This window comes from Lysobacter daejeonensis GH1-9, assembly GCF_000768355.1.
In the GTDB taxonomy this organism is placed as follows: domain Bacteria; phylum Pseudomonadota; class Gammaproteobacteria; order Xanthomonadales; family Xanthomonadaceae; genus Aerolutibacter; species Aerolutibacter daejeonensis.
This window is the reverse complement of the sequence record NZ_AVPU01000002.1, coordinates 1-57,509: the sequence shown is the minus strand read 5'-3', so window position 1 is coordinate 57,509 and position 57,509 is coordinate 1. Positions and strand designations below refer to the sequence as shown.

Below are 57,509 nucleotides of genomic sequence, written 5' to 3'. Positions count from 1 at the left end.
TCGTCCATGCCGGTGTATCCACCGCTCTTGAGGAAGCTGATCTCGCCGCTGACCGTGCCGGGTGCGGCGTAACCGTTGGTGACGTTGAGCGGATCCAGGTCCGTGCCCGATACCGAGCCAATGCCGCGCACGCTCACCTTCCAAACGCCGGGCTTGCCGGGGGCACCGGTGGTGACGGTGTCACCCAGCACCGGCAATGCGATCGACGAGCCGTACTTCACGCCATCCGGGTCGGTCAGCACCAGCGCCAGCGTGTTCTCGCCGATGGTGGCGCGGGCCGAGACCCATGCGATGTCGCTGCCGACGGTGAAGGAGTGCTCCTCCACGGTACCGACCGGTGCGAAGAACACCGAGAACGGCTCATTTGGCACGCCGCCAGCGAGTACGGCGTTGGCGTTGAACTCGCGCAGCGCGTTGACGGTGGCGCCGTGGTCGTTGCGCAGGCCTGCCGCGGCCGCCACGGCCTCGTAGGCGTTGACGTGACCGGTGCCTGCCTCCCAGTACAGGCGCCCGGTCATGTTGGACGCGGTGCGCTCGATGATGTCCTTGATCTGCGCGGGGGTCAGGTACGGGTTGGCTTCCAGCATCAGCGCCACGATGCCGGCCACGTGCGGGGTGGCCATCGAAGTGCCGCTCATGTGGGTGTAGAACGGCACGTGTGCCGGATCAAGCGTCTCGGCATCGTGTTGCGCCTCGGTGGCCGGCAGTGCACCGGTCAGCGTGCGGGTGGAGACGATGTCCACGCCGGTAGCGACGATGGTGGGTTCGTTGCTGTAGGTCCAGCTGCGGCCGTCGGGCATGGTGAAGGTTCCGGTTTCGCCGCGCTTGCCGCGCGAGGAGAACGAGGTCAGCACGCCGTCCTTCTCGCCGGCGCCCACCGAGATGACCCACGGGGCCTGCGCATACGGGTTGTGGGTGTCCTCGCCAGGGCCGTCGTTGCCTGCGGCAAACACGCTGACGATGCCGCGCTTGTACAACTCATAGGTGGAGATGTTGACCGGGTTCATCGGGTCGAACTTGCCCGAGGAGCCCCACGAGTTGCTGGTCACGCGGATGGTGTTGGCGTAGGTGAACTGGTTGGTGGCCGCGTAGTCCAGGCCACCGACCGCATCGAGGATGAGCAGCACCGCGCCCGAGCCGTATCCCACCAGGTCAGCACCCGGCGCCACGCCGCGATACAGGCCGTTGGACTTGGCGCCGGTGCCGCCGATGGTGCCGGCGCAGTGCGTGCCGTGGCCCGACCCCCAGTCGGTGTTGGGGATGCCTTCGAGGTAGGTGATGGGCAGCATGCTGTCCACCGAGGCCAGGTTGGTCACGCCCTGGGTGTTCTGCACCAGGTGGTCGCCGAACTTGATGTCGTCATGCGTGCCGTCCACGCCCGAGTCGTTGACCAGCACGGTGATGCCCTTGCCGCTGTAGGGCACCGGGCGGCCGAAGTCGGCCGGATTCTGCACGGCGCGGGCGGCACCGGACATCTCGCGCGCTTCCTTGTTGAAGTAGCGCAACGGGGCGTTGAAGTAGATCGAGGCCACGTCGTCGCGCTGGGCCAGCGCGCGGATCTCGGCCGGGGTAGCCAGCGCGCCGGCGATCGGCAGGGTGCGCATGGTGATGCCCTTGGTGATGCCCAACTGCCGCAGGGCGGCAATCTGGGCGGCGGTCACCGGGCCGGACTGCTCGTAGCTGACCACGATCTGCAGTTCATCGGCCGCGCCGGCGCTCTGCATCAAGGAGACCAGCTGCGGGTCGAGGTGGGCGTCGGCCAGGGCGACCCCGCTGGCGAGCAGGCCGACGGAAATCGCGGAAAGGCGGAAGGCATGGCGGGAGCTACGGCGGGACAACATGGTCGGGGCACTCCGGTGGCTGGCGCCCGGAACTGGGCACGGGACCAGCATGCGAAGCCCGTAACCCCGCTCCCATCCGGATTGCCCCCCAAGGGCAACAGGGGATTTCCCTCAGTGGCCGTCCCGCCCCTGAACGCCCGGGCCACTGAGTGAAATCCCCTACAGACACTCTTCACACGGTGCGGTTAGTCTTGGGTGGCGCCGCCAGGAACGGCGTGGCCCGCCCGCCCAGCCCCCGGACGCGCCGGAATGGATATCCCAATGAGCCGGGGGCGATTGGTCGGGAGTGGTGGCATGGCGATCCTCAATTGGGCCTCGAAGCTGTTGGCGGTAGGCGCCCTGTGCGCCGCGAGCGCGTGGGCCAATGCACAGTCCTCCATTTCGGTGCTGGTGGATGCGTCCGGCAATGACGCCAGCATCGTCATCGGCGATCCGGTGAACCCCTTGGCCGACGTCACCCTGGCGTTCCAGGACGCGACGGGCCTCAGTCCTGCCAGCCTGGGCGTCTCGGTGCAGCAGGTCAGCCTGACCGACACCGCGCTGCTGGCACGCCTGCCCGACGCCAGCCTCACAACGCTGCCGGCCGCCCTGCCGCTGTTGATCACCATCGAGCCGCCGGCCAATGGCGGCCTGAGCTTCCGCAACACCGGCCGGCTGGAGATCCACACGCACGCCCTTGCCTATGTCCCCGGCAGCGCGTTCCGCGTGCTGAAGGCGCCGCTGGGCGGCAACTTCCGCGACGTGAGCGACGAGATCGCCCAAGGCAGCGTGCGTGCGCGCACCACCTACGGCGGTTTCTCCCAGTTCCTGATCGTGGCCGACCTGCGCCCAACCGGCGTGGTGATCAACGAGAAGATCGGCTACCTGCGCGACCGCATCGGCGCCCTGCCCTTGAGCGAGCGTCAGCCGTTCACGGCCAAGCTGGACATCGCCCAGGCGGCGATCGCGGCGGCCGACTATGACACGGCCATCGGCGCCATCGACGACATCCGGGCGCGCGCCCAGGCCCGGGCCGGCGACTTCCTCGCGAATGAGTGGCGCGCCACCCGCGACGTGACCAACCACGCCGGCGAGTTGGTGGCGGGCGCGGCCACCCTGCGCTTCAGCGTGGCCTACCTGCGCGACTACGGGCAGTAATCGATAGCAAGCCGCTCGTCCCATCGGCCGCCCCGTCCTGGATATAAGATGGGGCCATGCCGGTCCGCCTGATCGTCTATCCGCCCGATACCGCCGCATTGACCCGTTGGGTCGATGAGGGGGCGCGGCTTCGCATTGGCCGTGGCGCGGATTGCGACCTGGTCCTGGCGCACCCCTCCGTATCGCGTGCACATGCCGAGCTGGTCGAGGGTGGCGGCCACTGGCGCCTCAACGACCTGGGCAGCAAGAACGGCACTTTCATCGACGGCATCGCCACGCTCGGCCAGATGCTGCCACACACCGCCTGGTTGCGGCTGGGTGACGTGCATTGCGAGTTCGAAGTGTTCGACGACGCGCAGGCCCGGTCCCTGCGCGAACGCCAACAGGAGCGTCGGGCACTGTCGATGGCCGCCACGCGCCGCATTGCGGCGCGCCATGACGCCGACTCGCTGCTGGACGACGTGCTGCGCGGCGTGGTGGAACTGGCCGGCTGCTCGCGCGGCTTCATGCTGCTGGCCAACGCCAATGACTTCGCGGTGTGCGCCAGCCTGCTGCTGGACCCCGCCGCGATGGATCCCGCCGTGTTCCACGGCAGCGTGGGCGCCGTGCAGCGCGCACTGGAGAGCGGCCAACCGGTGGTGGTCAACCATGTCGACCGCGAACCGTGGCTGGCGCGCCGGCGCTCGGTGGCGGGCAGCGGGTTGCAGAGCCTGGTCTGCCTGCCGCTGCTCGACCATGGCCGCACCGTAGGCGCCATCTACGCCGATCGCCGCGAGGCGGGCGAGCCGATCACCGACTTCGACCTTGAACTGCTCGGGGCGTTTGCCGAAAGCGCGACCCTCTGGCTGCTGGCGCGACGAGCCATGCAGTCACTCGACAGCGCGCCACGCTGGGGCACCGTCGTGCACCGCGACAGCGCGGAGGCGGCGCCATGACCGACCCCGCGCAACCCACCGCCACCAGCATCCAGACCTCGCAGCACCTGTCGCCCGGCACCCTCCTCGCCGGGCGATTCCGCATCGAGGCGATGCTGGGCATCGGCGGAATGGGCGTGGTGTACCGCGCCACCGACACCGCGTTGGATGTGCCCGTCGCACTGAAGCTGCTGCGACCGGAGCTGGCGAGCCGCTCCGACGCTTTCGAACGCTTCCGCCAGGAATTGCTGATGGCGCGGCAGGTGTCGAGCCCGCGCGTGGTCCGCATCCACGACCTCGCCCAGCACGATGGCCAGTGGATGATCAGCATGGATTACGTCGACGGCGAAGGCCTCGACCACCTGATCGACCGCGAGGGACCACTGCCGGTCGACCGCGCAATCCACATCGCCCGGCAACTGTCCGAAGGCCTGTCGGCCGCACACGCACGCGGCGTGATCCACCGCGACCTCAAGCCCGCCAATGTGCTGGTGGATCGCGCGGGCGATGCGTACATCAGCGACTTCGGCGTGGCGCGCTCGCTGGCCAGCCAAGGGTTGACCCAGACCGGTGCCGTGGTGGGCACGCCCGACTACCTCTCGCCGGAGCAGGCGCGCGGCGAGGCGGTCGATGCCCGCAGCGATCTCTATGCGCTGGGCCTGATCCTCTACGAAATGCTGACCGGCCGGATGCCGTTTGCCGGCGCCACCGTCAGCGAAGCGCTGGCGCAGCGGATGGTGCGCGCGCCGGCGCCGGTCACGCGCCACCGGCCCGATACGCCCCCGTGGCTGGTGCGACTGGTTGACCGCCTGTTGCGTCCACAGCCCGCGCACCGATTGCAATGCGCGGATGACGTGATCCGCGCGATCGACCGGCGCGAGGTGCCGCGCGAGTGGCGCTGGGGCCGCGCGGGTTGGCTGACACTGGCAGCGCTGTTGGCGGTGGCGCTGGGCGGTGTTGCGATATGGCAATGGCAACAGCGGCCTGCGCCCGGGGGTGTTGCCACCATCGCTCCACTGCACCGCCTGCTGGTGTTGCCGGTGACCTCGCCCGATGGATCGCTGGATGCCGCGCAGCGCACGGCATTGGCCGCATTGCTGCGCCAATCGCTGGCATCCGCACCCGGCGTTGCCGTGGTGGATGAGGACCGTACGCAACAAGCGCTCCGCCAGTTGGACCCGTCGGGCACCGCGCGCCTGGATGCACCAGGGCTACAGCGCATTGTGGGCGCGGATCGAACATTGCAGATCGACGTGAGTACCCATGGGACGCAGTGGCAGGCTTCGGCAAGGTTGGAACGGCCGGGCGGGGCGCCGCTGCACGCCAAGGCAACCGGCGGCAACGCCGCTCGCGCCGTGCAGGCCCTGCTCACCGGTGGCGCGCTGAAACCCGTGCTGGGGGCAAGCCTGCCCTTGGGTGCAACCGACGACACGCAAGCACTGGCCCTGTATGGCACCGGACTCACCGCTTGGCAGCGAGGGAATCCTGCCGATGCCCTGACCCAGTTGCGCGAAGCCACCCAACGGGCGCCAGGCTTTACCGCCGCGTGGATGGCACAGGCCGAAGTGGCGCAGCTGATTGGCGAGCAGGATGTGGCGTACGACGCCATCGAACGCGGCCAAGCCTCGATGGGCAATGCACCGGCGGCCATGATGCAGCGGTTGAAGGCTGACCGCGCCATGCTCGATGGCGATGCACCAGCCGCCGCCGCGGTGTGGCGCGCGCGCCTGCAATCCACGCCAGACGACACCTTCGCCGAGCTGCAATGGGCGCGAGCATTGGGCGGTGGCGGTGACTTCAAGGCCGCCACCGAACGCCTGCAACGGCTCACCGCCCGCGACCCGAACGATCCGCGCGCGTGGTTTGAACTGGGCAAGTTCTCCATCCTGCACGGCGACGCACGGCGCGCGGTGGAGGACTACCTGGTCCGCGCACTGGTGCTCTACAAGCGTAGCGGCAACCGCTACGGCGAAGGCGAAACCGTCAATGCCATGGGCATCGGCTATGCCCGCCTGGGGCAACACGCCGACGCCGAGGAGCAGTACCGCAAGGCCGTGGAGCTGCGGCGAAGCGTTGGTAACCGCCGGGGCCTCGCCACCAGCCTGCGCAACCTCGGTTCCGCGCTGAGCCAGCGCGGTGAGTTCGCCGAAGCCACCACGTTCCTGCAGCAAGCGCGCAGCCTGCACGAATCGCTCGGTGACCGGGGTGGCCTGGCGGCCGTGGAACAGGAGCTGGGCCTGCTGGCCGAAGAACGGGGTGACTACCCCGCCGCGCTCGCGGCCTTCCGTCGCGCCCTACAGACGTGGCAGCAGGTTGGCGATCCGCGCGGCACGGCCATGGTGCTCAACGACATCGGTTTCGCCCACTTCCAGCTGGGCAACTACGACGACGCGCAGGCCTATCTCGCGCAATCAGCGACGGCCAGCACCACGCTGGGCGACGACACCGGCCGGATCCGTGCTCAGCAGAACCAGGGATTGGTCGCCATGGCACGCGGCCAATGGCCCGGAGCACTCAAGTTGTTCGAGCAGACCCGTGACGCCGCCGAAGCACAGCAGATGCTGGAGGAGGCGGCCGTCAGTTACCGCAACCTCACGGAGCTTTCGTTGCTCCAGGGCCATGTCGACGATGCCCTTTCGCAGGCCGACAAGGCCGCCGCGCTTTTCCGCCAGCGTGACGACGATCGCGGACTCTTGGACGTCGGCCTGCTGCGCGCACAGGCACTGCTGGCTGCCCACGCCGACACGGACGCCGGTCGCGCGCTGGAAGGACTTTCCAAGCAGATTGCCGCTGCCTCCACCGAGCAGCGCGCCATCGCCGACCTGTTGCGCGCGGAGTTGGCGCATCGGCGCGGTGACCAGAACGCCGAGGCCGAGGCCTTGCAGGACGCAACGCAACTGGCAAAAGCCTCCGGCGTCCGCAGCCTGATCCTGCAGGCGGCGCTGCAAGGGGCTCGCCACGCGCCGCTGGCCGCCTCACTGGCAAGCAACACCGCGACACTCGGGCATCTGCCGCTGCGCCTGCACTGGTCGCGGATCGCCATGCAGCAGGCACTGGATGGCCAGCAACCTGCGCGTGCCGCAGCGATCTATCGCGATGTGGTGCCCATGCTGCGCAAGGGCGACCACCTCGATGCGGCAGCCCTGCACACCATGGGCGCCACGGCTTTGAGCGCCACCGGTGATGCCAATGCTGCGGCCAGCGCATCGCGCAGTGCGCAAGCGGCCTGGAGTGTGCGAAGCCGTCACATCCCGCCACCGCTCCGCGCTGCTTTCGACAACACCATCCGCAAGGCATTCCCCTTGGCGCCAACCGCGGAGCCGCCCCATGGATGACCTTGCCCAGCTGCGCCAGCAGTACCAGGACCTGCTTGACCGCCTGCAACGCAACGAGCGCGAGTTCCGTCGCCTTGGCCGCGCTGTGTGGCGCGTGCAGGAGGACGAGCGGCGCCGCCTCGCGCGGGAGCTTCACGACGGACTCGGCCAGAACCTCACCGCCCTCAAGCATCGCCTGTCGCAGGTAGCGCACGCCCTTCCTGTCGAAGACACCGTCGTGCGCGCGCAACTTGAAGCCGCCATCGCCCTGTGCGGCGATACGCTGGAAGACACCCGCAACCTCTCGCGCCTGCTGCGCCCGCCCATCCTCGACGACCTCGGACTGGAGGCCGCGTTGCGCTGGCTGGTGCGCGCCCAGTCCGAGGCCAGCGGCATCGACATCGTCCTCGATCTTGAGCCCCTCCCTGCGCTGGCCGGTGAAGTGCAGACCCTGCTGTTCCGCGTGGCCCAGGAAGCACTCAACAACGCCATCAAGCACGCCCACGCCCACAGCGTGCTGGTGCGACTGGTGGAACATGCAGGCCGCGCCCAGTTGCAGGTCATCGACGACGGCGACGGCTTCGACGTCGCCGCTGCGCTGCAGTCCGGTGGCAGCGGCCTTGGCGGCATGCGCGAACGCGTGCGCCTGTACGAAGGCCAGTTCGACGTGCGCTCCGCCCCCGGCCACGGCACCCGCGTCCGCGTCTCCGTACCCCTGGCACCCCCGCCCCCCGCTTGACGTGACGCGGCGTCCCGCGCAGGGTGGAGCCATGCCACTGGGGCCCATCCGCATCCTGATTGCCGACGACCACACCCTGGTCCGGGAGAGCCTCGTCGGCCTGTTGCAGGCGGAGGGTGACGTGCAGGTCGTGGCCCAGGCCGCCGATGGCATCGAGACCGTCGAAAAGGCCATCGCCACCCGCCCCGATATCGTCGTCGCAGACCTGTCCATGCCCCGGCTCAACGGCATTGAAGTGGTCAGACGACTGAAGGAGGCGCTGCCCAACACCCGCGTGCTGGTTCTGACCATGCACCAGGAGGATGAATACGTGCTGCAGGCCGTACGCGCTGGCGCCAGCGGCTACCTGGTCAAAGATAGCGCCGCCGCGGAATTGCTCGCCGCAGTGCGCAACCTGCAGGCAGGCCGCGGGCACTTCGGGCCGCAGGCAGCGCGCATCCTCGCCGACCAGTTGCAGAATCCCGACCGGGGCGTCGACGACCCTTACGGACGCCTGACCGCCCGCGAACGTGAGGTCTTCCACCTGATCGCCGAAGGCCTGACCACGAAAGAGATTGCACGCAAGCTGGACATCAGCGCCAAGACTGCGGAAAACCACCGCACACGAGTGCTGGACAAGCTGGGCGTGCGCAACACCGCCGAACTCGTCCGTTACGCGCTCCGCAAGGGGCTTCTGGACTAACGCCAGGGGCCGGCGCGCATAGGGGAAATCCCCATGGCGGTCTGGGTGCGATTCCGGATTCGCAGTCCCCACCAGCAAGGCCACGCTGGGCAACGCGCACTCCGCGCGATCCGCCCAAGGTCCTTCGCATGCACTTCCCCGCCCTTCGCGCTGGCCTCCTGGCCGCAGCCATGCTTGCCACTCCGATGCTGGCCGAGGCCCGCCGTCTCGACCCGCTGCTTGAATCCATGCTCCCCGGCGTGCCGCCGGGCGAAACCGTCGAAGTGATCGTTGCCTTCCACGGCGAGGCACCCATCAGCAGCGCGCAGAAATCCCGCCTGGAAGCCATGGGCCTCAAGGGCCTGAGCATGCGGTCGCTCCCCATCGTCGGGACCGTGGCCACGCCCAGCCAAGTGAAGGCGCTCCTGGCCATGGACGACGTGCGCTCGGTTTGGCTCAACGCGCCACTGGACCTGGAGAACCGGGAGGCCACCCAACTGACCGGCGTGGACCGCTTGCGAACCGACGAGGGCCTGCGCGTGTCCGGCATGCCGGTAACCGGTCGAGGCCTGAGCGTGCTGGTCAATGACTCAGGCGTCGATGGCACCCATCCCGACCTCAAGTTCCCTGAGCACACCCGACAGAACGTCGCGGCGCAGACCAACCTTTACTCCGTCGACAGCGTCCTGCCCATCACTTACACCGAGGGCGTACCCAACACCGACATCGGCGGCGGCCATGGCACCCACGTGGCAGGCACCATCGGTGGCAATGGCGCCGCATCGGCGGGTGCCCAGGAGGGTGTGGCACCGGGCGCCGGCATCATCGGCTACGGGTCGGGTGCGGGCCTTTTCATCCTCGATACCATCGGCGGCTTCGACTACGCACTGACGCACCAGGCGCAGTACAACATCCGCGTGGTGTCCAACTCGTTCGGCAACACCGGCGACACGGGCACCGACTTCGATCCGGACGACCCGACCAACATCGCCACCAAGCGTCTTGCCGACCGCGGCGTGGTGGTGGTCTTCTCCGCCGGCAACTCCGGTTCGGGCGAAGGCACCATCACCGGCAACTTCAAGAAGGCGCCTTGGGTGGTCACCGTCGCGGCCGGCGACAAGCGAGGCCTCCTGGCCGACTTCTCCTCGCGTGGGCGGCGCAGCAAGGGTGGCGAGGTCGTGGTGGGTGGCAAGACGTTCACATGGGAGGACCGCCCCACCGTGACAGCGCCCGGAGTGGACATCGCCTCCGCACGGGCCTCGCTCGGTGCGCTGGACAAGACGTCCGCCCAGAGCGATATCGAGATCCTCGGGCCCGGGCAGGCGGTGTACTACACCCACATGTCGGGAACGTCGATGGCGGCACCACACGTGTCGGGCATCGTCGCACTCATGCTGGAAGCCAATCCCAGCCTGGGCTGGCGCGAGGTGAAGCGGATTCTACAGGAAACGGCCAACAACATGCCTGGCCGCGCCAGCTGGGAAGCCGGCGCGGGATACGTCAACGCCTATGCCGCGGTGCAGGCGGCCATGCAGGCGGGCAGCTTCGGCGCAACCGTCAATGCCGCGCGCACGTTCAACGCGCAGGCCCAGGTCTCGGTGGCTGGCAGCACCAGCTATCCCATCCAGTTCGACCCGGTCCTGCCGCCGGACGTCCGCCAGTTCACGGTCGACGGCAACATCGCGGTGGTCAGCGCCAGCGCCAACGTCGGTGACAACACCGTTGCCATTTCCCTCACCGATCCGAACGGCAAGCGTTACGGGTCCTCCATCGCGCTGCCGGTGCTGGGCCAGAACATCGCTGTGTCCGCGCCCGGGGTGCCCGGCACGTGGACGGTGACGGTCCGCGGCGTCGGCTCGGTGTCGGGCGTCGCGCTGGATCCGCTGCGCGTCACCAACGGCTATGGAATACCGGGCACGGTTGATGTCACCGTGCGCCAGCTGCGCACTGATGGGTTCAGCGGGTTGGCCGACGTCGCAACGCACCCAGCGCGCGGCTTCATTGAGTACGGCATCTCCAACCGCCTGCTGGATGGCAAGGCCGACGGTGCCTTCCATCCCGATGCCGCCCTGAGCCGCGCCGAGATGGCGGATTACCTGGTGACAGGTTCCGGCGTTCGACAATCGCTGCCGCTCGGCAATGCTGCCAGCTTCGGCGACGTGGGTCCGTCGCACCCCGCCTGGCCCTTTGTCGAGGCGGCCACCGCCGCCGGTGCACCGCAGCGTGACCTGGCCTATTCCCAGGCCGGCGTGATGGGCTCGGTCAACGGCAGCTTCCGCCCCGACGACAAGGTCACCCGTGTGAGCCTCGCCTATTCACTGGTGCAGGCGATGGGCTTGCAGGCGCAGGCCGAGCAACCGGTCGACCAGCTCACGGTGCTCAATGGCAGCGAACGCATCGCCATCGCCGACTCCAGTTCGGTCCCCACGGCGTTGCGCGGTTACGTGCAGATGGCGCTGGATCTGGGGCTGATTCCTGCGCGCTTCACCCTGGTGCAGGGCCCGTACGACCTGCAGCCCCGCCTCACCGCTTACTTCGATGGAGGAAAGTGGGTCACCCGCGCCGACTTCGCGGCGGCAACGGCGCGCAGCTACGACGTGTACCGGCAATAAGCCACGCGGCCCCTCGCGTCCCCGCGGCAGGACGCCGCACCAGGCCCACCGGCCCTGCCGGTGGGCCTGATTTTTCCATTCGCCGTAGTATGCTCGAAGCCCCCAAGCTTGGAGCAGTGGAATGAAGTTGACGCGGTTGGTTGGCATGGCATTGTGCGTGGCACTCCTGGCCGGCTGTGCAAGCGGCCCCGTCCGCCGCGTCTCCGAGCCGTCCGCGCGCATCCAGCAGCTCACGGTCCGCGCCGATGGCAGCTGGTCCACCGACCTGCGCATCGAGAACTTCAGCAGTATTGCCATGCGCTTTGACCGCATCGACCTGGCCCTGACTGTCGCCGGCCAGGACGCCGGGCGCCTGAGCGCGCAGCCGGCGCTGTCGATCGGCAAGGAATCGGCCGACGTGGTCACCGTCACCCTTGCCCCCAATGCCGCCGCCAAGCTCGCCGTGGCCGATGCGCTCGCCGCCGGGCGCGGCGTGGACTACACGCTCAAGGGCACTGTCGCTGCCACCCCGGACAACACCCGGCAGCGCAGCTTCAAGATCGACCGCAACAGCGCGCTCAGCCCCGCCCCGGGCCTGCCCGGTGTGCTGCGCTGATCCCTCGCCGACTCAAACCACTTAGACCCTCGGGCCCGACATGAGCAGCTACAAAGCCCCCCTCAACGACATCCGCTTCGCCCTGTTCGACGTGATCGGCGCCGATGCGCAGTTCGCGCGCCTCGGGTTCGACGAGGCATCCCGCGACGTCATCGACGCCATCCTCGACGAGGCCGCCCGCTTCACCGAAACCGTGCTCGCCCCGCTCAACGCCGTTGGCGACCGCGAGGGCTGCAAGCTCGACCAGGCCACCGCCGAAGTCACCGTGCCCACGGGCTTCAAGCCGGCCTTCGACCAGTTCGTCGAGGGCGGCTGGACCGGCCTCACCTCGCCCGTCGAGTTCGGCGGCCAGGCCATGCCGCAGACGCTCGGCTTCCCGCTCAAGGAGATGATCAACTCCGCCAACCTGGCGTGGGGCAACTTCCCGCTGCTCTCGCACGGCGCCACCGAGGCACTGCTGCATTTCGGCGAAGACTGGCAGCGCGAGGTTTTCCTCAAGCCGCTGGTCGATGGTCGCTGGACCGGCACCATGTGCCTGACCGAGCCGCACTGCGGCAGCGACCTCGGCCTGCTCAAGACCAAGGCCGAGCCGGCGGGCGAAGGCGTATACGCCATCACCGGCACCAAGATCTTCATCACCGCCGGCGAGCACGCGCTGACCGACAACATCGTGCACCTGGTGCTGGCGCGCCTGCCGGACGCCCCAGCTGGCGTGAAGGGCATCTCGCTGTTCGTGGTGCCGAAGTTCAAGGTCGCGCAGGACGGCACGCAGGGCGCACGCAACGCGGTGCGCTGCGGCAGCCTGGAGCACAAGATGGGCATCCACGGCTCGGCCACGTGCGTGATGAACTTCGATGGCGCCGAAGGCTACATGGTCGGCGAGCCGAACAAGGGCCTGGTGGCCATGTTCGCCATGATGAACTCCGCGCGCCTGGGCGTGGGCCTGCAGGGCCTGGGCCTGTCCGAGCGCGCGCAGCAGAACGCATTGCGCTACGCGCGTGAGCGCCTGCAGATGCGCGCCCTGTCGGGTCCGCGATTCCCGGACAAGCCGGCCGATCCGATCATCGTCCACCCCGACGTGCGCCGCATGCTGCTGACCTGCAAGGCGCTGATCGAAGGCGGCCGCGTGATGTCGTACCACGCCGGCCTGCAGCTCGACATCGCCCATGCCTCCACCGACGACGCCGAGCGTGCACAGGCCGATGCACTGGCCGGCTTCCTGACCCCCATCGTCAAGGCCTGCCTTACCGAATGGGGCGTGGAATGCACCTACCACGCGGTGCAGTGCTTTGGCGGCCACGGCTACATCGCCGAACACGGCATGGAGCAGTTGGCCCGCGATGCGCGCATCACCACGCTGTACGAAGGCACCACCGGGATCCAGGCACTCGACCTGCTGGGCCGCAAGATCATGCAGCTCAAGGGCGCAGGGCTGCGCGCATTCCTTGCCCTGGTGGAGCAGTTCTGCACTGAGAACGCGGGCAATGCCGCCGTCGCGGAGTACCTCGGCCCGCTGCGCGAGAAGGCGGCGCAATGGCAGCAACTCACCCAGCAGGTGGGCCAGCGCGCCGCGGCCAACCCGGACGAGATCGGCGCCGCCGCCTACGACTACCTGATGTATTCCGGCTACGTGGCGCTGGCCTACTGGTGGGCGCGCAGCGTAGCCGCCAGCGAGGGTTCGTCGCAGTCGGAGGCGTTCAAGGCCGGCAAGCGCGAGACCGCCCGCTTCTACTTCGCGCGGATCCTGCCGCGGACGCTGGCCCACGCCGCCGCCATCGAAAGCGGCGCCGGCACGCTGACCACGCTGGACGCCGACGCGTTCGACGCCTGAACACACGGAAAGCGGCGCGGATCGGGGCTACCGTCCGCGCCGCCACTGGACTGGTGCCGTACGCCGTGACGCCGGGGTAGCAAATCCGTCACCAAAGGCGTATATCCTTGGTCTCCAATGGAGACTGACAGAGCGATCCTGCGCCTTGTCCAATCCGGCACCTTGGCCAACCATGGCTGGCGTGATCCGGACGGTCCCCGCTTCACTCCGCGCATCGTCCCGCGCAACTCCCTCGAGCAACTCAACGCCGTCCGCCTGCTGGCCCTGGACGCGCATGGCCGCGCGCTCGACTGGATCAACTGGCAGGACGCGGCATGCCTGTATGCCCGCGACGCCGTCGCGTGGACGCTGGGTGACCCGTGCATGGAAGTGCATGGCGGCATCTGTCGCCTGAGCGGCGAGCGCAGCGTCATCGCCCTGCACCCCATCGTGGCCGCGCGAGGGCATGCCCATGCGCGCGCACTCTCGCCCAGTCCCGCACTGACCAATCCTGCCCTGTTCGCCCGCGACGGCTACCTGTGCCTGTACTGCGGTCGCGGTTTCGGCCGCGCGCACCTGACCCGCGACCACGTGATGCCGGTGTCCAAGGGCGGCCGTGACATCTGGGAGAACGTCGTGGCCGCCTGCTTCCAGTGCAATTCGCGCAAGAGCAACCGCACCCCGCAGCAGGCCAACATGCCGCTGCTGGCCGTGCCCTACCGGCCCAGTTGGATCGAGCACCTGATCCTGTCCAACCGCAACATCCTGGCCGACCAGATGGCCTTCCTGAAGAACCAGCTGCCGCGCAACGCCCGCTCCCAAGGGTGAGGCAGCCGGGCAAAGTGCCCACCCGCGCACATTTACGACGCAATGCGCGCGTTGACGATTGCGACTGCCTCCGCAACACTCGCCTGAATCAATCCGTAACGGGTGTAACGATGTCGCTGACCCTCGGCATGACCGGCATGGACCCGGCCACCGAAACCGCCCTCAAGGGCGCCTTCACCGAGGCCAATGCCGATATCGGCGGCGCGTGGAAGCTGGTGCCCGAGCCGGACGCGGCCTATGTCGTCGTCGACATGGACACCCTGTACGGGCCGATGAGCTGGCTGCGCCTGCATGCCGCCGACAAGACGGTGATCGGTCTGACCACGGCCGCACGCACCCAGGCCGATTTCCGGCTGGAGCGCCCGTTCACCGCCGCCAGCGTGCGCGCGCTGCTGTGCGAGGCGGCGGCCGCCGCAGGCCAGCCCATCATCCCGGCGATGCCTACTGCGCAACTTCCGGCCGAACCTGCCGCGCCTGAGGAACTGACCGACGCTTTCCCCGAATTCTTCGCCGACCTGGCTGCGACCATCCCTACGGGAGGGGCAGCCATGGAAACGGCTGCCGCGGTAGCCGCGGTAGCCGTGGCTGCCGGGACCGCAGCGCCCGCCACGGCCGCCGCACCCGCCCCCGCTTCTGCAGGCACCGCCCTGCCCGAGGCTTGGGCCACCGCTGCCAAGCCCGCGCGGGCCAGCGCGCCCGAGGCGGTTGCGGAGCCGACAACGGCAGCCCCCACCACCACCGCGCCAACCACACTGGCTGGCTGGCTGGCCTCGGGGCAGCTCAAGGGTCGCTGCCGCGTCCGCGCCGGCCACCTGTCGGTGTTGATCGACAACGATCTGCAAACCTATTTTGGCCCCGCCTCGCTCAAGCCACTGGCCGAACTCTTCGGCCAGCGCATGGGCCGCGACAGCTTCGAAGTGGTCAATGACGCCGCTTGGGACCATGACACCGCCGCACAGGGTGGCGCGCAGCCCCTGTCGCGCCTGGTGTGGTTCGGCGGCCTGCTGGGCGGCAACGGCACCCTGGCCTCGGGCTACGACCCCAGCGACCGCTACCGCCTGTTGAAATGGCCGCAGACCGAGCGTGAATATCCCAAGCACTTCCGCATCGCCACGGTGATGATGAAGGGCCCCGCCACGCTGTCCGAAATCACCGACGCCAGCGGTGTCACCCGCCAGGAAGTCAACGATTTCGTCAACGCCAGCCTGGCCACAGGCTTCGCCGAGCCCTATCGCGAGCTGGAACCCGAACCGGACGCCAACAAGGCCGGCGGCCTGTTCGGTCGCCTGCGCGGTCGCTGAGTCCCCCATCGCCCCGGCATACGGGGCGGTATGCCTTGCCCCCCTTCCGGCGTCGCGGGACAATGGCAGGCTTACCGTCATACTGCGACGTGATGATCGATCCGCAACGCTACCCGCGCCTGTCGCGCATCGCCCTGCCTGCCGAACTGCGCCAGTTCCCCGAATCGGAACTGCCGGCGATCGCCGATGAACTGCGCGCCTACCTGATCGAGCAGGTGGCCAAGGTCGGCGGCCATTTCGGCGCCGGCCTGGGCGTGATCGAGCTCACCGTCGCGCTCCACTGGCTGTACGAGACACCGGTCGACCGCCTGGTCTGGGACGTCGGCCACCAGTGCTATCCACACAAGATCCTGACGGGCCGCCGCGACACCATCCACACGGTCAAGCAAAAGGACGGCGTGGCGCCGTTCCCCAAGCGCGAGGAGTCCGAGTACGACACCTTCGGCGTGGGCCACTCGTCCACCTCGATCTCCGCCGCGCTGGGCATGGCGATCGCCCTGCAGCGCATGGGTGACGAGCGCAAGGTCGTTGCGGTGATCGGCGATGGCGCGATCACCGGCGGCATGGCCTTCGAGGCGCTGGCGCACGGTGGCGGCATGGGTGACCAGCCTGGCGGCATCGAGCCGAACCTGCTGGTGATCCTCAACGACAACCAGATGTCGATCTCGGAGAACGTCGGCGGCGTCACGCGCATGCTCGGCCGACTCTCCGGCAGCCGTACGCTCAACGCCATCCGCGAGGGCGGCAAGAAGCTGCTGGGCGACAAGCACGGTGCGCCGGCGCGCTTCGTCAAGCGCTGGGAAGAGCAGTGGAAGGGCATGGTCCTGCCGTCCACCTTCTTCGAGGAACTGGGCTTCCACTACACCGGCCCCATCGACGGCCACGACCTGCCCGCACTGCTGGGCGCGCTGAAGACCCTGAAAGGCCTCAAGGGCCCACAGCTTCTGCACATCATCACCACCAAGGGCAAGGGCTACGAACTCGCCGAGGGCGACCAGATCGGCTACCACGCGGTCAGCCCGTTCGACCCGGCGCAGGGCATGGTCAGCAAGGGCGGCGCGAAGAAGCCCACCTACACCGATGTGTTCGGTGACTGGTTGTGCGACATGGCCGCCGCCGACCCCAAGCTGATGGGCATCACCCCGGCGATGCGCGAAGGCTCGGGCCTGGTGCGTTTCAGCAAGGAGTACCCGCAGCGCTACTTCGACGTGGCCATCGCCGAGCAGCATGCGGTGACGCTGGCTGCGGGCATGGCCTGCGAGGGCGCCAAGCCCGTCGTCGCGATCTATTCCACCTTCCTGCAGCGCGGCTACGACCAGCTGGTGCACGACGTGGCGATCCAGGAGCTTGACGTGCTGTTCGCGATCGACCGTGGCGGCGTGGTCGGCCCGGACGGCGCCACGCATGCCGGCAACCTCGACCTGAGCTACCTGCGCTGCGTTCCGAACATGCTGGTGATGGCGCCGTCCGACGAGAACGAGTGCCGGCAGATGCTGACCACCGGCCACCTGCACCCGGGCCCGGCGGCGGTGCGCTACCCGCGCGGCACCGGCCCCGGCGTGGCAATGGAAGCGGAACTGCAGCCGCTGCCCATCGGCAAGGCGCAGTTGCGCCGCAATGGCCACGGCATCGCCCTGCTCGCCTTCGGCGCCATCGTCCCGGCGGCCGAACAGGTGGGCGCGGAACTCGGCCTGACCGTGGTCAACATGCGCTTCGTCAAGCCGCTGGACCGCGACATGATCCTGTCGCTGGCGAAGACGCACGACGGCTTCGTCACCCTCGAAGACAACGTGGTGGCCGGCGGTGCGGGCAGCGGCGTGGCCGAGCTGCTGGCTGCCGAAGGCGTCACCCTGCCGATCCTGCACCTGGGCCTGCCGGATGCGTTCCAGCACCACGCCAGCCGCGAGCAGCTGCTGGCCGAGGCCGGCCTCGATGCGGCTGGCATTCGCGGGTCCATCCTGGCGCGCTGGCCGCATCTGACGGCGTCCAGCCTCAGCGCGGCCGGCTGACCGCGTCCGCCACTCGCCCGAGGCCAGTGGCGGACCCTCACGTTCATTCCGGCGCGACCACCTCGTAGCCCCGCGCACGCAGGCGAGCCAGCCAACCGGTCTCACCCAGCATCGAGCCCACCGGCAACACCGCGAAGGTGTCGCGGTTGCGCGCCAGCGCCGTGTCCACGGCTTTCAGCCACTGCGCCTCCGTGCGTGCCCGGCCATCGGCAAGCCCGAGCTCCGCGGCGAGCTCGCTGGCGAAGAACGTCTCATCGCACTCCTGGCGCGACCTGCGTTCGCTCAGCGCCGTCAGCGTGGCCACGTCGCCCTCGGCCCAGGCGTTGGCGCGCAGCGTCGCCTGCGCCACGTCGGTTTCCAGCGCATCCAGCACCTCGCGGAAGCAGCCGGTCTCGTCCACCCTGGAACGGATGACCGTCTTGGCTACACCCTTCACGTCACGCACCTCGGTCTTCACAGACGTGCTGACGCGCTCCACGTCGTGCTTCTTGACCACCTTGTCGATGCGTTCGTACACCGCCCCTGCGCTGACCAGGCCCGCACGCTCCAGCGCCGCCATGTACAGCTTGCTCGCGGCAAACGATGGGCGGAACTCTTCGATGTCATCGTCCTTCGGCAGATACTGCTGGCGCAACTGCGACCAGCGCGCATACAGCGGCGCTGGCAGCACCTCGCGCAACGTCTTGCCGTCGGGGTTCTTGCGCGCCTTGAGCAACGTCGGCATGGCGAACGCCGCGCGGAACATCCCGCCCACGCCCACCGACACGCCCACGCTGGGCGTGCCGATGATCTGCGTGCTGCGCGCCAGCGCGCGCTCGGCCTGCGGCGAATACCACTCCAGCCCCTTGGGGATCGGCGACACGGTGCCAAAGATCCACAGCGTGTTGTCGCCCTTGCGCACCTGCCACAGACCCGGTCCGGCCTTGAGGCCATTCACCGGCACCGGGGCCGCGTCCACGATCGGCAATGGCGCCTCCGTCGCGTTCACCGGGGCCGATGGCTTCGCCACCTCCGCCATCGCACTTCCCGACACCACGATCACGCACAACAGCGCCGCACATCCGATGCTCCGCATGCAAACTCCGTTTCCTGTCCATGAAGCCCGGTCTGACACGGTCACCAGTGTGAAAGTTCAACCGGGTCACTGCTGCTGGCTCCCAATCCCGGCAAGCCTCTCCAGCGTAGACCGAAACGCACAAACGAAAACAGCGGCCCGGATCGCTCCGAAGGCCGCTGCCTGTGACGTGCAAGTTGGTCGGGACGGCCGGATTCGAACCGACGACCCTCTGCCCCCCAGGCAGATGCGCTACCAGGCTGCGCTACGCCCCGACTGAACCTGCAATGTGCCGCCTTGCGGCGGCCGGAAAGTATAACCGCTTTTGCTCAGCGCTTGAGCAATTGCAGGACCTCTTCCAGTTCCATCCGCACCTGCTTGATGATCTGCGAGCTCAGCGCGGACTCGTCCTTCGCCGACTCACCCTCCAGGCGCAGCCGCGCGCCGCCGATGGTGTAGCCCTGCTCGTACAGCAGCCCACGGATCTGGCGCACCATCAGCACCTCGTGGCGCTGGTAGTAACGGCGGTTGCCGCGGCGCTTGACCGGATTCAGCGACGGGAACTCCGTCTCCCAGTAGCGCAGCACGTGCGGCTTGACGTCGCACAGCTCGCTGACCTCACCGATGGTGAAGTAGCGCTTGGCCGGGATGGGCGGGAGTTCGCGGTTGCTGCCGGGATCAAGCATTCACACCTCCAGCGTAGGCCTCGACGCGTTCCTTGAGCTTCTGCCCCGGACGGAACGTCACCACCGTACGCGCCGAAATTGGAATCTCCTCGCCGGTCTTCGGGTTCCGGCCCGGCCGCTGGTTCTTGCGGCGCAGGTCGAAGTTGCCGAAGCCCGACAGTTTCACCTGCCGACCCTGCTCCAGCGCTTCGCGGAGCGCGTCGAAGAAGGCATCGACGAACTCCTTCGCCTCGCGCTTGTTCAGTCCGACTTCGTCGAACAGGCGTTCGGCCATTTCAGCCTTGGTCAAAGCCACATCGTTCCCCTGTGTACGGTGGCCCGACCATGGGCCCGGCCACCGGTGTTGCAACTGCGTGCGGCGGTCAGCCGCGGATCCTGGCGCCGTGGGCAGCATCGATGGCCTGGGTCACCGACGACACCACCGCGTCCACGTCCTGATCCGTGAGGGTGCGTGATTCTTCCTGCAGAATCAAGCCCATAGCCAGACTCTTGAAGCCGGTTTCGACACCCTTGCCCTGGTAGCGGTCAAACAGCACCAGATCGCGCAACGACGGGCCTGCGGCGGCCTTCACGGTAGCGGCAATCGCACCCCACTCCACCGCTTCCGGCACGACGAACGCGAGGTCGCGGCGGACGGACGGGAAGCGCGACTGGCCGCCCGCGCGCGGCAGGGCGCGGTCCAGCAGCGGCTCCAGGTCCAGCTCGAAAGCAACCACGTCAACGTCCAGGTCCAAGGCCCGCTGCAGGCGCGGGTGCAGCTGGCCGATCCAGCCCAGCTTGGACGCGGCTCCGTCGTCGCCGACGCGGAACACGTCGGCCGAGCGGCCCGGGTGCGCCCAGCCCGGCCGGGACGCGCGGTATTCCAGGCGCGCGCCCGCCACCGCGGCGAGGCTTTCCAGGTCGCCCTTCACGTCATGGAAGCCGACCGGCTGGGCCTTGGCAGCCCACTGCTCGGTGCCGGCCGCACCGCAGGCCACGGCAGCGACGCGCTGGGTATGCAGCGGCGCGCCCTCGCCGGCGCTGTGGCCGTGCGCGGTCGGGCCACCGACCCAAGGCGTCGCCCCGTCAGCGGTGAATACGTTGCCGAGCTCGAACAGGCGCACGCGTCCCTGCTGGCGCGCCACGTTGCGACCCAGCGCCGCGACCAGGCCCGGCAGCAGCGAGGGGCGCATCACGCCGAGCTCGGCGCTGAGCGGGTTGGCCAGCGGCACGACGCCTTCGGCCAGTCCCCAGCGGGTCAGCAGCGCCTCATCCACGAACGCGTAGTTGATGGCTTCCAGGTATTCGCGCGCGGCGACCTGGCGGCGCACCGTCGGCTCATCCACGCGGGTCTCGGTGGGCGCCACCAGCCGCGCAGCACCGGCCGGCAGCGTGGTCGGGATGCGGTCGTATCCGTGGATGCGGGCGATCTCTTCGATCAGGTCTTCTTCGATGGCGATGTCGAAGCGGCGGGTCGGTGCGGTTACGCGCCAGCCTTCCGCCGCGGCCAGCGGCTCCACCGCCAATCCCAGTGCGCGCAGGATGCGCTCCACCTCGGCGTCGGCCACCTTCAGACCCAGCACGCGAGCCAGACGCGCGCGACGCAACGCGATCGGCTGCGGCTGCGGCAGGTGCTCGGACAGCGTCGCCTCGACCACCGGGCCCGGCGCACCGCCGGCGACTTCCACGATCAGGCGCGTCGCATATTCCATCGCGATGCGCGGCAGCTCCGGGTCCACGCCGCGTTCGAAGCGGTGGCCGGCATCGGTATGCAAGCCCAGCTTGCGGCCACGGCCGATGATCGCCGCAGGCGCGAAGTGCGCCGATTCGAGGAACACGTCCTTCGTCGTATCGGTGACGCGCGTATCGAAGCCGCCCATCACGCCCGCGAGCGCCACCGCGCGGTCGGCGTCGGTGATGACCACGAACTGGTCGTCCAGGGTCACGTCACGGCCGTCGAGCAGCTTCAGCGCCTCGCCAGCGCGCGAACGCCGCACGCCCACCGGGCCCTGTAGCAGGTCGCGATCGAACGCATGCATCGGCTGGCCCAGCTCGATCATCACGTACTGGGTCACGTCCACCAGGAACGAGACAGGGCGGATGCCGCTGCGGCGCAGGCGCTCGGCCATCCACACCGGCGTGCTGGCCGCGGCGTTGACGCCCTCGATCACCCGGCCCAGATAGCGAGGTGCGTCCGCACCTGCGTTGAGTTCGATGGCCAGTGCTTCATTGTTGAGCGCCGGCATCGGTGTCGCGTCGAAATGCGCGACTTCGCCACCGCATGCGGCCGCCACGTCATAGGCGATGCCGCGCACACCGAAGCAATCGGCGCGATTGGGCGTGAGCTTGATCTCGATGCTGGCGTCCGGCAGGCCGAGGTAATCGGCCAGCGGCGTGCCCACCGGCGCATCGGCCGGCAGTTCCAGCAGGCCAGACGCATCGGCGTCGATGCCCAGTTCCTTGGCCGAGCACAGCATGCCGGCCGATTCCACGCCACGCAGCTTGGCCGCCTTGATGTTGATCCCGCCCGGCAGCACCGCGCCGACCTGCGCCAGCGGCGCCCTCAGGCCCGCACGCGCATTCGGCGCGCCGCACACGATCTGCACCGTGCCATTGCCGGTGTCGACTTGGCACACCTGCAACCGGTCGGCTTCGGGATGCTTCTCGGCGCTGACGATCTGCGCGACGACCACGCCGTCCAGCGATTCGCCCAGCGGCGTGACGTCTTCCACCTCCAGCCCGATTGCAGTCAGCGTCGCGGCGAGTTCATCGCGCGTCGCGGTGGTCGGTACATGGTGGCGCAGCCAGTTTTCGGAGAATTTCATCGTGAATCCATCTGGTTCCGTCGAAGGCGCGGCGGTTACCGCGCCCGTCCGGCAGCCGAAGCCGCCAACCGTTCAATCTGGTTCGGGGCCGTGCTTCCCAGCCCCGCCGGCCGCATCAAGCATTGACGCGCCACGCGGCCTGTCGTCCTCACGCGAACTGCTTCAGGAAGCGCACGTCGCTCTCGAAGAAGCTGCGCAGATCATCCACGCCGTAGCGCAGCATCGTGAAGCGCTCCACGCCCAGGCCGAAGGCATAACCGGTGTACTTCTCCGGGTCGATGCCCACATTGCGCAGCACATTGGGATGGACCATGCCGCAGCCCAACACCTCCAGCCAGCGCGTGCTGCCATCGGCCTGCTGCCATGCGATGTCCACTTCCGCCGAAGGCTCGGTGAACGGGAAATAGCTCGGGCGGAAACGCATTTCGAAATCGCGTTCGAAGAACGCGCGCACGAACTCGGCCAGCGTGCCCTTGAGGTCGGCGAAGCTCGCATGCTCGTCCACCAGCAGGCCTTCGACCTGGTGGAACATTGGCGTGTGCGTCTGGTCGCTGTCGCTGCGGTACACCTTGCCGGCGGCGATCATGCGCAGCGGCGGCTGGTGTTCCTTCATGTAGCGCACCTGCACGCCCGAGGTGTGCGTACGCAGAAGGCGCCCGTCACCGAAGTAGAAGGTGTCGTGCATCGCGCGCGCCGGATGGTGCGGCGGGAAGTTCAGCGCTTCGAAGTTGTGCCAGTCGTCCTCGATTTCGGGACCGGTGGACAGCTCGAAGCCGAGGCGGCCGAAGATGTCGACGATGCGTTCCAGCGTGCGACTCACCGGATGCAGGCCACCGCGAGCGCCATCGAGGCCCGGCAGCGTGACGTCGATGGTCTCGCTGGCCAGCCGCGCATCGAGCGCGACGTCGTCCAGAGCGATCTTCCGCTGCGCCAGCGCTTCGCCCAGCAGGTCGCGGGCCTTGTTGATCGCCTCACCAGCGGCCTTGCGCTGGTCGGCCGGCAACGCGCCCAGCGCCTTGAGCTGCGCGGTCACACTGCCGGACTTGCCCAGCAACGCCACGCGCAACGCCTCGATCGCCTCGGGCGAGGACGCGGCGGCGATGTCGGCCAGTGCCTGCTGCGTCAATGATTCGATTCCACTCATGTCCCATCGAACCTCAAGAAAATCCTGCTGCCCCTTGCGGGCGTTCACCCGCCCCGCGTCAGTGCGCGGGCCCGACCACGGGACAGCAACGCGGTCGGCAGCGCCAAACTACGGCGCCCCAAAAAGCAATGGGGAAGGACTTGCGCCCTTCCCCATGCGTGTACCTCATTGTCTTCGACCTGCGGCCGGACCGGCACCTGGGTGCACCACCGTCCGCGGCCTGCGACAAATTACGCCGCGAGCGCGCCCTTCGCCTTCTCCGCCAGCGCGGCAAAGCCGTCGGCGTCGTGCACGGCGATGTCCGCCAGCACCTTGCGGTCCAGGGTGATGCCGGCCTTCATCAGGCCGTTCATGAAGCGGCTGTAGCTCAGGCCGTTGATGCGGGCAGCCGCATTGATACGGGTGATCCACAGCGAACGGAAATTGCGCTTCTTCTGCTTGCGGCCGATGTAGGCGTACTGCAACGCCTTGGTGACCGCCTGCTTGGCGACGCGGAAAACCTTGCGACGGGCGTTGTAGTAGCCCTTCGCGGCCTTCAGGATCTTCTTGTGACGACGGCGCGCTTGCACGCCACGCTTGACTCGTGCCATTTCTCAGTTCTCCTCAGGCGTACGGCAGCATGCGAGTGATACGACCGGCGTCTTCCGCACGGACGTGGTTCGTCTGGCGCAGGTTGCGCTTACGCTTGGTCGCCTTCTTGGTGAGGATGTGGCTGCGGTTGGCGTGGCCGCACTTGAACTTGCCGGATGCCGTCTTGCGGAAGCGCTTGCCTGCCGCACGGCTGCTCTTGATCTTGGGCATTGCGATGTCCTTTCGGATGTTGGTCACTGGCCTGGGCGGTGGCTGTCGCCACGCTTTCCGTCCTGCCCTTGCCGGCTATAAGTCGTTGATCTTAAAAGAAAGATCCCGACAGGTCCGTGCTACTGCGTACAACAATCCCGGGTTAGCGGGCCGCACATTATGGCGGGGGCGGCTTGGGATTGCAATCTTTCCCTTTGAAATCAAAGGCGTCACCGAAATAAAGCAGCCGCCTCAGAGTCTGGAGGCGGCTGCCGGGTAGTTCGGTCACCGAGCGAGTATCGGGGAGCGAATGACCGGACTACCCGGCAGCCGCCCCCTCACCCCTTACTGCTTCTTCTTGGGCGCAATCATCATGACCATCTGGCGACCTTCCAACCGCGGCCGCGACTCGACCACGATGTCCTCGCCCAGATCCGCCTCGATGCGCGACGCCATCTCGCGACCCAGTTCCTGGTGGCTCATCTCGCGGCCACGGAAGCGGATGTTGACCTTGACCTTGTCGCCCTCTTCCAGGAAGCGGCGCATGTTGCGCAGCTTGATCTGGTAGTCGCCTTCGTCGGTCACGGGTCGGAACTTGAGTTCCTTGATCTCGACCTGCTTGGTCTTCTTCTTGGCCTCGTTCGCCTTCTTCTGCATCTCGAACTTGAACTTGCCGAAGTCCATGATCTTGCAGACCGGCGGATCCGCGTTGGGCTGGATCTCGACGAGGTCCAAACCCTCGTCCTCGGCCATGCGCAACGCCTCGTCGCGCGAAAGCACGCCGATCATTTCGCCATCGCTACCGATCACGCGCACGCGCGGTACGCGGATCTCCTGGTTCTTGCGGTTGGGCTTTTCGGGGGTACTGATGTTGCAATCTCCGGAATGGATCATGCCGTCCCGCGCTCCGGCGGGACGGGCCTATAGCTTACACGCGGCGCTTAACGGGCGCCTTCACCCTGCAAACGCGAGGCGAAATCGGCGACGGACATCGTCCCCAGATCCTCCCCTCCCCGCGTGCGCACGGACACCTCGCCATTGTCCCGCTCGCGGTCGCCAACGACCAGCAGATACGGCACGCGCTGCAGGGTGTGCTCGCGAATCTTATAGCCGATCTTTTCGTTCCGCAAATCGGCCTCGACCCGGAAGCCTTGATTTGCAAGGGATTTCCGGACATCGGCCACGTACTCGGCCTGGGCGTCGGTGATGTTCATGACCACGGCCTGGACCGGAGCCAGCCAGGCCGGGAACTGGCCGGCATGGTGCTCGATCAGGATACCGATGAAGCGCTCCATCGAGCCGACGATGGCCCGGTGCAGCATCACCGGGTGGCGGCGCTGGCTGTGCTCGTCCACGTACTCGGCGCCGAGGCGGCCCGGCATCATGAAGTCGACCTGCATTGTGCCCAGCTGCCAGGTACGGCCGATGGCATCCTTCAGGTGGTACTCGATCTTGGGGCCGTAGAAGGCACCTTCGCCCGGCAGCTCTTCCCACTCCACGCCCGCGGCACGCAGGGCCGAACGCAGCGCGTCCTCGGCCTTGCCCCAAGTGGCGTCGTCACCCAAGCGTGAGTCCGGGCGCAGGGCGATCTTGATCTGGATGTCGCTGAAGCCGAACGCCTCGTACACGCCCAGCGCCTGCTGGTGGAAGTCGCGCACTTCAGCCTCGATCTGGTCCTCGGTGCAGAAGATGTGGCCGTCGTCCTGGGTGAAGCCGCGCACGCGCAGGATCCCGTGCAGCGCGCCGGAGGGCTCGTTGCGGTGGCAGGCGCCGAACTCGCCGTAGCGGATCGGCAGGTCGCGGTAGCTGTGCAGACCCGAATTGAACACCTGCACGTGGCCCGGGCAATTCATGGGCTTCACCGCATACGTCCGCTTCTCGGACTCGGTGAAGAACATGTTCTCCTTGTAGTTGTCCCAGTGGCCCGAGCGCTGCCACAGCGACACGTCCAGGATCTGCGGGCAGCGCACTTCCTGATAGCCGCTGTCGCGGTAGACCTTGCGCATGTACTGCTCGACCACCTGCCAGATCGACCAGCCCTTGGGGTGCCAGAAGATCAGGCCGGGGCCTTCTTCCTGCAGGTGGAACAGGTCCTGCGCCTTGCCGATCTTGCGGTGGTCGCGCTTCTCGGCCTCCTCCAACTGGTGCAGGTAGGCCTTGAGGTCCTTGTCATTGAGCCACGCGGTCCCGTAGATGCGGCTGAGCATCTGGTTGTTGCTGTCGCCGCGCCAGTAGGCGCCGGCCACCTTCATCAGCTTGAACGCGCGCAGCTTGTCGGTGCCCGGCACGTGCGGGCCGCGGCAGAGGTCCGTGAACTCGCCCTGGCTGTACAGCGACAGGTCTTCGTTGGCCGGGATCGATTCGATGATCTCGGCCTTGTACGCCTCGCCCATGCCCTTGAAGAAAGCGACCGCGTCATCGCGCGACTTGACGCTGCGGCTGACCGGCAGCGCTTCCTTCACGATCTTCTGCATCTCGGCCTCGATGGCCGGCAGGTCCTCGGGCGTGAACGGGCGCTCGTAGGCGAAGTCGTAGTAGAAGCCGTTGTCGATCACCGGGCCGATGGTGACCTGCGCCCCCGGAAACAGTCGCTGCACGGCCTGTGCCAGCAGGTGGGCGGTGGAGTGGCGCAGCACGTCCAGCGCCTCGGGCGACTTGTCGGTGATGATGGCCAGCTCGGCGTCGCGGTCGATGCGGAAGCTGGTGTCGACCAGCCTGCCGTCGACCTTGCCGGCCAGCGCGGCCTTGGCCAGTCCGGCGCCGATGGAGGCGGCGACGTCGCCCACCGTCACGGGGTTGTCGAATTCACGGCGGCTGCCGTCGGGAAGGGTAATGGCAATCATGGGAACGGGACTCAGTAGCGTCGATGTGGCCCCCTTTGGGGGCGCGGGGCAGCGCGGCAAGCGGCATCACGCGAAGGCAATCGTGGCGCAACAAAAAAGCGCCACGAGGGCGCCGGCTGAAATGCGGGGCCTCGCGGAGGTCAGCGATGGGCGGTGGTAGTGCTCATGTCACACGCTCGGCCGGCGCGTTGGCGCGGGCCACCTGGTTAGCTGCTGCGGCCAGCACGGCCGGGATGCGACTATGGTTGGGCAGCGTTGACTTCAAGTCAACGTGCGGGGCCCACCGTCCTGCCGGACCCGCCCTTCGGCCATGACCCGGCAGGCCGGCCAGGGGCGCAGACCCCATAAGCAGAACGGCGCGACCCCGAGGGATCACGCCGTTCTGTCACCAAATTGGTGGGCGGTACAGGGTTCGAACCTGTGACCCCTACCATGTCAAGGTAGTGCTCTACCGCTGAGCTAACCGCCCGTCGCCATTTAACCCGGCGAAGGTCGCGCAGTGTAAACGGTCCGGGCGGACCCGGCAAGACCTCACGCCCCCAACTCGGCATCCTTCAGCTTGCGCAGCTCATCGCGCACCGCCGCCGCCTGCTCGAACTCCAGGTCCCGGGCGTGCTGGTACATCTTCTGCTCCAGCTCCTTGATCCGGGCGGCGATCTGCGCCGGCGGCAAGGTGGCGTAATCCACCGGCTCCTCCGCCACCTTCCGGCCCCGGCCACGGGTCTTGGCGGCATCGGGCTCGGCGCGAGCGCCTTCCATGATGTCCACCACCGGTCGGTGCACGGATTTCGGGGTGATGCCGTGCTCCAGGTTGTGCTCTACCTGCCTGGCACGACGCCGGTCGGTTTCGTCGATGGCGGCCTGCATCGAACGGGTGATCCTGTCGGCATACAGGATCGCCTTGCCGCGCACGTTGCGGGCGGCGCGGCCGATGGTCTGGATCAGCGAGCCGGTGGACCGCAGGAAGCCTTCCTTGTCGGCGTCGAGGATCGCGACCAGCGACACCTCGGGCATGTCGAGGCCTTCGCGCAGCAGGTTGATGCCCACCAGCACGTCGAACTTGCCCAGGCGCAGGTCGCGGATGATCTCCACGCGTTCCACGGTGTCCACGTCCGAGTGCAGGTAGCGCACCTTCACGCCATGCTCGCCCAGGTACTCGGTGAGGTTCTCGGCCATGCGCTTGGTCAACGTGGTGATCAGCACACGGTCGCCCTGTGCCACGCGGAGATTGATCTCGCCCAGCACGTCGTCGACCTGGGTTGCGACCGGCCGGATCTCGACCTCGGGATCCACGAGGCCCGTCGGGCGCACCACCAGTTCCACCACTTCACCCTGCGATTTTTCCAGTTCGTACCGGCTGGGCGTGGCGGATACGAAGATGGCCCGCGGCGAGCGCCCCTCCCACTCCTCGAACTTCAACGGACGGTTATCCAGCGCCGACGGCAGGCGGAAGCCGAACTCCACCAGCGTCTCCTTGCGCGAGCGGTCGCCTTTGTACATGGCCCCGATCTGCGGCACGGTCACGTGCGACTCGTCCACCACGAGCAACGCGTCGGGCGGCAGGTAGTCGAACAGGCACGGCGGAGGCTCGCCCGGCATGTGCCCGGTCAGGTGGCGGCTGTAGTTTTCCACGCCATTGCAGTAGCCCACTTCGGCCAGCATCTCCAAGTCGAACTGGGTGCGCTGGGCCAGGCGCTGCGCTTCCACCAGCTTGTTGGCGGCATACAACTGCTCCAGGCGCACGCGCAGCTCTTCCTTGATCGCCTCGATCGCGTCCAGCACGGTGCGGCGCGTGGTCACGTAGTGCGACTTGGGGTAGATCGTGTAGCGCGGCAGTTTGCGCAGCGTTTCACCGGTAAGCGGGTCGAAGGCGGTCACCGATTCGATCTCGCCATCGAACAGCTCGATGCGCACGGCCTCGCTGTCGCTTTCCGCCGGGTGCACGTCGATCACCTCGCCGCGCACGCGGTAAGTGCCACGGCGGAGTTCAGTGTCATTGCGGGTGTACTGCATCTCGGTCAGCCGACGGATCAGTTCACGCTGGTCGATGCGCTCGCCGCGCACCATGTGCAGCACCATGCGGAAGTATTCGTTGGGGTCGCCCAGGCCATAGATGGCCGACACCGTGCACACGATGATCGCGTCGCGGCGCTCCAGCAACGCCTTGGTGGCCGACAGCCGCATCTGCTCGATGTGCTCGTTCACCGAACTGTCCTTCTCGATGAAGGTGTCCGACGACGGCACATAGGCCTCGGGCTGGTAGTAGTCGTAGTAGCTGACGAAGTACTCCACCGCGTTGTGCGGGAAGAAGGCCTTGAATTCGCCGTAAAGCTGCGCCGCCAGCGTCTTGTTGGGCGCCATCACCAGCGTGGGCTTCTGCACCTGCTGGATGACGTTGGCGATGGTGTAGGTCTTGCCCGATCCCGTAACGCCCAGCAGGGTCTGGTGGGCCAAACCGGACTCGAACCCGGCCACCAGCCGGGCGATCGCCGGAGGCTGGTCGCCAGCGGGCTCATAGGGCGCCATCAGCTGGAACTGGCCTTCCGGGACGGATTCGGGGGCAGTGGGATCGTTCATGCAGGGCTGCAATGTGGCGACCGCTGAGTGTAGCGCGGGGGAATCCGAGGCGGCGTTCGGAACTTTCTGACCCTGGGGAGCGTTCACGCCCGATACCCATCGACCACGCCACCGAGGAAGCTGTCGCCAGTCGAAAGGAGATCGGAATGCGCAAGGAAGCGAGAGGTTTCACGCTGGTGGAGGCAATGGCTTCGATGGCAGTGTTGGTTGTGGTCGCGGGCGTCGCGATTCCTTCCTGGCGGGCAGCGCGGGCCTCGGCCCATGCCGGCAGAGCCCGCACGGAGATGCTGGAAACGATCATGGTCGCAGTCCGCCACTCATCCTTGGCCGGAGCCGAAGTGGTCCTGTGCCACCCTGCCAACGAGACGGTAGGGGAATGTTCCAACACCACCAATTGGAGCGGCGGGTGGGCCCTCTTTGCAGACCTTAACGGCAACCGGCTACGGGACGCCAATGAGCCGGTGGTTCATCGCCAACCTGCGCTTGAAGGGGGTGTTAAGTTGTGGACCACGGGGGGCCGTACACGACTGGTTTTTCAACCCAACGGCGGCAATGCCGGCTCCAATGTCACCTTCACCCTGTGCGACGAGCGCGGCGCCGACAAGGCGGTGACCTTCGTTCTGGCCAATGATGGCCGGATGCGCTGGGGACGCCCGACCGCAACCGCCGCGCAACAATGTGCTTATGGCGCGTGAAACCTATTGACCTGCCGCCCCGGTCCTCCTAGGATATGCGTCCCCGCCCGAATAGCTCAGCCGGTTAGAGCACTTGACTGTTAATCAGGGGGTCGTTGGTTCGAGTCCAACTTCGGGCGCCAAGATTCAAAGAAAAAGCCTGCAGCGATGCAGGCTTTTTTGTGCTTCCAGAATGATCTCGACTCCTGGAAACGTCGAGGGGCGGCACCGCCACCCCTCGCTCAGACCCTTCGCTCAATAGTAACCCGTGGGACAGGAGCTCCCGTCGATCACAGCCAACCCCAGCGTATCAAAGGTGCTTGGGATGGTCAGGGTGACGCCCTCAGCAATTCCACCGTCATTACTTACGCTTGCCTGGACGCCCGGCTGGCTGTCGGAGATGCAGACCCGTCGATTGATCACGGTGCCATCTGCCGCAAAGGAGTTGTAGCTGGCGATCTGGATCTGCGCGGACAACGGCTTTGAACCGTTGTAGCTCACCGTGCAGACCACGCTGAAGCGACCCTCACAAGTGACCTTGGACGAGTTTGGCTGGTCGAAGTTGTATTTGGACAGATTGGTGCTGTCCGCAATCTCCACCTTCATGACCACCGAGTACGCCTTAACGCCCGTGTCGCCGCCGCTGCGCGAGAAATCCTGCGAGTCTTCGCGGAAGTTCGCGCCGCGCGCGTCGTCGGGATCGACCGGGAAGGTACTGGCCAAACCGGAGGCGCTGGCACTCATGCGCAACGTGACAGGCACCGTGCCGCCGGCAGCGGCGGCATTGGAGCGCACAAGGCCACCGTCCGAAGCCACCAGGCCGCCAGTCGTATACAGCGTGTTCTGGGCCCGGATGGCCTCAGGAACGCGCGACCGCCATTCGCCCAGGTTCGCGACGTTCACCGCGTAGAAGGGGATCGTTTCAAGTGGGTTGCGCTGGGTCTGACCTTCGCACCCCGCCGGCTCCGGATCCTGCCTGGTGCCATAGGCGCACTTGTACGCCGCCAATGTCTCAGGGGTCAGGTAGTCCACGTACAGCCCGAACGCGATCAAGCTTTGGCGGTCCGGGCTGGTGCCGGGATTGTTCAAACTGATGGGGGCCGCAAGTCGCAGACCATCGCCCGATCCGACCGTGAATACAGGGAACGCTTGGGCTGGAGACGGATAGTTGGACGTCGTCGGTGCGATCTGGGTAACACCCGCGGCGACCGATTTCGTGACGAACTTCGAATAGTTATCTACAAAATTGGAAACGTCATAGGTGGTGCCAGTTATGGGCGTTACCAGCAGATTGCTCTGCTGCGGGTCAACGGCCAACCGCATTCTTCCACCCACGCGAATCAGCTGGCACGAATCGATGTAGCGGTTCGCCGTATCGTCGCCCAACGGCCGCAACACCTCAAGCTCGAACCCATTACCCGAGCTCGGAGGATAGCCGTAATGCTCCTCTTTGGAGTCGACCTCAGCCGCCGTGTAGAGACGCCATGGATCCGTACGTGGCTTGGCCCTGGTAGGAGCCTCTTTCAGCGCGCCATCGTGATGATCACGGCAGCACACCGTGCACATTTCCTTGATTTCCGGCGATGAGTTCGACACCACGGGCGTGCCAACCTTCGATCCCGCTGCCGACGTTTTCGGCTGCAGGTAGGCCAGCTGCAGGCCACTCCACACCGCTGGCTCAAACTTGGGATTGGCGGTCGTGCTGACACCACCGGCCGAACAGATACAACTTACCGCCGCAACATCCAGCTTGCGGTTGAGCAACACCTGTTCCGCTGAAGAACTGCCCGTGAACGTCATGACGCTGAACACGGTAGCTGCCGAAACGTCCTGCACGAACTGCTGGGGCTTGGGATTGGAGCTCGCGGACGATTGATCACCACCCACGGCGATGGGGACGACCTGGGGATTGTCCTTGTTCGGTGGTTCGATATACACCTTCGGTGCCTCAGGACCATCACCAGGCTTCTTTGCCACCTGGGCCGCATCCGAGGGGGCAATCGCGGAGATGGCATCCTTGATCTCGACCGACTTGGTATTGCCTGCCTCATCCGCCCAGGACACGGCGACCGTGACCATCTTGAACTCCGGAATACCCGAAGTAACCGCACCGGTGTTCGCGGTGTCTATCTGGAACGTGGTCGTACCAGACGCGTTGACCCAACGCGATACCGTCCGGGTGGTCGTGAACTCCACGCCACCCATGGTGGTTTTCCCAAGATTCGCGGTATCGAGCCCCTGGTAGGTATAGCCCGTGTAGCCGGTTGGCGGCGTGACGAATGCAAACGTGCGCGCGTCCTCGATCACCTGCTGGGCAATGGCGGTCGCACTCTCGCGGGCCTTGGATTCCGCGCCGGCACGGAACAGGCTCGCCTGAAGCGCCGCTAGGGCAAGAAGCCCGAACGAGAGGATGACAACCGCCACCATGACCTCGATCAGGCTGAAACCCTTTCGGCCACGCGGTCCACTGAGCATGTTCTTCATGGCGTTGCGCTCGCGTCTTGGTAGCGATCCGACCAGGAGCCCGGGATTGGCCCGTAGCGGATAAAGGCTGGAGAGTTGGAGATGTTCTGCAACACCGCCTTGTTGTACACGATGGTGGGATTGCCGGCGATGCTTGCTTCGCCCTCCAGAATGACCGACCCATAGATCTGGCCACCACCACTCGCTTTCAGCAGCTCGCCCGTGCCCGCTTTGCTCCGCACGAAAAGGATGCCGAAGTAAGTGCTGTTGGCCGGGACGGTAACAACCCCATCGCTCACCAACACGACGGGATACTGCAGCGTGCCGATATCGGTGCCGAGCTTGCAGTCGGTTCCCTTGTACCAGTACAGACCCTCACTCGCGGCATTCAACGAAGCACAATCCGCCAAGGGCTTGGCGTACTTGGCGAGGTAGTCATCGGCCTGGCTGGACGGGACGTCAAAAACATACTCGAACAGATCTGTCGGAAAATTGGTGCTGTCGCGCACCTTCGGGCTGGCGTCGCTGTAGTTGGAATCCCTGTCGAGGATGTCCTCACCCTCGATCTTGTCCTTGGCGACCGCACACGATTTTGCATTGCCGCTTAGCAGGCCATAGCCTGGGCACAAGCCATTGCAGGTGCACGACTTGCATACCCCGTCCAGGATATCGGCGGACGTGGGCGCTGGTGTGCCATAGTTCGCCAGCCACTCTCCCAGCTGGCACGAGGCGAAGCTCGCCTGGTCGATCTTGGCATTACCGGATGACCAGATCGAAACCGGGAGGCTGAAACCCGCTGCATCAGGGTTAGGCACGATCTGAGCGTTGCCCAATCCGGTCGCCGTACCGGCTGCGATCAAGGGCGCGGCAGGCACTGCACCCAGCAGGCGGAACGTACCAAAAGACTGCTTGACGGTGGCCTCGGCGCTTTCGTCCGTCAATCGCCCACGCGACACGATGGTCACGTAGAAAGTGCCCTCGTTGGTGGGCGCCGACGAACATACCGGCTTTTCAGGGATCGTCATGTCCAGACGGCAGAGGGTGGCGTAGGTCTGGTAGTTCGTCGCGAAATTCGCACCACCACCCGACGTCGTGATCGCCGCCGCCCCGCTCATCATGCCCGTAACCGGAAGTATGCCGTTGGTGCTACCGACATAGCGAAACATGTTGCCGCGACGGATACTGTCCGACTCAGCCAGGCAGGGGTCCAATGCCATTCCCGCGGGAAGCGCATCCGCACAACTCTGCCAGCGTGCAGTAGTGGCAGGCGGCAGCCACCCTCCAGTCGCAGTGGAAAGCATTTGACGGGAATTGCCACGCAGGTATTCGATCGATTGATTGATACCGGTCTCGGCGGTCTGGAACGCTAGCTTGTAGCGGTACTCGTTACCCGAGGTACGCTGCTCGAACAGGCCTACATTGGCCGAGAAGATGGCGATGATCGTCAGGATCGCCAGCAAAAGCATCGCGATCAGCAGCGTGGATACGCCACGCTGGCGGCGACGCGGGGTCAGCTGGATCGAATTCATGGGCTCACCCCACAGTCGGCAATCAGTTCCGCGGATGTTTTCATGGCGTCAGGCGCAGCATGCGTGGTCGGGCACGCAGCTGCCTGGTTCTTGAGGAAATTCACGACCTCGGCACGGGTGCGCCCAGAATCGGCAATCGATCGAATGATCGTCGCGTCGCTACGCAGGGCGCCGCGCACGCAGAACGAAAGGTTCCGCACAAGCCCCTCGGCGCGCAGGTACACATCGGCCCCGGTCACCGGATCCTTGGTCTTGTTGATATCAACGCAGAAGGGACTCTTGCGTTCCACAACCTTGAATCCAGTAATGTTGACGACCGCTGGGTCGGAGACGTCCTCCCATCCACTCGCGTCGGTACACGTCACCGCGCTATCCGCTGTCTTCATCTGCAGCGTCCCCGCCGTTGAGTTCCAGCGGATCGCACGGTTCTGGCGGGATGCGACAGCGTTTCCGCGGTCGTATTGATAGGTGAAACAGTTGCCCGTCGAAGAAACGGCCAAAGCCCCAAGATTAGGCACGGGAATGTTGTCCGTCATCACTCGCTGCACCGACGAACGGTCGTAACCCGCGCGCCTTGCCTCCCGAACCGCAAGGCCGATCGTCGTCCGCAAGTCCTGGGTCAGGCGCGTGGAGCGGATGTTCTCGTTGTAGGAACGAAGCATGGAAACGGTAAAGGCGAGCACGGAACCGATGACGATCATGCCGGCCACGATCGCCACCATCATCTCGATCAGCGAAAAACCACGAACCCCTTTCTGGTTGAAGTTGCGCATGGTCAGCATGCCTCCATGCCAGGCAACGCCTTCCTTCCGCTAGGGGCGCACTGCCTGGCTCGCCCCATGGCATTCACCTTGATTTCCAGTCCATACCCCCGAGGCACCTCCAGCTTGACGCTACCCGCAGTGCTTTCATCGGACAGCATCCCAGTGCGCGGATCGATCACGAACGACGTCGCCGAACCGAACTTGGCAGCCTCGGTAAGCTTTACGTTTCTCAATTCATTTCCATTGGACGGGAATGAACCCAATGGGCACGTGGTGCTCGAACAGTCGCACCCTGCGGCCGATGGTGTCGCAACGACGCCCGCCCCGACACAGAAACCCGTCCCCACTGCCTTGAAGTCCACCTTGACGAGCGCGTTGCGCTTGGCGGCCTCCGATTTCGCGGCTCCGATGACGGCCACCACGCTGTCGGCCGCGCCCTGCAAGGCGCGCCGCTCGGCGGTGTCGCTGAAAGAGGGCGCAGCAATGGCCAAGAGGATCGCCAGTACCGCGATCGTCACCATCAACTCGACCAACGTGAAACCATTAGAACGAAATCGCATCTGCCACTCCATTGCACCTGCATCGGTAGGCACAGCCCCGCCAGCAGAATCTAGCGCCCCCGTCTAGGGCCGGCAACGAAGTCCGGACGGGCGGCGCCTGTAGCGGGACGAACGACCAGCACCCCACTTATGCTCAGGGCCTCCAGCGTCTACCATCTCAAATCAGTACCAATACGCAGGGCTCGCCAATGCACCACATGAAGATCAGGGGCTTCACGCTTATCGAGTTGATGGTGGTAGTGGCCATTGTCGGCATCCTGGCTGCGATCGCCGTCCCACTTTTTGGCGACCAGATGCGAAAGAGCCGCCGCACCGAGGCACTCACGACCCTCCAGAACCAGCAGCTCGCGATGGAACGTTACCGCGTGGACCACGCGTCCTTTGCGACTTACTCGCTACCTGCGGGACTGGACAATGGCCACTATACGTTCGCGCTATCCGGCACCAGCGCGACCGGGTATACCCTGGAGGCAACCCCCCAAGGGGATCAGGCGAACGACAAATGCGGGAAGCTGAGCCTCGTTAACGCAGCGGGCGCCATTTCCAAGACGCCCACCACCTGCTGGTGACGGCTTACGCCACCACCCGGTAACACGGCCGGTAATCCCCCGCAATCTTCATCCTGCGCTGCTCCACGAACGCCCGGAGCAGCGCGTCCAGCGACTGCATCATTCCGCTGTCGCCATGGATCTCGAACGGCCCGTGCGCTTCGATGCGGCGCATGCCGTCCTCCTTCACATTGCCGGCCACGATGCCTGAGAACGCTCGCCGCAGGTCTGCCGCGAGCTCGTGCGGCTTGCGCCCGTGATGCAGGTCCAGGCCAGCCATCGCTTCATGACTGGGGACGAATGGCTGCTGGAAGGCCAGCGGGATGTCCAGCGACCAGTTGAAGAAGAACGAATCCTTCTGTGCGATCCGATGGTCGCGCACCTTGCGAATTCCCGCCATCATCCGCTTCGCGACCGCGGCCGGATCGGCAATGATGATTTCGTAGCGCGAGGTAGCGGCTTCGCCGAGGGTGAGCCGCAGGAACCTGTCGATCTGCTCGAAGTACGGCGCCGACGCGGTCGGGCCGGTGAGGATCAGCGGGAACGGGACATGGGCGTTCTCCTCCCGCAGCAGGATGCCCAGCAGGTACAGGATCTCCTCCGCCGTCCCCACGCCGCCGGGGAACACGAGGATGCCGTGACCAATGCGGACGAAGGCCTCAAGGCGCTTCTCGATATCCGGCATGATCACCAGGTGGTTGACGATCGGATTGGGCGACTCCGCCGCGATGATGCCCGGCTCGGTGATCCCGATGTAACGCGGGCGGTGCTTGCGCTGCTTGGCGTGGGCGATGGTGGCGCCCTTCATCGGCCCCTTCATCGCGCCGGGGCCGCAGCCGGTGCAGATGTCCAGTCCTCGCAGGCCCAGTTCATAGCCGACCTGCTTGGTGTACACATACTCTTCTCGCGAGATGGAGTGGCCGCCCCAGCACACAACCAAGTTGGGATCGGTCGGAAACAGGGTGCGCGCATTGCGTAGCAGGTCAAAGACCGCATCAGTCAGGCCCACGCTGGACCCCAGGTCACGTCCACCCTCAGGGACCAGCTCAATCGCGGTATAGGCCAGGTCACGAACTACCGCGAACAGCAGCTCCGCGACGCCTCGTATCAACTCACCATCGACGAAGGCAGTCGCCGGCGCGTTATGCAGGTCGATGCGCAGCCCCCTATCCTGCTGGTGCACCTCGATGTCGAACTCGGGGTAGAGCTCCTGGGCCGCACGCGGATCATCCGAGGTGCTGCCTGTGGTCAGGACGGCCAGCGCGCAACGGCGCAAGAGGTCATGCATGCCAGTGGAAGCGTCGCGGAACTTGGCGACCTCTTCGCGCGAAAGGACATCGAGCCCACCGCGTGGGTAGATGCGCGTGCTCTCGGTAGGCAGCACGGTGGAACGGTACATGGGGACATTCTGGCTATCGTTGCTCATGCGCTGACTGTATCTCACTGGGGCTCCCAAAATAAAACGGCCGGGTTTCCCCGGCCGTTTCTGACACACGCTACTGACGGATCGATCAGAACTTGTAGCGGAAGCCCACCTGCAGCGACCACTGGGACACGCCCGTGTTGAATCCGTCGGCATCACCGTTGGCCGCCGTCGGGGCATCCGGACTGCGGAAGTCATACACGTACTTGCCGTTGTAGATGCCATTGGCCGACAGGACGCGCTGGTTGGCGAAGAAACCGTAATCCATGATGTGGCCCCAATCCTTGTTGATCAGGTTGCCCACGTTCTGGATGTCCAGCCAGATCTCGGACTTGTGGCCCTTGAAGAAGCCAGGCAGCTCCTGCGTGAAGCGCACGTCGAAGGTGTTGACCCATTCGCCGCGTCCCGCATTGGCCGGCGCAACGCCGCCCTGGTAGCGCTTCAGCTCCGGGTTCTCGTTCAGCCACTCAAAGAACGCCTGCTCCATCTGTGGGTTGGCGGTGAACACCCCCGCGCTGGACAGGCTGCCAAACAACACGTCCCCCGGGCCGCTCGGCACGTAGAGCAGGTCATTGGCCGAGCGGCCGTCACCGTTGGCGTCGTTGAAGTACACCCAGCTGTAAGGCCGCCCACTGCGGCCTTCATACACCAGGCCTACACGGGTCTCGTAGTCACCGAAGAACGCATGCTTCCAGTTCAACTGGCCGCTGATGCGATCGCGGATTTCGTACCGCGAGGTCGAAGCGACCTCCTCGTTGGCATCGAACAGGTAGTTGTAGTTCCAACCCGAGCCGGCGGTCGAGCTGGTCAGCCCGCTGACATCCTCGGCGTCGGTGTAGGTGTAGCCCAGGAACCACGACCAGTCGCTCTGGTCCGAAAACGGCTTGTTCAGCGAGACGGTCAGCTGCTGGCTGCGCCCTTCGTCGGTCGTGTCCAGCAGGTACACGGCGTCAAACGCGCGATTACGGTTGAAGCGGTTGTTCGAAGAGCTCCACGAGCGACCGACGTTGGTCGGATTCCAGAAGAGGTCACGGCCGTCCTGGCCTTCCAGCGTGGACGCGCCGAGGTTCAGGTTGCGGTAGAACAGCGCGGTCTTGACCTTGCTCACCAGCAGTTCCGCCGAGCCCACGATGCCGTACCACGGCAACTCGTGCTCGAACGCCAGGTTGGCCTTCCAGACCGAGGGCTGCTCGAAGTCCGGCGCGACGAAGTTCACATTCATCAGCGCCGCGCGCGGGTTGGATGGCACCGGCTGGTTGTAACCGTCGCCGCTGAACGGCAGGTCCTGCCAGTCCTCAGCCGAAGCCGTGTTCTGGCTGTACTGGATGTAGTTGAAGCCCGTGGTGTTGTATGCGTTGCTCAGCCACACCTGCGGCGACTCGCCGCGGAACAGGCCGAAGCCGCCACGCAGCTGCGTCGGACGCGCGCTGTTGAAGGTGTAGTTGAAACCGAAGCGCGGCTGGACCAGCCAGTCTTCGTTGAGGACCTTGGAGTTGTCGTAACCAAACGCAGCCTCGGCGGCGGCATTGTAGGTCGGCTCGGTGTTCAGGCCCGGCTTGTCCGCACGGATGCCGTAGTTCAACGTCAGGTTGCTGCTGACGTACCAGGTGTCCTGCAGGAAGAGGCCCAACGAGTCGTATTGGAAGGCGCCGGCGACCGAGTCGAAGCCGAGACCCGGCTGCGGGGTGCGCAGGTTGTACGTGTTCCACTTGCCCAAGGCGAAGTTGTCCAGGCCCCAGAACTCGTACACGCCAAACAGCTGCGGTCCGTAGATGTTGTAGACGTCGTTGTCGCTGTAGTCGAAGCCGAACTTCACGTCATGGTCGCCCAACGTGAGCGTGCCGGCGGCGAAGGCGTTCCAGGTTTCGGTGTAAAGCGCGTTCTGGTGCGAGTTGACCTCGGTGCCGAGGTACAGGGAATCGCCCGACGGCGCGGCTTCGGTGCCACCGAAGAAGATGCGGACGCTGGGGGCGCTGGTGGGCGTCTCGCGAACGGCGGAGTAGTCGCGGTAGGAGACCTTGAACTCGGTCGAGAACGTGTCGGTCCAGTCGCTGAACAGCTGGCCGACATAGCTCTCAACGCTCTTGGCGTGCTGGTACCAGTACGAGCTCAACGAGATCGAGCTGGAGTTGATGCCATTGACGCGCAGCTTGCTCTGCTCCAGGTTGGAGTAGCGCAGGCTGAAGCGGTGGGCGTCGTTGATGTTCCAGTCGATCTTGGCGGCGTACTCTTCCAGATCGGTGTCGCCAGACGAGTCCAGGCCACCCGCGTCGAAGCCATACGACTGCGCGATCTGCTGGGCGCGCGCGATGTCATCCATGTCGATGACGGCATTGGCCTTGCCAAGCGCGCTGCCCGCGATGTCGGCGCCCGGCGCGGACTGCTTGAACTTCTCGTAGTTGACGAAGAAGAACAGCTTGTCCTTGACCAGCGGACCACCGAAGGTCATGCCGTAGGTCTGCTCGTCCTCGAAACCATTGAACTTCTGGCCAGTGGGGTCGTCGCCGAACCAGTCGCCATCACGGTAGTAACCGTAGACCGAACCGTGGAATTCATTGGTGCCGGACTTGGTCACGGCATCCACCACCGCGCCTGTGGCACCGGTGATGGTCACGTCGTACGACGCCAGGTCGATGTTGAGCGCCTCGATCGCATCCATCGCCACCGGCTGGCGGCGGGTTGGCATGTTGTTGCCTTCCAGACCGAAGGTGTCGCTGGCGGAAACGCCGTCGATGCGGATGGCGTTGTAGCGCGGGTTCTGGCCACCGGCGCTGATGCTGCCGCTGGCACGGTCGGTGAACGCCACGCGCGGATCAAGGCGCATGTAATCCTGAATGTTGCCGTTGATGGACGGCAGGGCCTCGATGGTTTCCCGCGTTACGCTGGTACCTGCACCCATCTTGCTGGCGCTGAACACCTCGGAGCCGCCGGCATACACGGCCTGGACGGCGTCAACGGTAGCCACGGAGTCGTCCAGCTGGCTGTTGACCTGAGCCACGGTGCTCAGGGTCAGGAAGACATTGTCCTCGCTGGATGCGCCTTCGCCAGCCTTGGTGATGGTGATCGTGTACGGGCCACCCACGCGCAGGCCGCGAGCGTTGTAGCGTCCGCTGGCGTCGGTGGTGGCGCGACTGACGGTACCCGATTCGACGTGAGTAATGGTGACTTCCGCGCCCGCGACCGGGCGGCCGTCCGCACTCGTCACAACGCCGCCCACGCCAGCCGAAGTCTGCTGCGCAAACGCCGGAGCGGCAGCAAGCGCCGCCAGGAGCCCAAGGGTGAGCTTGGACATACGAACACGATTCTTGTCGGTCATGAAAACTGGCCTCGATGCATTTTTGGATTCGACAGAACTCGGCCCGCGCCCCCGAAATCGCGCACGGCCCATTGACGTTTCAGCTGCCCCAACCCCGCGCGCAAGCTGCCACGGGTTAATGGGAGATTAACATACTGAGGCGCATGTGTTTCGAATTCATGACCGACGTCAAGAAAACGGCACGATCCACGCATCGACCCGGCACGGTGGCAGCCAGCTTGATCGGAGACCGGCTAGCTGCGTACGCAATACGCTATGCAATCAATCGCTTACGGGGCGGAGATCTGCAGGTACGTGCCCAGCCCATCCAGGAACATCTGCACTGAAATCGCCACCAGCAACATGCCCATCAGGCGCTCGACGGCGGTCAGGACGCGGGAGCCCAGCCATTTGTACAAGTAGGTCGCCGACAGCAGGATGGCGGCCGTGGCGCCCCAAGCGATGACGAGGGCCAGGCTCCAGTCCCCCAGACGCGAGGGCTCGTTGCTGCCCATCAGCATCACCGCGGCCATGCCCGACGGTCCGGCAACCAGCGGAATGGCCATCGGCACGATGAAAGGCTCGCCGTCCGGGATCTCGCCCATCAGCCCTTCCGGCGGCGGGAAGATCATGCGGATGCCTATCAGGAACAGGACGATGCCGCCGGCGATCGACACCGACTCCTGGCGCAGGTGCATCAACTCCAGCGCGTACTTGCCGCCCCAGAGGAACACCATCAGGACGCCCAGTGCGATCAGCAGTTCGCGGGCGACGATGACCCGCTGGCGCCGCGCCGGCAGCCCGCGCAACAGGCTCAGGAACACCGGCACGTTGCCCAGCGGGTCCAGGATCAGGAACAGCAGCAATGCGGCGGATGCGATCGTCATCGGCTGATGGCTCGTGCGGGCGGATCAGGAAAGTACGAAGGGACGCCCGGCACAGACAGCGGGCACCCCGATCAGGGCTGGGGCGTCCAGACCGTGCCGCGATGCACCGCGCCTTCGGACGACAACAGGGTGACACAGGCGCGGGCATACGCGGCGGGTTCCCGCGCCTGGCGGTCGGTTTCCTCCACGTAGGCCTTGCCGCGCAGGGGCGTGCGCATGGGGCCGGGTTGCAGTCCCGCCACGCGCACGGGAGAGTTGGCCAACTCGGCATGCAGCATGCCGACGAGCGCGGACAGGCCGTGCTGGGCGAGGCCGTAGCCGCCCCAATAGGCCTGCCCGACCCGCGACAGGTCATCCACGGTGAACACCAAGGCCGCATCCGGCGCCTTGGCCAGCAACGGCACGCAAGCCTGCGACAGCCACCACCGCGCGGTCAGGTTGACGTGCAGCGCACGCGCGAAGGCCGCCGGATCGGTCTGCAGCAGCGGGGTCAGCCCGCGGAATTCGGCGGCGCAGTGCAACACGCCATCCAGACGCCCCAACTCCACCTCGATGCGTTCGGCCATCTCGGCGTAGTCATCGGGCGACGCACCTTCCAGGTCCAAGGGGTACAGCAGCGGTTCCGGGCCTTCTGCGGCGAGCGCGTCGTACAGGCGGTTGAGCTTGGGTACCTTGCGTCCCAACAGCACGACGGTCGCACCGGCGCGGGCGCAGGCCAACGAAGCGGCGCTGCCCAGGCCACCGTATGCACCCGCGACCAACACCACTCGGCCGGCCAATGCGGCTTCGGTCATCGGCGCGGCGCTCACTGGGCCTGGGTTTCGCTGACCATGCGCGCCAGCTCACCTGACTCGAACAGCTCCAGGGTGATGTCGCAGCCGCCGATCAGCTCGCCGTTGATGAAAAGCTGCGGGAAGGTGGGCCAGTTGGAATAGCGCGGCAGGTTGGCGCGGACCTCGGGATCTTCCAGCACGTTGACGGCGTGCAACTGGGTGGCGCCCGCAGCCTTGAGGGCCTGCACGGCACGGCTGGAGAACCCGCACATCGGGAACTGCGCGGTGCCCTTCATGAAGAGCACGATCGGGTGACCTTCGACTTCGGCCTTGATGCGGTCCATCACGGACATGGTGCAACTCCTGCAAAGGTGCGTTGCCGGGTTTGACGTCCGGGCAACGACGCATGGGGATAGAATGCCCATTCTAATCGTTCTGACCCCTGCGGACCCGGGCCCTGCCCGCCCCGCGCCCCCAACCGCCAGCCCCTGCTGCAAGGAGCAAGCCCCATGGCCATCGAACTGCCTGCCCTCCCCTACGACCGTACCGCGCTTGAGCCGCACATCTCGGCCGAGACGATCGATTTCCACTACGGCAAGCACCACCAGACCTACGTGACCAACCTCAACAACATGATCCCGGGCACCGAGTTCGCCGACATGTCGCTGGAGGAGATCATCCGCAAGTCGCAGGGCGGCATGTTCAACAACGCCGCGCAGATCTGGAACCACACCTTCTACTGGAACTGCCTGTCGCCCAACGGCGGCGGCGAGCCGGCGGGCAAGCTGGCCGATGCCATCAACAAGGCCTTCGGCGACTTCGCCAAGTTCAAGGAAGAGTTCACCAAGGTCACCGTGGGCACCTTCGGCTCGGGCTGGGGCTGGCTGGTGCAGCGTCCGGACGGTTCGCTGGCGCTGGTCAGCACCTCCAACGCCGCCACCCCGCTGACCGGCGAGGACACCCCGCTGCTGACCTGCGACGTGTGGGAGCACGCCTACTACATCGACTACCGCAACGCCCGCCCGAAGTACGTAGAGGCGTTCTGGAACCTGGTCAACTGGGACTTCGTCGCCTCGCAGATGAAGTAAGCGACGGCGATTGCCTGAATTGCGAACGGCCGGGGAAACCCGGCCGTTTGTTTTCACGCAAAGACATGGTGGCTTGGCCCGGGGGCCCGCTCAGGGCCTCAGCGCCAGCACCACCGGCATTACCTGCGCCTCGCGCCCCAACGCCTCGCCCACGCGAACCAGCGCGGCCGCAAGCTCCGTCGCCGAGTCGGCGCGCAGCGTGGCGTGGCCGACCTTGCGACCCTCGCGCGGCTGCTTGCCGTAGTCGTGCCAATGGCCGCCGGATTCGGCGAGGACGGCCGTGGCTTCCGGCATCGCGCCAATCCAGTTGAGCATGCAGGCCGTGCCCACCATGCGGGTGTCGCCCAGCGGCAGGCCCAGCACGGCGCGCAGGTGGTTCTGGAACTGGCTGGTCTCGCTGCCTTCGATGGTCCAGTGACCGGAGTTGTGCACGCGCGGCGCCAACTCGTTGGCCAGCAGTTCACCGTCGCGGCAGAACAACTCCAGTGCGAACACGCCGACGTAATCCAGGGCCTCGGCCAGCTTGCGGGCGTAGCCAATGGCGGTCGCGGCCATGGCGTCGTCCACGGTGGCCGGAGCAAGGCTGGCCGACAACACGCCGTCCACGTGCCAGTTCTCGGTCAACGGCCATGCGCGGAACTCGCCATCGCGGGCGCGCACTGCCACGACGCTCAGTTCGCGCTGGAACGCGACGAAACCTTCCAGGATCAACCCGACCTTGCCGGCCTGCGCACCCAGCGCCTCCCACGCCGCGGACGCGTCGGCCGGGGTCTTGATGCGGAACTGGCCCTTGCCGTCGTAGCCCAGGCGGCGGGTCTTGAGGATGCATGGCGTGCCGATCTGCGCCACCGCCGCATCCAGCTGCTCGCGCGTATCGATCGATGCGAACGGCGGTACCGGGATGTCCAGCTCACGAAACAGCGTCTTCTCCGCCAGCCGATCCTGCGCGGTCGCCAGCGCACGCGGCTTGGGGAACACCGGCACGCGGTTGGTGAGCCACTGCGCGGACTCGGCAGGCACGTTCTCGAAGTCGAACGTGGCCACGTCCACCCGCGACGCGAACTCGGCCAATGCGGCTTCGTCGGTGTAATCGCCCACCACCATCGGCGCGAACTGGCCGGCGCAGGCGTCGGCCACGTTGTCCATCACCAGGAAGCGCAGGCCCAGCGGTGCCCCCGCCAGCGCCATCATGCGCGCCAGCTGGCCGCCACCGAGGATGCCGACGGTGGTCATGCGGGAATCAGGAGTGCTCATCAAGTCTTGCTCGGATCGTGCTTGTCGGCGGAGCCGTCGGGACAGGTCAACGACGCGGGTCGTCGTTGGCGGCGACGTCGTCGGTCTGCTTCTGGCGGAAGGCCGCCAGCGCCTCGCCAATAGCCGGGTGGTCGTGCGCCAGCATCGCGGCGGCGAACAAGGCGGCATTGGCCGCGCCCGCGTTGCCGATGGCGAAGGTGCCCACCGGGATGCCTGCCGGCATCTGCACGATCGACAGCAGCGAATCCATGCCATTGAGCGCCTTGCTCTGCACCGGCACGCCCAGCACCGGCACCGCGGTCTTGGAGGCCAGCATGCCCGGCAGGTGGGCGGCGCCACCGGCGCCGGCAATGATCGCCCGCAGGCCACGGCTGGCGGCGGTATCGGCGTAGGAGAACAACACGTCCGGGGTGCGGTGCGCGGACACCACGCGGACTTCGTGCGGTACGCCAAGCGCTTCGAGCTTGGCTGCCGCGTGCTGCATCGTGTCCCAGTCGGAGCGCGAACCCATCACGATGCCGACCAGCGGCGCGGAAGCGTTTTCAGGGGGGGTCATGGCTGGCCCTTGCGGCAAAACGGTATTCTACCGGCCTTCCGCCAGAGCTTCACCGTATGGACCGCAAACTGCTCGACCTGCTCGTCTGCCCGGCCACCCGCCAGCCGCTTACCCTGCTCGACAGCCGTGGCCTGCAGGCCCTGAATGCCGCCATCCAGGCCGGCGGCGTCCTCCGCGGTGATGGCACCCCGCAGGCCGAGGCCGTGCGCGAGGCGCTGGTGACCCGCGACTACAAGACCGTCTACCGCGTGGACGACGGCATTCCCGTGTTGCTGGTGGAAGAGTCGATAGCCACCGCGCAGGTGGCCGACTTCCCGGCGGCATGAGCATGGGCCCGTCTGACCGCGACGCGCAGGCCGGGGCCGCTCCGGCCGCAGGCAGCCAGCCCGGTCCACGCACCATCGCCCCGCCGCCGGCGGTCGTGGTGGAGGCGGACGTGGCCGCCGCGCTGACCGAAGACCTGGGCGACGGCGATGCCACCGCGGCCCTGCTGCCGGACGTAGCCGACAGCGCCTACCTGCTGTGCAAGGAAGACGCCGTGGTATGCGGCCGCGCCTGGTTCGATGCCTGCCATCGCGCGCTCGACCCGAATGTACATATCGACTGGCGCGTGGCCGAAGGCGACCACGTGCGCAAGGGCACCGTGTTGGCCACGTTGCAGGGCCGCGCCCGCTCGCTGGTCAGCGCCGAACGCGCATCGCTCAACTTCCTGCAGACGCTGTCGGGCACTGCAACGGTCACCGCGCGCTACGTGGAGGCCGTGCGTGGCACCCGCGCCCACATCCTGGATACCCGCAAGACCATTCCCGGCCTGCGCCAAGCACAGAAGTACGCGGTGCGCGTGGGTGGCGGCGTCAACCACCGCATGGGCCTGTACGACGCGGTGATGCTCAAGGAAAACCACATCCGCGCTGCCGGCTCACTGGGCGGCGCGGTGCATGCCGCGCGTGCCATGCACCCGGCGCTGCCGCTGATCGTGGAAGTGGAAACCCTGGACCAGCTGGAGGAGGCGCTCACGGTGGGTTGCGACCGCATCCTCATCGACGACTTCGATGCGGCCACGCGCCGCGAGGCGGTCCGGATCACCGCCGGTCGCATTCCGCTGGAGGTTTCGGGCGGCGTTGACCTGGACGGCCTGCGCGCAATCGCCGAGGACGGCGTGGATTGCATCTCGATCGGCGCGCTGACCAAGCATGTGCGCGCGATCGACCTGTCACTCAAGCTGGGGCCGCCGCCCGACAACGCCGCCTGATGGCTGGGCGTACGCGCTCACATGAGCGCGTAAGCCGCCACGGCAGCTGCCACGAGGGCGACGGCAGACACGACCAGCCAACCGCGTCGCGACGGTTCGGCCGATGACCCGCGTGCCGCCCGCTTTGCCGGTTCCGGCTGGCCGTACGCCAGCACCTGGAAGCGCATCGTATCGAAGCCGATTTCGTCGCCCACGCGCGCCTCGCCGCGCAGCACCCGGTTGCCATTGATGAACGTGCCGTTGGTGGAACCGACGTCCTCCACCTGCACGCCGTGGTCGGTCGCCAGCAGGCGCGCATGCGCACGCGAGAGCCCGGGTTCGTCCAGTCGCAGCGAGCACTCGGGGCCACGACCGACCGTCAATGCGCCTGACAGCGGGATGCTGCGCCCGAAGGCGCGCCCCGCGGTGCCGCGCAGCACGAACTTGGGTGCCACCGGACGCACCGCCGTCACCCCCGGGTCGTCATTGGCGGAGGAAGACGCATGCCAGGGATCGGACAGTTTCTTGACCGCCGCCGCCGGTTCGATGGCGGCAAGCCGTGCGTGCACGCCCTGGAACGCCACCGAATCGCCCGCACGCAGCGAGATCAGCCCGTCCACCGGCCGGCCGTTGACACTGACGTCGGCCGATTGCGGCACCTCCAGCATGACCCCGGTGCCAGTCACATGCAGGAGGCAGTGCTGCGGTCGCACGCCGGGGTGGTTGATCACCACGTTGGCATCGGGATCCGAGCCTACCCGATTGACGCCCGGCCCCAACAACACCTGCGGATGTTCACCGCCTGGAAAAACCAGCTTCATCGATTCGCAGCCCCCGTGCTGACGATTGCGGGTCGGCCGCTTGCGACGTTGCCGCCGCGGCCGCACATTAGTCCCATGCCGACTCTAATCATCCTGATGATCGCGACTGCGATTGTCGTCTCACTATGGAATGCGAATCGCGCCGCCGCCGAACGCGCGGAGGCCGTGGGGCGCGACGCGTGCCGGGCTGCGGGCGTGCAATGGCTGGACCAGAGCGTGCATGCCATCGCCTGGCGCCTGTACCGCAGCGACAGCGGCTGGCTGGGGATGGAACGTACGTTCCGCTTCGACTACTCGATCCATGGCGATGATCGCCACGTGGGCCGCATGGTGTTGCAGGGGGAGCGGCTCGTATCGTTCAGCGGTCCGGTGAATTCGGCACCGGTGACGCTGCATTCGTCCGGCGAGTGACGGCGGCTTACTTCACCACGCGCAGGAACGGCCCGCCGGGACGCGGTTTGGGCGAATCGGGGCCAGCGGGGTCGTCGCCTCCTTCATCGCCACCATCCGCGGCAGCGGCGTCCGGGACCGCGCTGAGCGTCGGGCGACCGCTGGCCGACGTTACAGGAGGCATCTCTTCCTCGGCGACGACGTCATCGGCGTCCGCGTCGCCCTCACCGGGCAGCATGTCTTCAGGCAAGGCCATGCCCTGCCCGGTTTCACGCGCGTAGATCGCGAGCACGGCGCTCACCGGCACGGACACCGCTTGGCTCACACCACCAAAGCGGGCGCTGAAGCGGATCAGTTCATTGGTCATTTCCAGCCGCGCGACGGCCCGCTCGGCCACGTTGAGCACGATGCGCCCGTCCTTGACGGCATGCAGCGGCACCTGCACACCGGAACGGGTGGCGTCCACCAGCAGGTGCGGGGTCATGCCGTTGTCCGCGATCCATTCGTACAGGGCCCGCAGCAGGTACGGGCGGTGGCTGGTCATCGGCGGAAACTGGTCTGTCATGCACGCAGTGTAGCGTCGCTGCCCCGGGGCGGCGACGCCTGCGTGCACTCAAAAACAAATCAGCCCGGCAGGTCGCGCAGGCGGCGCTCCTGCTCCGTCAGGCTGCGGGAGAAACCCGGGCTGCGGAAGATCCGGTTGCCGTAATCCTCGATGGCCTTGCCGTCCTTGGGCAGCGGCACGCCCAACGCGTCGAGGCGCCAGATGATCGGCGCCATGGCGCAGTCCGCCAGGCTCATTTCCGGATTGAGGAAGAACTTGGAGGCCTTGAACAGCGGCACGGAGGCGGTGAGCAGCTCCTTCAGGCGCTTGCGGCCGGCATCGGCCTGGGCCTTGTTGCCCAGCTGGATGGCCTGTACCTGCGGCACCCAGTCGATCTCCAGGCGCAGCATCGCCAGGCGAAGGCGCGCGCGGGACAGCGGATCCACCGGCATCAGCGGCGGATGCGGATAACGCTCGTCCAGGTATTCGCTGACCACGCTGGCCGCGTACAGGACCAGCTCGCGCTCCACCAGCGTGGGCACGGAGTGATAGGGGTTCAGGTCAACGAGGTCTTCCGGCGGGTTCTGCGGGTCGACCGGCACCAGGTCGTAGGTGACGCCCTTGGCGGCCAGGACCAGGCGGACGCGATGGGACAGCACGCAATCCGTTGCGGAGAACAGGGTGAGGGCATTACGCATTCTGGGGCTAGCCGCCATCATCGACCTCGCTGTGGACCGGGTTCCGCCGGCCGCAAGACGCTATCCACCCCGTGTGGACAGTCGCCAACGTCCGAGCCTAACGCTTTTTCCACATTTGCCACATCCCCCCCACTCGGGGCCAGATGTGCAAAGGCCCGCTCGAGGCGGGCCTTTGCGCTGGGACGTCGTCAGTGCTCGACGTCGCGCCAGTATTCGTGCTTCAGCAACCAGGCCAGGAAGGTCAGGAACGCCAGGAACAGGATGACCCAGACGCCGATCTTCTCGCGCTTGAGGGCTGCCGGCTCGCCGGCGTACTCGAGGAACGCGGCGATGTCGCGCGCGGTCTGGTCGAACTGCTGCGCGTCCTGCACCCCCGCCTGGGTCACCGTCAGACCCAGCACCGGGCGCTCGCCGGTGGCATCGGGCTTGCCGAACTCGGCGTGCTGCAGGCCCTGCAGCTCCCACAGCACGTTGGGCATGGAGGCGTTGGGGAACAGCTTGTTGTTCCAGCCCAGCGGACGGGTTTCGTCCAGGTAGAACGACTTCAGGTAGGTGTACACCCAGTCGCTGCCACGCACGCGGCTGATCAGGCTCAGGTCCGGCGGCTGCTTGCCGAACCACTGGTTGCCCTGCGCCTCGGTCATGCTGACCTGGACCTGTTCACCGAACTTGGCGCCGGAGAAGTTGAGGTTCTTCATCACCTCGTCTTCGGTCAGGCCCAGATCCTCGGCCATGCGCGAGTAGCGCAGGTACTTGAGCGAGTGGCAGCCCGAGCAGTAGTTCATGTACAGCTGGGCGCCACGCTGCAGCGAGGCACGGTCGTTGAGGTCGGTGCCCGCCTGCTGCACGTCGCCGCCTGCGGCCGCGAAGGCCGAGACCGAGACCAGCAGGCCGGCGGCGAAGACCGCGAGCTTGTGGAAGGGGTTCACCCGCTTCGAAACAGTTGCGTTAGTCATGCATCGTCACCCGTTCCGGCACCGGCTTGGTCTTGTCGAGCTTGGTCCACAGCGGCATCGTGATGAAGAAAGCGAAGTAGTAGAAGGTCAGCACGCGACCCACCTGGGTTTCCACCGGGTCGGTACCCGGGCCGGCGCCGATCTTGCCCAGCCAGATGAAGCTCGCGGCGAAGGCCAGCAGCAGGCCCCACGACAGCAGGCCGCGGTAGCGGTAGGACTTGACCTTGGAGCGATCCAGCCACGGCACCGCGAACAGGATGGCGATCGCCGAGAACATCACGATCACGCCGCCCAGCTTGTCGGGAATGACGCGCAACATCGCGTAGTACGGGGTGTAGTACCAAACCGGCTTGATGTGGGCCGGGGTCACCAGGCGGTTGGCCTCGGTGAAGTTGTCATGCTCCAGGAACCAGCCGCCGAACGCCGGGGCGAAGAAGATGACGAACGCGGCCAGGATCAGGAAGAAGCCGACGCCGACCAGGTCCTTGACCGTGTAGTACGGGTGGAACGGAATGGCGTCCTTGGGCTTGTTGGCATCCCAACGGTTGCCCTTCGGACCCTTCTTGACGTCCACGCCATCCGGGTTGTTGGAGCCCACTTCGTGCAGGGCGCCCAGGTGCAGGACCACCAGCAGCAGCAGGACCAGCGGCAGCGCGATGACGTGCAGCGCGAAGAAGCGGTTCAGGGTGGCATCGCCCGGCAGGTAGTCGCCCATGATCCATTCGACCAGGCCGTTGCCGATGACCGGGATCGCGCCGAACAGCGAGATGATCACCTTGGCGCCCCAGAACGACATCTGGCCCCACGGCAGCACGTAACCCATGAAGGCCTCGGCCATCAGCACCAGGTAGATCAGCATGCCGAGGATCCACACCAGTTCGCGCGGCTTCTGGTACGAGCCGTACATCAGGCCGCGGAACATGTGCAGGTACACCACGATGAAGAACATCGAGGCACCGGTGCTGTGCATGTAGCGGATGAGCCAGCCCCACTCCACGTCACGCATGATGTATTCGACCGACGAGAATGCTTCGGCCGCGGACGGCTTGAAGTGCATCGTCAGGAAGATGCCGGTGACGATCTGGTTGACCAGCACCAGCAGCGCGAGCGAGCCGAAGTAGTACCAGAGGTTGAAGTTCTTCGGCGCGTAGTACTCGGTCATGTGCTTGCGGTACGCGGGCATCATGCCCGGTGCACGCTCGTTGACCCAGTCCATCACGCCATTGGCGGTACGGGTGAAGATGTTCGCCATGGCTTACGCAGCCCCCTGCGGATCGACGCCGATGATGATGGTGTTGTCATCGGCATAGTGGTGCGGCGGCACGACCAGGTTGGTCGGCGCCGGAACGCCCTGGAACACGCGACCGGCCATGTCGAACTTCGACTTGTGGCACGGGCAGAAGTAACCGCCCTTCCACTCCGCGTCGAACGGCTCGGGGCGGATCTCGGCCTTCATCTCCGGCGAGCAGCCCAGGTGGGTGCACAGGCCGACCAGCACGGAGATCTCCGGCTTGATGGAGCGCAGCTCGCCGGTGATGTAGCCCGGCTGCTGGTCCTTGTTGTCGGACTTGGGGTCGCGCAGGTGGCTGTCCAGCGTCGGCAGCGCGTCCAGGATCGCCTTGGAACGCTTGACGATCCAGATAGGCTGGCCGCGCCACTCGAAGATCAGGCGCTGGCCTTCGGCCAGGGCGCTGATGTCGGCGGTCACCGGAGCGCCTGCCAGCTTGGCACGGGCACTCGGATTCCAGGACTTGATGAACGGCACCGCCGCAAAGCCGGCCCCGACCGCACCGACCACAGCCGTGGTCGCGGTCAGGAAGCGGCGGCGTCCCGTGTTTACAGGATCGTTGACCCCTTGGTTGGCCATTCGGCACTCCGCAAAGCTTAGTAACGAAGTTTCACCACAAAGCCGCCGCCACTGGCGACGGCTCGCGGCTCAAAAGACGGGGAAGTGTAACGGAACGGTGAACGGCAGGACAATCCGCAGCAGGCGCGAACGCCTTGCCGGGGCGATCACCGTCACATAACACTCGTGGCCGTGCCGCCCCCTGGGGTTACTGCATGCCACCGGCGGCGCTGCGATAACGGTCGGCCAGCACCCCGACGCGTTGCACGTAGCGCTGGGTCTCGCTGTAGGGCGGGACGCCCTTGTATTTGTCGACTGCGCCTTCGCCGGCGTTGTAACCGGCCGCGGCCAGGGTCAGATTGCCGTTGAAGCGCTTGAGCAGCCACGCCAGGTACTCGACACCGCCGTGGATGTTCTGCGAGGCATCGAAGGCATTACCCACGCCAAACCGGCGCGCGGTGGCCGGCATCAACTGCATCAACCCCTGCGCCCCCACCCTCGACAGGGCGTTGGGGTTGTAGGCGGACTCGGCATGGATGATCGCGCGGACGATCGCCTCGTCCACCCCGAACTTGCTGGACGCCGCCCGGATCTCGTCGCGATAGGCCTGGGTGTTGAGCCGGACCGAGCCGAAATTCACGCCGGGCTTGGCGCTGCAGGCGAAGCAGGTCTCAATGTAGCTGTACTTGATGGTGCGGACCGCCACGGCGCGGGCGCCACCGCGCGGCGGCCGGCTGGAATAGTGGCGGACGCCGTCCTGCATGTAGGAATAGACCTGCCCGCGAACCACCCGACCACCGCCGGACGGCGTCCGCTGCGGCGCCGTGGCCGCGGTGGGGCCGGACAGGCTGGAGGTCGCGGCGGCGGTTTCCGCCTTGGTCGACCCACTGGCCGGGGAGCCGACCACGGGGTTGGCCGGGGTCGCATTGCCAACGGAGACGGGCGCAGGCGCGGATGCGCGACGGGACTTGGACGCTCCGGAATACGCGCTCACCGCCGTGCACTTGGCGCCGGGAACACGCTTGCTGGAGTAGCTCCGGCCGCCGTCGGTCGTCTCGCAGCGGTACACGGTGCCGGCCACCGCGGGTGCGGTTGCGAGCAGCGCGATGACCCCCAGCGTCAGGATGCTCCCCTTCATCGGCCCGAGTGTCCCCCGTCCCGAGGGCATTTGCCAAGTCATTGGTCGAGAAACGGGACGCAGGGTGGGTTCCGGCCTCCACCCCCTCCGACCGTTGCAGTAGACCGCCCCACCGCCCCGGACGGATCGGTGGAGGCGCCACGGGAAACGGCCCGGCGGAGTACGGCGCGGCGCCCCCCGGGGCGAACCGGTAAACTACCCGGCCTTCCGGCGCGGATTAACCGCCGCCCCTCCCGGACCTGACCATGACCACCGACACCGCCCTCCCCGGCCAGCCGACGGCTGCCGCCGCCCCGACCGCTTCCGCCCCCGCCCTGCCGGCCCGCGGCAAGCTGTTCATCGAAACCCACGGCTGCCAGATGAACGAGTACGACTCGGCGCGCATGGCCGACGTGCTGGCCGCCGCCGAAGGCCTGGAGCTGACCGACGACCCGGCCGAGGCCGACGTGGTGCTGGTCAACACCTGCTCGATCCGTGAGAAGGCGCAGGACAAGGTGTTCAGCCTGCTCGGCCGCTGGAAGCAGCTCAAGCAGGGCGACAAGCCGGTGCTGATCGGCGTCGGCGGCTGCGTGGCGTCGCAGGAGGGGGAGGCCATCGTCAAGCGCGCGCCTTACGTGGACCTGGTGTTCGGCCCGCAGACCCTGCACCGCCTGCCGGAGCTGATCCAGGCCAAGCGCGAGACTGGCAAGGCGCAGGTCGACATCTCCTTCCCCGAGATCGAGAAGTTCGACCGCTTGCCCGAGCCGCGTGCCGACGGCCCGAGCGCGTTCGTGTCGATCATGGAAGGCTGCAGCAAGTATTGCTCGTTCTGCGTGGTGCCCTACACCCGCGGCGAGGAGATCAGCCGGCCGTTCGAGGACGTGCTGGTGGAAGTGGCGGAGCTCGCCGCGCAGGGCGTGCGCGAGGTGACGCTGCTGGGCCAGAACGTCAACGCCTATCGAGGCCCGATCGCGGGTGAGGATGGCGCCGAGCCGGAACTGGCCGACCTGGGCCTGCTGATCCGCGCCATCGCCGAGATCGACGGAATCGACCGCATCCGTTTCACCACGTCGCACCCGCTGGAGTTCAGCGACTCGCTGATCGAGGCCTACCGCGACGTGCCCAAGCTGGCCAACTTCCTGCACCTGCCGGTGCAGGCCGGCAGCGACCGCATCCTCTCGGCGATGAAGCGCGGCTACACGGCGCTGGAGTTCAAACAGAAGATCCGCAAGCTGCGCGCGGTACGGCCGGACATCTCGATCTCGTCGGACTTCATCGTCGGCTTCCCGGGCGAGACGGATGCGGATTTCGAGAAGACGATGAAGTTGATCGAGGACGTGGGTTTCGACCAGTCTTTCTCGTTCATCTACTCGCGCCGCCCGGGCACGCCTGCCGCCGACCTGGAAGACACGGTGACGAGCGAGGAGAAGCACGCGCGCCTGTCGCGCCTGCAGGCCACGATCAATGCCAATGCCGCGAAGATCTCACAGGCGATGGTGGGCAGCACGCAGAAGGTGCTGGTGGAAGGGCCATCGAAGAAAAACCCGAACGAGCTGACCGGCAAGACCGAGAACATGCGCTCGGTGAACTTCCCGGCGCCGGCGCGGCTGGTGGGGCAGTTCGTGGACGTGGTGATCACCGAGGCGCTGAGCAACTCGCTGCGCGGACGGGTAGCTGGAGTCGGCTGAGTTCGAGGGCCCGGGGCTGGGCCCCGCGGGGCATTGCTTTTCCCTCGGTCGGGGCATCCTGCCCCGACTCGGGCGCGCGCCATCCCGCGGAACCCATCCCCTCGGAAACTCGGTTCTGAGGGTGGAGATAAAGCAAAACCTACCCTCGATCAGTCCAGCCGCTTGCGGAAACGCGCGATCGCGAGCGTCATCATCACGGTGGTGAAGACCAGCAGGGCGAGCACGTCGGGCCACAGTTCCGGCAGGGTGGCGCCGCGCAGCATCACGCCACGGATGAGGCGCAGGAAATGGGTGAGCGGCAACACCTCGGCCAGCCACTGCACCGCCTTCGGCATGCCGCTGAACGGGAACATGAAGCCCGACAGCAGGATCGATGGCAGGAATACGAAGAACGTCATCTGCATCGCCTGGAACTGCGACTTTGCCTTCGTCGAGATCAGCAGACCCAGGGTGAGGTTGGCGACGATCAGTAGACCTGCGGCGAGGTAGACGTCCAACAGGCTGCCGCGCACCGGCACCTTGAACAGCCATAGGCCCAGTGCAAGCACCACAGTGGTCTGCACCAGGCCGATGGCCACGTACGGCAACACCTTGCCGATCATCAGTTCCGCGCTGCTGATGGGCGTGGCGATGAGCAGTTCCATGTTGCCCCGCTCGCGCTCGCGCACGATGGCCACGCCGGTGAACAGCACCATGGTCATCGTCAGGATCACGCCGATCAGCCCCGGCACGATGTTCACCGCCGAACGGCGCTCGGGATTGTAGAAGCTGACCACGCTGATCGGTCGGGTTGGCGGCGTGGAGGCTCGTGGCCCGGTCACCGCGGTGGGCACGATCACCGTGGAGACACCCTCGACGGGCAATTGCGCGAGTTGCGCCGCCGCGCCCTGCACCGCGGTGTCGCTGCCATCGACCAGCACCTGCGCGACCTCGCGGCCGTCGATGCGCCGACGCTCGAAGTCCGGCGGCACGTGGATGCCCACGGCGATCTCGCCGCGTTGCAGCCATGCCATCAGTTGCTCCGGCGTGGCGGCATCGGCCACGGGCGCGACCACCCCGGTGGCCAGCATGTCCATCACCAGCGCCCGCGAGCCTGCGGTGCCGGCCTCGTCGGCGATGCCGGCCGACAACCCGCGTACGTTGGTGTTGATTGCATAGCCGAACAGGGCCAGTTGCAGCACCGGCACAAGGATGATCATCGCCAGGGTGATGCGGTCGCGACGCATCTGGCGTAGCTCCTTGGTCATCACCGCGAGCAGGCGACGCAGGTTCATGCCACCTCCCGCGCGGGGCCCCGTTGCGTGGAAGCGACGAACACGTCCTCGAGGTTGGGCTCGGTGGACGTGACGTTGGCCCGTACGCCTTCGCCGTGCAATGCATCGCGGACGCGGGCGGCACCCTCGCCTACTGCAGCACCAGCCAGCAGGACGCGGACCGTGTTCCCGATCTGGGCGGCGCTGACGACGCCCGGCACACCCACCACCACCTGTTGTGCCCGACGCGGCTGATCGGCATCCACGCGCAGCACGCGCGCCTCCAATGCTGCCGTGAGCGTGGCTGGCGTGCCGTCGGCCACCAGCACGCCGCGGTCGAGGATGGCCAGGCGATGGCAGCGCTCGGCTTCGTCCATGTAGTGGGTGGAGACGAGCAGCGTGGTACCGGCGTCGGCCAGTTCGAAGAGTTTCTCCCAGAAATCGCGGCGCGACTCGGGGTCGACGGCGCTGGTGGGTTCGTCAAGGAAAAGCAGCTCCGGTCGATGGACCACGGAACAGGCCAGGGCAAGGCGCTGCTTCTGGCCGCCGCTCATCGTGCCGGCCAGCTGCCGGCTGCGATCCTGGAAGTGGTATTGCTGCAGCAGCTCGTCGATGCGACGGCGCGCGTCGTGCCGCGACAGTCCCTGCACCGTGGCCATGAACTCAAGGTTCTCGTGCACGGTCAGGTCTTCGAACAGCGAGAACCGCTGGGTCATGTAGCCGATGCGCAGGCGCAGGGCCTCGGCTTCGCGCGGGATGTCCAGCCCGAGCACGCGGACGTTGCCGGCCGACGGGGTCAACAGGCCACAGAGCATGCGGATCGTGGTCGACTTGCCCGAGCCGTTGGGACCAAGGAAGCCGTAGACATGGCCGCGCGGCACATCCAGGTCAACCGCATCAACGGCCACCAGGTCGCCGAAGCGCTTGGTCAGGCCGCGGGTACGGATGACGACCTGGGCGTCGGCCTCAGTCACGGGGAGGCAACCCTTCGAACGACACCCGCACCGGCACGCCGGCCGGCAGGTCGGCGGCATCCGCGCCGAGGGCCACTTCGGCCAGATAGCTCAGACGCGCGGCGTCGTCACCGACGAGGGCGTAGTACGGGGTGTAGGTGGGCTCGCTGCGGATCATGCGGACGGTGCCGGACAGCGGCTCGGCACGGCCGTCAACGTGCACACGCACGCGGGTGCCGACGGCGACGCCGGCGCGCAGCGGCTCGGGCACGTAAATCCGCGCGTACGGTGCGTCGCCTACCAGCAGGATGGCCAGCGGCGCGCCCACGGGGGCCTGGTCGCCCAGGCGGTACGGCAGGCTGTCGATACGGGCTGCGCGTGGGGCGAGCACCACCAGCTTGTCGAGTGTTGCCTGTTGCGCAACGACCTGCGCGCTGGCCGCGCGGGCGGCAGCTTCGCCCTGGGCGATCTGCTCCGCGCGCGTGCCATGGCGCAGCTCGTCCAGTGCCGCACGGGCAGCGGCCACCTGGGCACCCGCCTGGCTGGCGG

General features: G+C 66.6%; 49 protein-coding genes, 3 tRNA genes and 1 pseudogene (1 of these 53 running past the window's edge). 19 read left to right on the top strand and 34 right to left on the bottom strand.

Annotation, left to right across the window (positions count from 1 at the left end):
* Positions 1 to 1,841, bottom strand: the 5' portion of a protein-coding gene (locus N800_RS01405) for a S8 family serine peptidase (protein WP_198032441.1). The gene continues 649 nt to the left of window position 1, outside the view; the window shows 1,841 of its 2,490 coding nt (coding positions 1–1,841); its start codon is at positions 1,839 to 1,841; its stop codon lies off the left edge, out of view.
* Between the two features lie 294 nt (positions 1,842 to 2,135).
* Between N800_RS01405 and N800_RS01400 the strand changes: the two genes are divergently transcribed.
* From N800_RS01400 to dxs, 11 genes and pseudogenes are all read left to right on the top strand, one after another.
* The gene (locus tag N800_RS01400; protein WP_036134000.1) at positions 2,136 to 2,978 is read left to right on the top strand and encodes a DUF6689 family protein; all 843 of its coding nucleotides are present in this window, start codon (positions 2,136 to 2,138) and stop codon (positions 2,976 to 2,978) included.
* Positions 2,979 to 3,034: 56 nt separating this feature from the next.
* A complete protein-coding gene (locus N800_RS01395) occupies positions 3,035 to 3,913 on the top strand; it encodes an FHA domain-containing protein (protein WP_052107797.1) in 879 nt (292 codons plus the stop codon).
* Positions 3,910 to 7,227 carry a serine/threonine-protein kinase gene (locus N800_RS01390; protein WP_036133998.1) on the top strand — a complete coding sequence of 1,106 codons (3,318 nt, stop codon included), beginning with the start codon at positions 3,910 to 3,912 and terminating at the stop codon, positions 7,225 to 7,227. The genes N800_RS01395 and N800_RS01390 overlap by 4 nt, the downstream gene beginning before the upstream one ends.
* A complete protein-coding gene (locus N800_RS01385; RefSeq protein ID WP_036133996.1) occupies positions 7,220 to 7,945 on the top strand; it encodes a sensor histidine kinase in 726 nt (241 codons plus the stop codon). The genes N800_RS01390 and N800_RS01385 overlap by 8 nt, the downstream gene beginning before the upstream one ends.
* A 31-nt stretch (positions 7,946 to 7,976) precedes the next feature.
* Positions 7,977 to 8,627: a response regulator gene (locus N800_RS01380; RefSeq protein WP_036133994.1), complete on the top strand. Its 651-nt coding sequence runs from the start codon at positions 7,977 to 7,979 to the stop codon at positions 8,625 to 8,627.
* A gap of 170 nt (positions 8,628 to 8,797) precedes the next feature.
* Positions 8,798 to 11,218: a S8 family serine peptidase gene (locus N800_RS01375; protein ID WP_232227508.1), complete on the top strand. Its 2,421-nt coding sequence runs from the start codon at positions 8,798 to 8,800 to the stop codon at positions 11,216 to 11,218.
* Between the two features lie 121 nt (positions 11,219 to 11,339).
* Positions 11,340 to 11,813 (top strand): LEA type 2 family protein, encoded by a 474-nt coding sequence (locus tag N800_RS01370; RefSeq protein WP_036133992.1) that lies wholly within the window; start codon positions 11,340 to 11,342, stop codon positions 11,811 to 11,813.
* 40 nt (positions 11,814 to 11,853) lie between these two features.
* Positions 11,854 to 13,644, top strand: coding sequence for an acyl-CoA dehydrogenase C-terminal domain-containing protein (locus N800_RS01365; RefSeq protein WP_036133990.1), 1,791 nt, complete (start codon positions 11,854 to 11,856; stop codon positions 13,642 to 13,644).
* Between the two features lie 228 nt (positions 13,645 to 13,872).
* Positions 13,873 to 14,451 (top strand): annotated as a pseudogene (locus N800_RS01360) (HNH endonuclease); the annotation flags it as partial.
* Between the two features lie 110 nt (positions 14,452 to 14,561).
* A complete protein-coding gene (locus N800_RS16410; RefSeq protein ID WP_036133988.1) occupies positions 14,562 to 15,752 on the top strand; it encodes a hypothetical protein in 1,191 nt (396 codons plus the stop codon).
* 92 nt (positions 15,753 to 15,844) lie between these two features.
* Positions 15,845 to 17,761, top strand: a complete 1,917-nt coding sequence (gene dxs, locus N800_RS01350) for a 1-deoxy-D-xylulose-5-phosphate synthase (protein ID WP_036133986.1) — start codon at positions 15,845 to 15,847, stop codon at positions 17,759 to 17,761.
* 43 nt (positions 17,762 to 17,804) lie between these two features.
* Here dxs and N800_RS01345 read toward each other — a convergent pair whose 3' ends face one another.
* From N800_RS01345 to uvrB, 12 genes are all read right to left on the bottom strand, one after another.
* The gene (locus N800_RS01345; RefSeq protein WP_052107796.1) at positions 17,805 to 18,836 is read right to left on the bottom strand and encodes a TraB/GumN family protein; all 1,032 of its coding nucleotides are present in this window, start codon (positions 18,834 to 18,836) and stop codon (positions 17,805 to 17,807) included.
* Between the two features lie 177 nt (positions 18,837 to 19,013).
* Positions 19,014 to 19,090, bottom strand: a tRNA-Pro gene (locus N800_RS01340).
* A 54-nt stretch (positions 19,091 to 19,144) separates the two neighbouring features.
* Positions 19,145 to 19,501 (bottom strand): MerR family transcriptional regulator, encoded by a 357-nt coding sequence (locus N800_RS01335; protein ID WP_036133984.1) that lies wholly within the window; start codon positions 19,499 to 19,501, stop codon positions 19,145 to 19,147.
* Positions 19,494 to 19,796 carry an integration host factor subunit alpha gene (locus N800_RS01330; protein WP_036133982.1) on the bottom strand — a complete coding sequence of 101 codons (303 nt, stop codon included), beginning with the start codon at positions 19,794 to 19,796 and terminating at the stop codon, positions 19,494 to 19,496. Before N800_RS01330 ends, N800_RS01335 begins: the two co-directional genes overlap by 8 nt.
* Positions 19,797 to 19,863: 67 nt before the next feature.
* On the bottom strand, positions 19,864 to 22,305 hold the full coding sequence (gene pheT / locus N800_RS01325; RefSeq protein ID WP_036133980.1) for a phenylalanine--tRNA ligase subunit beta: 2,442 nt from the start codon (positions 22,303 to 22,305) through the stop codon (positions 19,864 to 19,866).
* Positions 22,306 to 22,453: 148 nt separating this feature from the next.
* Positions 22,454 to 23,449, bottom strand: a complete 996-nt coding sequence (gene pheS, locus N800_RS01320) for a phenylalanine--tRNA ligase subunit alpha (protein WP_036133978.1) — start codon at positions 23,447 to 23,449, stop codon at positions 22,454 to 22,456.
* 230 nt (positions 23,450 to 23,679) lie between these two features.
* On the bottom strand, positions 23,680 to 24,039 hold the full coding sequence (gene rplT / locus N800_RS01315; RefSeq protein ID WP_036133976.1) for a 50S ribosomal protein L20: 360 nt from the start codon (positions 24,037 to 24,039) through the stop codon (positions 23,680 to 23,682).
* Between the two features lie 13 nt (positions 24,040 to 24,052).
* Complete coding sequence (gene rpmI / locus N800_RS01310) at positions 24,053 to 24,250, bottom strand: 50S ribosomal protein L35 (protein ID WP_036133974.1); 198 nt, start codon at positions 24,248 to 24,250, stop codon at positions 24,053 to 24,055.
* 324 nt (positions 24,251 to 24,574) lie between these two features.
* Positions 24,575 to 25,123, bottom strand: a complete 549-nt coding sequence (gene infC, locus N800_RS01305) for a translation initiation factor IF-3 (RefSeq protein WP_036133971.1) — start codon at positions 25,121 to 25,123, stop codon at positions 24,575 to 24,577.
* 47 nt (positions 25,124 to 25,170) lie between these two features.
* Positions 25,171 to 27,072 (bottom strand): threonine--tRNA ligase, encoded by a 1,902-nt coding sequence (gene thrS / locus N800_RS01300; protein ID WP_036133970.1) that lies wholly within the window; start codon positions 27,070 to 27,072, stop codon positions 25,171 to 25,173.
* 394 nt (positions 27,073 to 27,466) lie between these two features.
* Positions 27,467 to 27,541, bottom strand: a tRNA-Val gene (locus tag N800_RS01295).
* A gap of 62 nt (positions 27,542 to 27,603) precedes the next feature.
* Positions 27,604 to 29,649, bottom strand: coding sequence for an excinuclease ABC subunit UvrB (uvrB, locus tag N800_RS01290; protein WP_052107795.1), 2,046 nt, complete (start codon positions 29,647 to 29,649; stop codon positions 27,604 to 27,606).
* 146 nt (positions 29,650 to 29,795) lie between these two features.
* Between uvrB and N800_RS01285 the strand changes: the two genes are divergently transcribed.
* Entirely contained in the window at positions 29,796 to 30,344 is a 549-nt protein-coding gene (locus tag N800_RS01285; protein WP_036133968.1) for a GspH/FimT family protein, read from the top strand.
* A 45-nt stretch (positions 30,345 to 30,389) separates the two neighbouring features.
* Positions 30,390 to 30,466, top strand: a tRNA-Asn gene (locus N800_RS01280).
* Positions 30,467 to 30,578: 112 nt separating this feature from the next.
* Here the strand turns inward: N800_RS01280 and N800_RS01275 are convergent.
* Genes N800_RS01275 through N800_RS16210 form a run of 4 tightly spaced genes read right to left on the bottom strand, consistent with a single transcriptional unit; the run spans position 30,579 to position 35,639 of the window.
* Positions 30,579 to 32,807, bottom strand: a complete 2,229-nt coding sequence (locus tag N800_RS01275) for a type IV pilus modification PilV family protein (protein ID WP_036133966.1) — start codon at positions 32,805 to 32,807, stop codon at positions 30,579 to 30,581.
* On the bottom strand, positions 32,804 to 34,315 hold the full coding sequence (locus N800_RS01270) for a PilX N-terminal domain-containing pilus assembly protein (RefSeq protein ID WP_036133964.1): 1,512 nt from the start codon (positions 34,313 to 34,315) through the stop codon (positions 32,804 to 32,806). Before N800_RS01270 ends, N800_RS01275 begins: the two co-directional genes overlap by 4 nt.
* Entirely contained in the window at positions 34,312 to 35,097 is a 786-nt protein-coding gene (locus N800_RS01265) for a PilW family protein (protein WP_036133961.1), read from the bottom strand. Before N800_RS01265 ends, N800_RS01270 begins: the two co-directional genes overlap by 4 nt.
* Complete coding sequence (locus N800_RS16210) at positions 35,091 to 35,639, bottom strand: pilus assembly FimT family protein (protein ID WP_232227507.1); 549 nt, start codon at positions 35,637 to 35,639, stop codon at positions 35,091 to 35,093. Before N800_RS16210 ends, N800_RS01265 begins: the two co-directional genes overlap by 7 nt.
* 188 nt (positions 35,640 to 35,827) lie before the next feature.
* On the opposite strand from N800_RS16210, the gene N800_RS01255 reads away from it, so the two are divergent.
* The gene (locus tag N800_RS01255) at positions 35,828 to 36,208 is read left to right on the top strand and encodes a type IV pilin protein (protein WP_052107793.1); all 381 of its coding nucleotides are present in this window, start codon (positions 35,828 to 35,830) and stop codon (positions 36,206 to 36,208) included.
* Positions 36,209 to 36,212: 4 nt separating this feature from the next.
* Here the strand turns inward: N800_RS01255 and ppnN are convergent, their stop codons facing one another.
* The 5 genes from ppnN to grxD all read right to left on the bottom strand — a co-directional run bounded on the left by ppnN (position 36,213) and on the right by grxD (position 42,918).
* Positions 36,213 to 37,586: a nucleotide 5'-monophosphate nucleosidase PpnN gene (gene ppnN / locus N800_RS01250; RefSeq protein ID WP_052107792.1), complete on the bottom strand. Its 1,374-nt coding sequence runs from the start codon at positions 37,584 to 37,586 to the stop codon at positions 36,213 to 36,215.
* A gap of 112 nt (positions 37,587 to 37,698) precedes the next feature.
* Positions 37,699 to 40,926, bottom strand: a complete 3,228-nt coding sequence (locus N800_RS01245) for a TonB-dependent receptor (protein ID WP_232227506.1) — start codon at positions 40,924 to 40,926, stop codon at positions 37,699 to 37,701.
* Positions 40,927 to 41,195: 269 nt separating this feature from the next.
* Entirely contained in the window at positions 41,196 to 41,792 is a 597-nt protein-coding gene (locus N800_RS01240; RefSeq protein WP_036133956.1) for a YhgN family NAAT transporter, read from the bottom strand.
* 71 nt (positions 41,793 to 41,863) lie between these two features.
* Positions 41,864 to 42,586 (bottom strand): SDR family NAD(P)-dependent oxidoreductase, encoded by a 723-nt coding sequence (locus tag N800_RS01235; RefSeq protein WP_036133954.1) that lies wholly within the window; start codon positions 42,584 to 42,586, stop codon positions 41,864 to 41,866.
* An 11-nt stretch (positions 42,587 to 42,597) separates the two neighbouring features.
* Entirely contained in the window at positions 42,598 to 42,918 is a 321-nt protein-coding gene (grxD, locus tag N800_RS01230; protein ID WP_036133952.1) for a Grx4 family monothiol glutaredoxin, read from the bottom strand.
* Positions 42,919 to 43,074: 156 nt separating this feature from the next.
* Between grxD and sodB the strand changes: the two genes are divergently transcribed.
* Positions 43,075 to 43,653, top strand: coding sequence for a superoxide dismutase [Fe] (sodB, locus tag N800_RS01225; RefSeq protein ID WP_036133949.1), 579 nt, complete (start codon positions 43,075 to 43,077; stop codon positions 43,651 to 43,653).
* A 90-nt stretch (positions 43,654 to 43,743) separates the two neighbouring features.
* On the opposite strand, the gene N800_RS01220 is transcribed toward sodB, so the two are convergent.
* Together N800_RS01220 and purE are read right to left on the bottom strand one after the other, a co-directional pair.
* On the bottom strand, positions 43,744 to 44,886 hold the full coding sequence (locus tag N800_RS01220; protein ID WP_036133948.1) for a 5-(carboxyamino)imidazole ribonucleotide synthase: 1,143 nt from the start codon (positions 44,884 to 44,886) through the stop codon (positions 43,744 to 43,746).
* Between the two features lie 67 nt (positions 44,887 to 44,953).
* Positions 44,954 to 45,463 (bottom strand): 5-(carboxyamino)imidazole ribonucleotide mutase, encoded by a 510-nt coding sequence (purE, locus tag N800_RS01215; RefSeq protein WP_036133946.1) that lies wholly within the window; start codon positions 45,461 to 45,463, stop codon positions 44,954 to 44,956.
* A 56-nt stretch (positions 45,464 to 45,519) separates the two neighbouring features.
* On the opposite strand from purE, the gene N800_RS01210 reads away from it, so the two are divergent.
* Positions 45,520 to 45,789 carry a Trm112 family protein gene (locus tag N800_RS01210; RefSeq protein WP_036133944.1) on the top strand — a complete coding sequence of 90 codons (270 nt, stop codon included), beginning with the start codon at positions 45,520 to 45,522 and terminating at the stop codon, positions 45,787 to 45,789.
* A gap of 2 nt (positions 45,790 to 45,791) precedes the next feature.
* Complete coding sequence (gene nadC, locus N800_RS01205) at positions 45,792 to 46,715, top strand: carboxylating nicotinate-nucleotide diphosphorylase (RefSeq protein WP_084087037.1); 924 nt, start codon at positions 45,792 to 45,794, stop codon at positions 46,713 to 46,715.
* A gap of 17 nt (positions 46,716 to 46,732) precedes the next feature.
* Here nadC and N800_RS01200 read toward each other — a convergent pair whose 3' ends face one another.
* Positions 46,733 to 47,515, bottom strand: a complete 783-nt coding sequence (locus N800_RS01200) for an FHA domain-containing protein (protein WP_036133941.1) — start codon at positions 47,513 to 47,515, stop codon at positions 46,733 to 46,735.
* A gap of 75 nt (positions 47,516 to 47,590) precedes the next feature.
* On the opposite strand from N800_RS01200, the gene N800_RS01195 reads away from it, so the two are divergent.
* Positions 47,591 to 47,926, top strand: a complete 336-nt coding sequence (locus tag N800_RS01195) for a DUF3301 domain-containing protein (protein ID WP_036133938.1) — start codon at positions 47,591 to 47,593, stop codon at positions 47,924 to 47,926.
* A gap of 7 nt (positions 47,927 to 47,933) precedes the next feature.
* Here the strand turns inward: N800_RS01195 and N800_RS01190 are convergent, their stop codons facing one another.
* From N800_RS01190 to N800_RS01165, 6 genes are all read right to left on the bottom strand, one after another.
* Complete coding sequence (locus N800_RS01190; protein ID WP_036133936.1) at positions 47,934 to 48,470, bottom strand: ClpXP protease specificity-enhancing factor; 537 nt, start codon at positions 48,468 to 48,470, stop codon at positions 47,934 to 47,936.
* Between the two features lie 59 nt (positions 48,471 to 48,529).
* On the bottom strand, positions 48,530 to 49,165 hold the full coding sequence (locus N800_RS01185; RefSeq protein WP_036134250.1) for a glutathione S-transferase N-terminal domain-containing protein: 636 nt from the start codon (positions 49,163 to 49,165) through the stop codon (positions 48,530 to 48,532).
* A gap of 170 nt (positions 49,166 to 49,335) precedes the next feature.
* Positions 49,336 to 50,103, bottom strand: a complete 768-nt coding sequence (locus N800_RS01180; RefSeq protein ID WP_036133934.1) for a cytochrome c1 — start codon at positions 50,101 to 50,103, stop codon at positions 49,336 to 49,338.
* Entirely contained in the window at positions 50,096 to 51,355 is a 1,260-nt protein-coding gene (locus N800_RS01175) for a cytochrome b (protein WP_036133931.1), read from the bottom strand. The genes N800_RS01180 and N800_RS01175 overlap by 8 nt, the downstream gene beginning before the upstream one ends.
* A gap of 3 nt (positions 51,356 to 51,358) precedes the next feature.
* A complete protein-coding gene (gene petA / locus N800_RS01170) occupies positions 51,359 to 51,970 on the bottom strand; it encodes a ubiquinol-cytochrome c reductase iron-sulfur subunit (RefSeq protein WP_036133929.1) in 612 nt (203 codons plus the stop codon).
* Between the two features lie 187 nt (positions 51,971 to 52,157).
* A complete protein-coding gene (locus N800_RS01165; RefSeq protein ID WP_036133927.1) occupies positions 52,158 to 53,087 on the bottom strand; it encodes a lytic transglycosylase domain-containing protein in 930 nt (309 codons plus the stop codon).
* A gap of 245 nt (positions 53,088 to 53,332) precedes the next feature.
* Between N800_RS01165 and miaB the strand changes: the two genes are divergently transcribed.
* Positions 53,333 to 54,754, top strand: coding sequence for a tRNA (N6-isopentenyl adenosine(37)-C2)-methylthiotransferase MiaB (miaB, locus tag N800_RS01160; RefSeq protein WP_036133925.1), 1,422 nt, complete (start codon positions 53,333 to 53,335; stop codon positions 54,752 to 54,754).
* A gap of 149 nt (positions 54,755 to 54,903) precedes the next feature.
* Here miaB and N800_RS01155 read toward each other — a convergent pair whose 3' ends face one another.
* From N800_RS01155 to N800_RS01145, 3 genes are all read right to left on the bottom strand, one after another.
* Positions 54,904 to 56,028 (bottom strand): ABC transporter permease, encoded by a 1,125-nt coding sequence (locus tag N800_RS01155; RefSeq protein WP_036133923.1) that lies wholly within the window; start codon positions 56,026 to 56,028, stop codon positions 54,904 to 54,906.
* Positions 56,025 to 56,954, bottom strand: a complete 930-nt coding sequence (locus N800_RS01150; RefSeq protein ID WP_036134248.1) for an ABC transporter ATP-binding protein — start codon at positions 56,952 to 56,954, stop codon at positions 56,025 to 56,027. The genes N800_RS01155 and N800_RS01150 overlap by 4 nt, the downstream gene beginning before the upstream one ends.
* Positions 56,955 to 56,973: 19 nt before the next feature.
* Positions 56,974 to 57,509: HlyD family secretion protein (locus N800_RS01145; protein ID WP_036133921.1), on the bottom strand; the 536-nt coding region annotated here is incomplete at its 5' end.

Bases quoted from the DNA above. Each gene is read 5' to 3' on its own strand.
- N800_RS01285 (WP_036133968.1), top strand. From the start codon at position 29,796: ATGCGCAAGGAAGCGAGAGGTTTCACGCTGGTGGAGGCAATGGCTTCG.
- purE (WP_036133946.1), bottom strand. From the start codon at position 45,463: ATGACCCCCCCTGAAAACGCTTCCGCGCCGCTGGTCGGCATCGTGATG.
- N800_RS01370 (WP_036133992.1), top strand. From the start codon at position 11,340: ATGAAGTTGACGCGGTTGGTTGGCATGGCATTGTGCGTGGCACTCCTG.
- N800_RS01375 (WP_232227508.1), top strand. From the start codon at position 8,798: ATGCTTGCCACTCCGATGCTGGCCGAGGCCCGCCGTCTCGACCCGCTG.
- N800_RS01245 (WP_232227506.1), bottom strand. From the start codon at position 40,926: ATGACCGACAAGAATCGTGTTCGTATGTCCAAGCTCACCCTTGGGCTC.
- N800_RS01200 (WP_036133941.1), bottom strand. From the start codon at position 47,515: ATGAAGCTGGTTTTTCCAGGCGGTGAACATCCGCAGGTGTTGTTGGGG.
- N800_RS01275 (WP_036133966.1), bottom strand. From the start codon at position 32,807: ATGAAGAACATGCTCAGTGGACCGCGTGGCCGAAAGGGTTTCAGCCTG.
- N800_RS01255 (WP_052107793.1), top strand. From the start codon at position 35,828: ATGCACCACATGAAGATCAGGGGCTTCACGCTTATCGAGTTGATGGTG.
- N800_RS01195 (WP_036133938.1), top strand. From the start codon at position 47,591: ATGCCGACTCTAATCATCCTGATGATCGCGACTGCGATTGTCGTCTCA.
- N800_RS01155 (WP_036133923.1), bottom strand. From the start codon at position 56,028: ATGAACCTGCGTCGCCTGCTCGCGGTGATGACCAAGGAGCTACGCCAG.
- N800_RS01175 (WP_036133931.1), bottom strand. From the start codon at position 51,355: ATGGCGAACATCTTCACCCGTACCGCCAATGGCGTGATGGACTGGGTC.
- dxs (WP_036133986.1), top strand. From the start codon at position 15,845: ATGATCGATCCGCAACGCTACCCGCGCCTGTCGCGCATCGCCCTGCCT.
- N800_RS01190 (WP_036133936.1), bottom strand. From the start codon at position 48,470: ATGACAGACCAGTTTCCGCCGATGACCAGCCACCGCCCGTACCTGCTG.
- N800_RS01265 (WP_036133961.1), bottom strand. From the start codon at position 35,097: ATGCTGACCATGCGCAACTTCAACCAGAAAGGGGTTCGTGGTTTTTCG.
- N800_RS01390 (WP_036133998.1), top strand. From the start codon at position 3,910: ATGACCGACCCCGCGCAACCCACCGCCACCAGCATCCAGACCTCGCAG.
- infC (WP_036133971.1), bottom strand. From the start codon at position 25,123: ATGATCCATTCCGGAGATTGCAACATCAGTACCCCCGAAAAGCCCAAC.
- nadC (WP_084087037.1), top strand. From the start codon at position 45,792: ATGGGCCCGTCTGACCGCGACGCGCAGGCCGGGGCCGCTCCGGCCGCA.
- miaB (WP_036133925.1), top strand. From the start codon at position 53,333: ATGACCACCGACACCGCCCTCCCCGGCCAGCCGACGGCTGCCGCCGCC.
- N800_RS01220 (WP_036133948.1), bottom strand. From the start codon at position 44,886: ATGACCACCGTCGGCATCCTCGGTGGCGGCCAGCTGGCGCGCATGATG.
- petA (WP_036133929.1), bottom strand. From the start codon at position 51,970: ATGGCCAACCAAGGGGTCAACGATCCTGTAAACACGGGACGCCGCCGC.
- N800_RS16210 (WP_232227507.1), bottom strand. From the start codon at position 35,639: ATGCGATTTCGTTCTAATGGTTTCACGTTGGTCGAGTTGATGGTGACG.
- N800_RS01385 (WP_036133996.1), top strand. From the start codon at position 7,220: ATGGATGACCTTGCCCAGCTGCGCCAGCAGTACCAGGACCTGCTTGAC.
- pheT (WP_036133980.1), bottom strand. From the start codon at position 22,305: ATGAAATTCTCCGAAAACTGGCTGCGCCACCATGTACCGACCACCGCG.
- rpmI (WP_036133974.1), bottom strand. From the start codon at position 24,250: ATGCCCAAGATCAAGAGCAGCCGTGCGGCAGGCAAGCGCTTCCGCAAG.
- sodB (WP_036133949.1), top strand. From the start codon at position 43,075: ATGGCCATCGAACTGCCTGCCCTCCCCTACGACCGTACCGCGCTTGAG.
- N800_RS01235 (WP_036133954.1), bottom strand. From the start codon at position 42,586: ATGACCGAAGCCGCATTGGCCGGCCGAGTGGTGTTGGTCGCGGGTGCA.
- N800_RS01395 (WP_052107797.1), top strand. From the start codon at position 3,035: ATGCCGGTCCGCCTGATCGTCTATCCGCCCGATACCGCCGCATTGACC.
- pheS (WP_036133978.1), bottom strand. From the start codon at position 23,449: ATGAGTGGAATCGAATCATTGACGCAGCAGGCACTGGCCGACATCGCC.
- N800_RS01180 (WP_036133934.1), bottom strand. From the start codon at position 50,103: ATGACTAACGCAACTGTTTCGAAGCGGGTGAACCCCTTCCACAAGCTC.
- N800_RS01380 (WP_036133994.1), top strand. From the start codon at position 7,977: ATGCCACTGGGGCCCATCCGCATCCTGATTGCCGACGACCACACCCTG.
- grxD (WP_036133952.1), bottom strand. From the start codon at position 42,918: ATGTCCGTGATGGACCGCATCAAGGCCGAAGTCGAAGGTCACCCGATC.
- N800_RS16410 (WP_036133988.1), top strand. From the start codon at position 14,562: ATGTCGCTGACCCTCGGCATGACCGGCATGGACCCGGCCACCGAAACC.
- thrS (WP_036133970.1), bottom strand. From the start codon at position 27,072: ATGATTGCCATTACCCTTCCCGACGGCAGCCGCCGTGAATTCGACAAC.
- N800_RS01240 (WP_036133956.1), bottom strand. From the start codon at position 41,792: ATGACGATCGCATCCGCCGCATTGCTGCTGTTCCTGATCCTGGACCCG.
- N800_RS01335 (WP_036133984.1), bottom strand. From the start codon at position 19,501: ATGCTTGATCCCGGCAGCAACCGCGAACTCCCGCCCATCCCGGCCAAG.
- N800_RS01345 (WP_052107796.1), bottom strand. From the start codon at position 18,836: ATGCGGAGCATCGGATGTGCGGCGCTGTTGTGCGTGATCGTGGTGTCG.
- N800_RS01400 (WP_036134000.1), top strand. From the start codon at position 2,136: ATGGCGATCCTCAATTGGGCCTCGAAGCTGTTGGCGGTAGGCGCCCTG.
- rplT (WP_036133976.1), bottom strand. From the start codon at position 24,039: ATGGCACGAGTCAAGCGTGGCGTGCAAGCGCGCCGTCGTCACAAGAAG.
- N800_RS01365 (WP_036133990.1), top strand. From the start codon at position 11,854: ATGAGCAGCTACAAAGCCCCCCTCAACGACATCCGCTTCGCCCTGTTC.
- N800_RS01185 (WP_036134250.1), bottom strand. From the start codon at position 49,165: ATGGCGGCTAGCCCCAGAATGCGTAATGCCCTCACCCTGTTCTCCGCA.
- ppnN (WP_052107792.1), bottom strand. From the start codon at position 37,586: ATGTACCGTTCCACCGTGCTGCCTACCGAGAGCACGCGCATCTACCCA.
- N800_RS01210 (WP_036133944.1), top strand. From the start codon at position 45,520: ATGGACCGCAAACTGCTCGACCTGCTCGTCTGCCCGGCCACCCGCCAG.
- N800_RS01165 (WP_036133927.1), bottom strand. From the start codon at position 53,087: ATGAAGGGGAGCATCCTGACGCTGGGGGTCATCGCGCTGCTCGCAACC.
- uvrB (WP_052107795.1), bottom strand. From the start codon at position 29,649: ATGAACGATCCCACTGCCCCCGAATCCGTCCCGGAAGGCCAGTTCCAG.
- N800_RS01270 (WP_036133964.1), bottom strand. From the start codon at position 34,315: ATGAATTCGATCCAGCTGACCCCGCGTCGCCGCCAGCGTGGCGTATCC.